Here is a 54794-nt window from a genome sequence, read left to right on the forward strand (position 1 = left end):
GCAGTGGCTCTCGCCCCCGCGCCGTCCAGCGCCCCGTCAGCGCCTCAGCGCCGCCGGTGAGGGGCTATTTACGGATAGACCGCAGGACCCGCAAGAGGGATCTTCAAAAAACTTTCGCACAACGGCGGATGACCCGGCGACAGCTGCGGCTGGCTTGTGCAGCGGATCGGCGGCAAGCCCAGCGATTCAAGGGAAATGCAGGGATAAGGGCCGACAGGCGCGAGAAAGGCGCCCGCCAATCTACCGCTGCGTCAACGGGTTGCGGGGAGAAGGCGGGCAACCGTCAGAAGGTCGGTGCGCCCCGGAAAGAAGCGGATTTTGCGGCGAGTCGGCTGGAATCGGGGCCGGAGACTCGGCCCCGATTGCCTCTCAGAGGTCTTCGTCGGACCAGAGCGCCATCTTGCGGTCGATGGTCTTGCGGGACACGCCGAGTCGACGTGCGGCCTCGGCCCGGTTGCCGCCGCTGAGATCGAGGATGTGCATCATGTGGCGCTGCATCACGAGGTCGAGGTTCTCGACCGCCTGCACACCGGTCACCTTGCCGGCGCCCGCGAATTCCTCGGGGAAGGCCCCGAGGATCACGGAGCGTTCGATCAGGTTGCGCAGCTCGCGCACGTTGCCTGGCCAGTCGTAGCGGCGCAGCTTCAGAAGCGTCTCGTCGTTCAGCTTGAGACCCCGCATCCCCAGCGAGGCCTGGAACTGCGACAGGAAGAGCGCGGCCAGCTCGACGATATCCTCGGAGCGGTCGCGCAGCGGGGGCATCTCGATCTGCATGACATTGATGCGGTGGTAGAGGTCGGCGCGGAACCGGCCCGCCGCGACCTCGGCCTTGAGATCCGCGTTGGTGGCGAAGAGGAATCGCAGGTCGAGGGGGATTTCCCGCGCGGCACCCTCGGGGCGCAAGCGCTGGTCTTCCAGCACGCGGAGCATGGCGGCCTGCAGCGGCTCGGGCATCTGGGCCACTTCATCAAGGAAGAGCGTGCCGCCGTCGGCCAGCAGCAGGAGCCCGGGCGTCAGCTTGTCGGGGCCATCCACGGTGCCGAACAGTTCCGGCACGATGCGGCCGGGCGCGATGGCGGCGCAGTTGACGGCGACGAAGGGTTTCTCGGCCCGGTCGGAGAGGCGGTGCAGCTGTCGCGCGGCCAGTTCCTTGCCGGTGCCGCTGGCCCCGGTGAAGAGGACGGGCGTCGGCAGGGGGGCCAGCTTCTCCAGCATGTCGCGCACCGCGACCATGGGTTCAGACTTGCCAAGCAGCTTGCCGGCGCCCGCCCCGCCCGCGTGCAGTTCGCGCCGCAGGAGCGTGTTGTCCCGCCGCAGCGAGCGGCGGTCGAGCGCGCGGGCCACGGCGCCGAGGATCTGGTTCGCGCGGAACGGCTTCAGAACGAAATCGCCCACGCCCACCCGCAGCGCGGCAATCGCGGTGTCGAGGTCGGCGTAGGCGGTGATCAGGATCGTCTCGGCGAAGAGCCCCTTGCGGCGCTGCTCGTCGAGCCAGTCGAGCCCGGTGCGCCCGGGCATGATGTTGTCGAGGATGACGAGGTCGTAATGCGTTTCGTCCAGACGGCGGGTGGCCTCGGCGGGCGAGGCCGCCTGTTCCACCAGCTTGACATGGGGGCCGAGGATCTTGGTCAGGAAGTTGCGCATCCCCGGCTCGTCATCGACCACGAGGATCGAGGCACCGCTGAGCCTGCCGCCGTATTCATCCCGTCCGTTCATTGCACCTCGTTCCCCGGGTCAGTTTACCCGGACGTTCGGGCTGGAGAACACATCCTGCGATGAGAAGTCGAGGGATTCGAGCACGTAATGCGCACCGAAGCCGATAATCACGATGGCCGCGAAGCCGCTGAGCATGGCTTTCATAGGGGACCCTCCTTGAGGGACAGATAGTGTGAGGGAGAGCGCGGCGGGAGTCCTCCCCCGCCGCCGGATCGTGTCAGCGCGTCATTCTGCCGGGGTCGCGCCGGACTTGGCCGCCTTCTGGGCCTCCTCCGCCTTGACCTTGTCGAGCCAGATCGAGTGGTGCTGATGCGCCCAGTTCTCGTCCACCTGGCCCGAGCCCATGGCGTCATAGGCCCCTTCCATGCCGAGCGTCCCGATATAGATGTGGGCGAGGATCACCACCATCATCGCGAAGGCGACGATCGCGTGCCAGAGCTGCGCGAACTGCATCTCCTCCTGCGGGGCCAGCGTGACGGGCAGCGGATCGAGGCCGAACCAGCCCGGAACACCCCAGCCGTTGAGGATCTCGAAGGTATGGGCAAAGAGCGGCAGGTCGAAGGGGAAGAGCAGCGACAGGCCCGAGACCGAGACCGAACCGCCCAGCAGGATGACCGACCAGAAGATGATCTTCTGCCCCGCGTTGAACTTCTTCGCGGGCGGGTGCTTGTTGCCGATGATGCCACCGGCCTGCGCGAACCAGGTGATGTCGGTACGGTCGGGAATATTGTGCCAGACCCACATGACGAAGACGAGGATCAGCGCCACCATGAAGGCCCAGCTGACGTTGTTGTGGATGTACTTGCCCACGGTCAGGATGGTCGAATTCGCCTCGTGCCCGATGATGTCGATCAGGTAGAGCCGCCCGAAGAGCGTGAAGAGCCCGGTGATCCCCAGCAGGATGAAAGAGCCCGCCAGCGTCCAGTGCGCCATGCGCTCGATGAACTTGAACCGTTCCACGGTGCGCCCGGCGAGGCCGCCATCGACGCGGACGCGGCCGCGCAGCAGGTAGAAGACGGCGAGCAGGGCAATGGTACCCAGCAGGGCAAGGCCGCCCCATTTGGCCAGCGTGGTCTTGCGGAAGGTCTCCCACCAGATGCCGCCGGTCTGGATCAGGTAATCGCCGTTCGGGTTCAGGGTGGAGTTCCGGATATCCCCGTCGGCAAAGCGGATCTGCCGCCAGATGTCGCTGTCCGAGAAGGAGCCGAGCGGGGCCATCCCCGGCACGTTCAGCGCATCACCGCCCAGTTCCTCGCTGCGGACCGGGTTGCGGGGTTCCTCGCCCCGTTGCCGGGCAAGGATGTCTTCGAGGGTCTGGCGACCGGTGCCCGTTGCGGGCGCATTGTCGACCGAGGTACCGGTGACCGGGTCGAGGGTCGCGCGGTCCTGCGCCCCCGCCGCCATCGGCAGGGAGAGCAGCGTGAGGGTCAGTAGGGCCATCAGGTGGCGCAGCATGGGTTTTCTCCCTGGCATGCTTCAAAGGCCGCGAAACCCGTGGGGAGCGGGATGTCTCGCGCCAATACGTACAGGCAGGGGGGTCCCCTGCCGCTGTCGGTGCAGTCGCCGGACGGGTTCGGGGCCCCCTCCGCCGGTCTTGGTCTTGAAATCAGTGGAAGCACCGGGCGGGGTCTGGCCCCGCCCGGTCCGCAAGATGTCTTACGGGTTCTTCTTCTCGTAGGCCGTACCCCAGCCCCAGGCGCCCGAGCCGAAGCCGCGGGCGACCACGCGCTCGCGGTAGATAGCCGACACCATGTCGCCATCGCCCGCCAGCAGGGCCTTGGTGGAGCACATCTCGGCGCAGATCGGCAGCTTGCCTTCCGCGATCCGGTTGCGACCGTACTTCTTGAACTCCGCCTCCGAGCCGTTCTCCTCGGGGCCGCCGTTGCAGAAGGTGCACTTGTCCATCTTGCCACGGGAGCCGAAGTTGCCGGCCTGCGGGTACTGCGGCGCGCCGAAGGGGCAGGCATAGAAGCAGTAACCACAGCCGATGCAGAGGTCCTTGGAGTGCAGGACGACGCCATCGTCGGTCTGGTAGAAGCAATCCACCGGGCAGACGGCCATGCAGGGCGCGTCCGAACAGTGCATGCAGGCGACCGAGATGGAGCGTTCGCCGGGCTTGCCGTCTTCGATCGTCACGACGCGACGACGGTTGATGCCCCACGGCACTTCGTGCTCGTTCTTGCAGGCGGTGACGCAGGCGTTGCACTCGATGCAGCGTTCGGCGTCACAGAGAAATTTTGCGCGTGCCATTCTCTATTATCTCCTTACGCAGGCATGATCTTGCAGAGAGTCGCTTTCGTCTCCTGCATCATGGTGACCGAGTCATAGCCATAGGTCTGGGCCGTGTTGGTGGATTCCCCCAGCACGATCGGATCGGCCCCATCGGGATAACGGGACCGCAGGTCCTCGCCCTCGAAGTAACCGCCGAAGTGGAAGGGCATGAAGGCCACGCCTTCACCCACCCGTTCGGTGACCATGGCCATCACGCGGATCTTCCCGCCTTCCGGACCTTCGACCCAGCACTGCGCCCCGTCACGCACACCGATGTTGTTGGCGTCGCGCGGGTTGATCTCGATGAACATGTTCTGCTGAAGCTCGGCCAGCCAGGGGTTGGACCGGGTTTCGTCGCCGCCACCCTCGTATTCGACCAGACGGCCGGAGGTGAGGATGATCGGGTAGTCCTTCGAGAAGTCGTTCTTCTGGATCGACGAATAGAGGGTCGGAACCCGCCAGAAGTCCATCTTGTCGTCGTAGGTCGGATAATCCGCCACGAGGTCGCGCCGGTTGGTGTAGAGCGGCTCGCGGTGCACAGGCACGGGATCCGGGAAGGTCCAGACCACGCAGCGCGCCTTGGCGTTGCCATAGGGGGCACAGCCGTGGGCGATGGCCACACGCTGGATGCCGCCCGACAGGTCGGTCTTCCAGTTCACGCCACCGATCTTGTCCGCCCAGTCGGAGGGATACGGCCCGGTCTGCGATTGCTCGCCCACCTCGGTATCGGTCTCCGGCCGCGCATCGATATAGCCTGCGACGTATTCGATCATCTTCCGCTCATAGGGCGTCAGATCGCTGTCCCAGCCCAGATCGACGAGCATCTGCATCGTGAATTCCGGGTATCCGTCCTGGATCTCCGAACCCACGGTGTAGGTGCCTTCCGCCAGCAGGTTCTGGCCGTCCCGCTCCACCCCGTAGCGCGCGCGGAACGGCAGGCCGCCGTCCTTCACCGCAAGAGAGGTGTCATAGAGGTTGGCAGAACCGGGGTGGTTCATCTCGGCGGTCCCCCAGCAGGGCCAGGGCATGCCGTAGAAGTCACCATCGGCCGGGCCACCCACCGCGCGCAGCGTCGTCTTGTCGAACGTGTGCTGGTTTTCCATGTGCATCTTGATCCGCTCCGGGCTCTGCCCGGTATAGCCGACCGTCCACATGCCGCGGTTGAACTCGCGGGTGATGCTTTCGATGTTGGGCTCTTCCTCGCCATCCATCTCGATGTTGCGCAGCATCCGGTCGGCAAAACCGAACTTCTTCGCGAACTTCGTCATGATGACGTGGTCGGGCAGGCTTTCGAACAGCGGTTCCACCACCTGCTCGCGCCACTGGAGCGAACGGTTGGAGGCGGTCACCGAGCCGCGGGTCTCGAACTGGCTCGAGGCCGGCAGCAGGTAGACGCCGTCGGTCCGCTCCTGCAGCACTGCCGAAACGGTCGGATAGGGATCGACCACCACCAGCAGGTCCAGCTTCTCCATCGCCGTCTTCATCTCTTTCAGACGGGTCTGGGAGTTGGGCGCGTGGCCCCAGAAGACCATGGCGCGGGTGTTGTCGGGCTGATCGAGGTTTTCCTTCGCCTCGAGCACACCGTCGATCCAGCGGCTGACGGTGATCCCCGAGAGGTTCATCATCGCCTTATCCTTGCCGTCCTTGCCCTTCATCGTGGCAAAGCGGCCTTTCAGCCAGTCGAGGTCTTCCTGCCAGACGCGGGCCCAGTGGGCCCAGGAGCCGGCGGTCAGGCCGTAGTAGCCCGGCAGCGTATCGGCCAGAACACCAAGGTCCGTCGCGCCCTGCACGTTGTCGTGGCCGCGGAAGATGTTGGTGCCGCCGCCCGCGGTGCCCATGTTGCCAAGGGCCAGCTGCAGGATGCAGTAGGCGCGGGTGTTGTTGTTGCCGTTGGTGTGCTGGGTGCCGCCCATGCACCAGATCAGGGTGCCGGGACGGTTGTTGGCCAGCGTCCGGGCCACGCGATGCACCTGGCTTTCCGGCACGCCGGTCACGCGCTCGACCTCTTCGGGGGTCCAGCGCTTCACCTCGTCACGGATCTGGTCCATCCCCCAGACACGGGTGCGGATGAACTCCTTGTCCTCCCAGCCGTTCTCGAAGATGTGGTAGAGGATACCCCAGACCAGCGCCACGTCCGAGCCGGGCCGGAAGCGCACGTATTCGTCCGCATGGGCCGCGGTCCGCGTGAAGCGCGGGTCGCAGACGATCAGCGGCGCGTTGTTCTGCTCCTTCGCCTTCAGCACGTGCTGAAGCGAGACAGGGTGCGCCTCGGCGGGGTTGCCACCGATGATGAAGATCGCCCGGCTGTTGTGGATGTCGTTGTAGCTGTTCGTCATGGCGCCGTAGCCCCATGTGTTCGCCACACCCGCAACGGTGGTCGAGTGACAGATCCGCGCCTGGTGATCCACGTTGTTCGTGCCCCAGTAGGCGGCGAACTTGCGGAACAGGTAGGCCTGTTCGTTCGAATGCTTGGCCGAGCCCAGCCAATAGACGCTGTCCGGGCCGCTTTCCTCGCGGATCGACAGCATCTGGTCGCCGATCTCGTTGATCGCCTGATCCCAGCTGATGCGCTGCCATTCGCCCCCGACCTTCTTCATCGGGTACTTGAGGCGGCGTTCGCCATGGGCGTGTTCGCGGACCGAGGCGCCCTTGGCGCAATGCGAGCCGAGGTTGAACGGGCTGTCCCAGCCGGGCTCCTGCCCGATCCAGACGCCGCCCTGCACTTCGGCGATCACGGTGCAGCCCACGGAACAGTGGGTGCAGACCGATTTCTTGGTCACGATGACGCCGGTGGCAACGGCCGAGGCCGCCTTCGCCTGCGTTACGGTGCCGCCTGTCGCGGCAATGGCGGCAAGGCCGCCGATGGCCAGCCCGGAGCCGCGCAGAAACGCACGGCGATCGACCGAGGCATGGGCCACGTCAGACAGGATACTTGTCCGCTGGGGGCGTCGCGCAACCCCGTTGGTCTTTTTCCTCAACATGGTTCTCACTCCCTGGGTGGCAGGAACTGAGCCCTGCACCTGGTGGCTATGAATGTGGCAAGGGCAGTCGGGCGTCTCGCAACCAGTCGTCTCTTGCCGGGTCGTCCGGTCCGGGGTTCCCGGGCCTGGCTATGTCATCGGCCTGCGCGGCGGCAGGCAGGGCCCGTCAGAAACGGGCGGCGGCGTAATAGGCGCGGGTGTGCGCCGTATCCTGCATCCCGTCCTTCGACAGGTCCGGGTCCATCGGGGCGGCATCCGCCTCGGTCCCGGTGGTGGCGACGGCAATCGCCGCCAGCGGCGCGGCGGTGCCGGCCAGTTTCAGGAAATCGCGCCGGCCCTTGTCGGCCCGTTCGGTCTTTCCGGTCATGAGAGTCCTCCCCTTGCTGGTTGCCCTCTGTGAAGGTACGCGACAACGCACCGGTCGCGGGCCCGTCGGCCCGCCAGATCGCGGGGGTCAGCCCGCGCTCATTCGAAATCCTTCGGCCTCGACCTGCATGAAGCAGCGCCCCACCGTGCCCACCGGCACGTAGAAGACCGAGTTCTTGGCCCCTTCGAGATCGGCAAAGAAATGCCCCGCCCAAGGCGCGATGTGCCGGTTGAAGAAGTCCCGCTGCTGGGTCAGCGTCGCCGGCGCGCCGAAACGGCCCACGATCATCGCGCCCATCATCTCCATCAGCGAACCGATGTTGTCTTCCGGCTCAAAGACGTTCTCGGCCCGGGCCAGCCCGCGGGCCTGCATGTCCTGCCGCAGCACCGCCAGCGGCTTCTCGTTCAGGAAGCCGGTGAGGTAGTAGCTGGCATAGGGCAGCAGCTCGCCCCGGCCAAGGCCGATGAAGAGCCGGTTGAACTCGCTCTGCACGGTCTTGGGCTTGCTCAACCGCGCCAGCTTGGCCAGCGTGGAGATGCCCTGCCCCAGCTCGCTCTGGTCGCCCTGAAGCCCGGCGGTCTGCTCCAGCAGCATCCCGTCCGGCGGGCCCGACAGCAGCACGCCAAGGAAATTGTAGAGGTCCGCGCGCAGGCGGTCCTCCTCCGCGATACGGCTCTGCGTGGCTTCGCGCGTCTGGCTCATGCCGTGGTCTCCTTCGCCGTCATATCCTGTGTCGGGGCCTCGAAGCGGAACTGCATCCGGCGGAACCGCGGCGGCAGGGGCTCTGCCTCGAGCTCCTCCGGCGCGTCCGCGAGGCCCATGGCCTCCGAATTGTGTCCGATGGGCGCCGCAGGCTCTGCCTCCGTCACCCGGACCGAGCTTGCCTCGGCCGCGATCTCCGCGATCTCATCCTCGGCCGCCTCGTCCTCGACCGCCTCGGCCACCTGTTCGATCTGCTGCGCGAAACCGCGCCCGACTTGGTAAAGCGTCTGCACCGCCCGCGGCGTGACGCCTACACCGGTGAAATCCTCGTCGTAGTCGTTCAGCCCGTCGAGGCAGGCCAGCACCGGGTTCGACCGCCACAGCGTGCGCAGCGCGCGCCGCTTCAGCCGCTGCGGCAGGTCCGCGGCCAGGAAGGCGCGCAGCTCTTCGCCGCCCGTCAGGGTTTCCGGCTCGGGCAGGCCAAGCTCGGCCAGCAGCTCCTCGTCGGTCTTTGCCTCCAGCTCGGCCTCGTGGGCCTGCGCCACGGCCTGCTGTTCGGCCTCCACCTCGCGGCGGGCTTCCGCGGCGACGGCCTGACGGCGACGGGTCCAGAAACTGCTCATTGCATCCGCCTCCGCTGCAGCGCGGGCGAGGCATAGACATCGCCCATGCCGCCGATGCGCGGATCGCCGATACCGTCCTCGACCTTGTCCATCCGCTCCTTGTGGCGGCGGCGCTTCACGAATTCCTCGTCCTCGTGGAACAGCTCCACGAATTCATGCACCCAGGCCAGCAGGCCCGGGGTCATGGCGACCTTCTCGACGACCTCTTCGCCGGTGTCGCAGTAATCTTGCGCCTCATAGGGCGAGGCCGTGATCAGAAGCACCTCGAAGGGATGCGCCGGGGTCTCCGGCTTCGGGCGCATGATCACGTAGACGCAGGGCACTTCGGCGCCGAGGCCGTGAACATACGCCTCCGTCTCGGCTCCGAAGAGTTCCAGCGTCACGGTGGCGGCGTGGAATTCCACGACCTCGCCCTCGCGGCGCAGCTCCCGCCAGTGGGCGTCAGCGGCCCCAGGCAGGATCGAGGTCGCCTTCCACGCATACTTTGCCCAACGCGTCACGCCCGGCTGTCGCTTGATGACGACGCCGACGGGCATGTTCCGGTAGGGTTTCAGATCTTGGGTCAATGCTCTTCCTCGCAGGGCCTCAAAATGAAGGGTTCGATGAAATGGCGAAAGGTGAAACCAGAAGGTGCCTACAAAATCGTCATGCTTCGGGACGTTCTGGCCGGGTCGGCGGAGTCCCGCGGGGACGAAGGGACATTCTGTCCATCTTGAGCATTTTACTCTGAATACGGAGGCATACCGAATCAGATCGGCCCTGCCGCGAATCACCCGTGCATCGCAGCCCCGATGCTGCATTTGCAGCATCGGGAATCCTGTTGAAGCCGGTCCGGAAAACTGGCTAGCCTGCCCACGCGACCGCGCCAGAGCAGGCCGAAACGGGGCCTGAGCCAGGGGATGAGAACATGGCCAAGACACTGATAACATGCGATTGTCTGGGGACTCAGACGATTGACGCCGCAGGCCTCGCCAAGGCCACCGGCTTGCAGGTCTCTGCCCCCTGTTCGGCGCTCTGCACCGCCCAGATCGACCGCGCGGTGACCGCGCTGACCGAGGGTGACGCAGGGGACACGATTTTTTGCTGCACGCAAGAAGCACGCACCTTCCAGGCCCTCGCGGAGGAGCTGGAGGTAGAGGCCCCTGCCCTGCTCGACCTGCGGGACCGGGCCGGATGGTCGGCAGATCCCGCCCCGAAACTGGCCAAAATGTCCGCCCTCGCCGCCGAGGCCCTGCTGCCCGCCGCGCCCGAGCGGATGCTGGATGTCACCTCTCACGGGTTGTGCCTGATCCTCGGCCCGGCGGAGGCGGCGCTGGAGGCCGCGGCGCAGCTCAAGGACCACCTCGGGGTGACCGTCCTGCTGGAGCGCGCGGAGGACATTCCCGACACCCGCGATTTCGACGTGATCGTCGGCCGGTTGCGGCAGGCGAAAGGCGCGCTCGGCCAGTTCGACATGACGATCGACGCGCTCCAGATGGTGGACCCCGGCGGGCGCGGCAGCTTCACCCTCAGCGCGCCGCGCGACGGCGGGCAGAGCCAATGCGACGTGATCCTCGACCTGCGCCGCGCGCCGCCGCTCTTCCCGGCGCATGAGAAACGCGAAGGCTACCTGCGTGCCGATCCGAACCACCCGCAGGCCGTCGCCGCCGCCGTGTTGGCCGCCTCGCATCTGACCGGCACCTTCGAAAAGCCGCTCTACATCCGGGTCGAGCCGCTGCTCTGCGCCCATTCCCGCGCCGGGCAGACCGGCTGCACCCGCTGCCTCGACCTCTGCCCCACCGGCGCGATCCTGCCCGACGGCGACCACGTGACCATCGACCCGATGATCTGCGCGGGCTGCGGCGCCTGCTCCTCGGCCTGCCCCTCGGGGGCGGTCAGCTACGACGCGCCGCCGGTGGACATGACGATGCGCCGGGTTCAGACGCTGGCCAAGGCCTACCTTGACGCGGGCGGCACCGCGCCGCGCCTGCTGGTCCACGATGCCCACGGGGCCGAGATGATCCGCCTCTCCGCCCGCCATGGCCGTGGCCTGCCCGCCGACGTGATCCCGCTGGAAATGTCCGCCATCGGCGCCTTCGGCCATGCCGAGGCGATGGCGGCGCTTGGCGCGGGCTTCGCCGCGCTGACCCTGCTGCCCGGCCCCGGGGCCGACCGTGACGCCATGACGGCGCAGGTCGCCCTTGCCTCGGCGCTCGCAGGCGGGGGCCGCGTGGCTGTCCTCGACACCTCCGATCCCGATGCGCTCTCCGACGCGCTCTTCGGGGTCGCGGTGCCTGCGCCCGTGACGACCCCGGTCCGCCCCATGGGCACCCGGCGCCAGATCACCCGTCAGGCCGCCCGCGCCCTGCACCCCGAAGGCGGCACCCTGCCCCTGCCCGAGGGCGCGCCCTATGGCGCGGTGCTGGTGAACACCGAGGCCTGCACGCTCTGCCTCTCCTGCGTGTCGCTCTGCCCCTCCGGTGCGCTTGGCGACAACCCGGACCTGCCGCAGCTGCGCTTCCAGGAGGACGCCTGCCTGCAATGCGGTCTCTGCGCCCATGTCTGCCCCGAGGATGCCATCGCCTACGAGCCGCGCCTGAACCTCGACGAAAGCGCGCTGTCGCAGGAGATCCTGAACGAGGAGGAGCCCTTCGCCTGCGTCGAATGCGGCACGCTCTTCGGGGTGAAATCCACCATCGACCGGATCACCGAAAAGCTGCAGTCTCACTCCATGTTCGCCGATGGCGAGCGGCTGCGAATGATCCAGATGTGCGATGACTGCCGGGTGAATGCGCAGTATCACGCCCAGAACAACCCGATGACCGGCGCCCCCCGCCCGCGGCCCCGGACCACCGACGATTACCTGTCCAAGCGGCGCGACCATTGAGCCCTTCGAAGGAGAGACCCATGAGCGACGATTTCAACATGTCGATGCGCAAGTTCCTGAAACAGGTCGGCGTGACCTCGCAGCAGGCGATCGAGGAGGCCATGCGCGGGGCCGAGACCAGCGGCAAGAGCTTCCCGGTCAAGGCCGTGATCACCATCCCCGAGCTTGGCCTGACCCATGAGGTCACCGGCGAGATCAAGGGGCAGGAATGACCTCTACGACCCTGACGCGAGACGCCGTGACCGCGGCTCTGAAAGGCATTGCAGACCCTGTTCAGGGCGGTGACATCATGGCCTCGGGCGTGGTGCGCGCGCTGAACGTCGGCGGCGACGGCACGATCCGTTTCGTCATGGAGATCGCCCCCCGCCACGCCGAGGCCTACACCCAGGTGAAGGCACAGGCCGAGGCCCTGCTGGGTGCGCTTCCGGGCGTGTCCAAGGTCTCCATCGTGCTGACCGGCCACAGCGAGAAGGCCCCGCCGCCGGACCTCAAGCCGCAGCGCCCGGCAGAGGCGAAGGGCCCGCAGAAGGTGCCCGGCATCGACCGGATCCTCGCCATTGCCAGCGGCAAGGGCGGCGTGGGCAAATCGACCGTCTCGGCCAACCTTGCCGTCGCGCTCGCCCAGCAGGGACGGCGCGTGGGCCTGCTCGACGCCGATGTCTATGGCCCCAGCCAGCCTAGGATGCTGGGTGTCTCGGGCAGGCCGGCCAGCCCCGATGGCAAGACCATCCTGCCGATGCGCAACCATGGCGTCACCATGATGTCCATCGGGCTGATGACCAACGAGGATCAGGCCGTCGTCTGGCGCGGGCCCATGCTGATGGGCGCGCTGCAGCAGATGATGAACCAGGTGCAATGGGGCGCCCTCGACGTGCTGATCGTCGACCTGCCGCCGGGCACCGGCGACGTGCAGATGACGCTGAGCCAGAAGTTCAAGGTCGACGGCGCGGTGATCGTCTCGACCCCGCAGGACGTGGCCCTGCTGGACGCCCGCAAGGGGATCGACATGTTCCAGCAATTGCACGTACCGATCGTCGGCATGGTCGAGAACATGAGCACGCACATCTGTTCCAACTGCGGCCACGAGGAGCATGTCTTCGGCCACGGCGGTGTCGCGGCAGAGGCGGCCAAGCTGAACGTGCCGCTGCTGGCGGAGGTGCCGCTCGACCTGCAGATCCGGCTGGCCGCGGATGGCGGTGCGCCGATTGCCGTCAGCCAGCCCGACAGCCCGCAGGCGCAGGCCTTCCACCAGATCGCCAGCGCCCTCGTCGCCAAGGGCGCCGCATGAGCACGGAGGCCCTCAGCTTCCCCCCGCTGATGTACGGCGAGGAGGTGCCCTCGGACGCGTTCAACCACGCCTGCATGAAGGCGATGATGGGCTGCGACGCGGGCCTCGTCGCCTATGCGGCAGAGCGGAACCGGGTCGAGGCGGCGCTCGTCTTCGCGCCCGAGGTGCCGCTGATGCGGGCCATGACCATGCTGCCGCTCTGCGGGGTCGGGTTCCAGAACGCGCTTGGCGCGCTCGCCCCGCCCGAGGTCGCTGTGCACCTTGGCTGGGACGGGACGATCTTCCTGAACGGCGCGCGCTGCGGCAGCTTCCGCTGCATGGCGTCCCGCACCGTGCCGCAGGCGGCCCCTGACTGGCTGGTGGTGGGCTTCTCCCTGCCGCTCTGGCCCGAGGATGACCGCCCGGCGGGCGAGCGCCCGGACCAGACGACGCTCTATGCCGAGGGCTGTTCGGAAGTGTATCCCCTGCCGCTTGTCGAGGCCTGGGCCCGGCACACGCTGCACCAGCTGAACCGCTGGGAGCAGGACGGCCCCCGCGCGCTTGCCGCCGAATGGCGCGGGCTGGCGCAGGACATGGGCGAGGATGTGACCCGAAACGGCGTCTCAGGGACGTTTCTGGGCGTGGACGAGGACTTTGGCATGCTGCTGCGCGACGCCGAGGGCACGACGCATCAGATCCCCCTGACGACCCTGCTGGAGAAAGCCCCATGAGCGCCCTGCAACTGGCCCGCGCGATCCATTTCGACGAAAGCGACATGCGCGTCTTCGCCAGCCCGGCCCGGACCGGCGAATGGTGCCTGTCAGGCGGGTTCGAGTTTTCGGACTGGACCGAGGGCGACCTGACCGGCAAGGCCCGGCAGGCGTTCTCGAACGGCTGGCTGGGGCTTGAGACCTTCGGGCGGGTGACTTTCGTCGCGGTGACGCAGATCGAACCGGGCGAGATGGAGCGGCTGACCGACATGCTGGCCGCGCATTTCGTGACCTACTACGGCGCACCCTCGGCCGAGGCCGCCCGCCCGGTCGCCGCCGAGGAACTGGCCCAGATGGCCGAGCTCTGCGCCGGGCATCCAGCGAACACGCTGCTGACCGTCGCGCGGGAGCTGACCGAGGCCGGTGTACGCGAGAGCTTCCGGGTGATCGAACCGCAGGAGGCGGAGCTGGACCTCTTCGCGGTACACGGCTCGCTGGATGATCCGCATGAGGGGCATGGGCACTGAGGGGCTGGAAGGGAAGCCTCCGCCGCAAGCCCTGAGCGAATGCGCGGCCGCCTCTAGGACAGCGGGGTTCGAGAGCGCTAAGCAGACATCAAATCTAGGGCGCGAGACCGTGGGTCAGCGCTTACTGCCTTGGCACCGCTCACGGCGATCCCCAGAGCAAACCCTCTCCAGAGAACGCCCGCCCGGCCTCGGGCCGGGCAGCGCCGTCCCGCCCCCATGGGGCGGTGCTTATGCGCCACCCCGCGGGACGTCGCTGCCCTTCGTGTTTCACTATGCCCGAGGCAGGCGACAAACAGGTGGGCGATTTATCACCGGAAGAGCAACTTCGAGAGCAATTGTGCAGCGGATGACCGAAAACAGCCTCTACACCGCCCCACAGACACGAAAACGGCCGCGCGATCTTTCGCGCGGCCGTCTCTTTTCATCCTGCCACGGCAGGCCGCCGGATCACTCGGCGTTCGCGTTGAAGACGAAGAGCGTCTCGCCGTTGATCGTGTAGCCGTTGATAAGCTCTTTCGCGCGGTCCGACACCAGCCACTTCTCCAGCTTGTCCACCAGCGCGGTCTGGACATGGGGGTGCAGCTCGGGGTTCACGGGCAGGTAGGCGTATTGGTTGAAGAGCACCGGATCGCCCGCATAGAGCAGCGCGAGGTCGGCCTTGTTGCCGAAGTTCAGCCAGCTGGCGCGGTCGGCGAGGATATAGGCGTTCATGCCCGCCGCGGTGTTGAGCGCGGCGCCCATGCCGGCACCGACGGCGCTGTACCATCTGCCGAAGCCCGCGACGTCGAGGTCGGCGGCCTTCCAGAGGCTCAGCTCCTTCTTGTGGGTGCCGCTGTCGTCGCCGCGGCTGACAAAGGCCGCCTCGGCGCCGGCGATGTCCTTCAGGGCCTCGACCGCGCTCGCGTCATCCTTGATGCCCGCGGGATCCTCCTTGGGGCCGATGAAGACGAAATCATTGTACATGATCTCGGTCCGGTGGGTGCCGAAGCCGCCCGCGAGGTACTTCTCCTCGGCGGGACGCGAGTGCACGAGGATCGCATCCACGTCGCCCTGTTCGCCCAGCTTGATCGCCTGACCGGTGCCCACGACCAGCAGTTGCACCTCGAGGTCGAGGTCCTTCTTGATCTCGGGCAGCAGAACGTCTGCCAGACCCGAGTTGTTGAACGACGTGGTGACGGCCATCTTCATCACGTCGGTGGCTTGCGCGGCGGTGGCCATGACGGCCAGGGCGGCGCCCAGCATCAGCTTTTTCATCATCATTCGACTATGTCTCCTCGTAAAAATGCGCGGGCCTGTGGGGTCGCAGGTCCGTCGAAAAAGGCCCCGGCAGGGCCGCTGTCATGGATGCGGCCCCGGAACAGGAACAGCACCTCATCGGCCAGGCGACGCGCCTGGCCCATATCATGTGTGGACATCACCAGCCGCGTACCGCGGTCGCGCGCGGCCAGCAGGATCTCCTCGATCTCGCGCATGGCGCGCCCGTCGAGAGAGGCGCAGGGTTCGTCCAGAAACAGCACATCAGGCTCGATGATCAGTGCGCGGATCAGCGCCAGCTTCTGCTGTTCACCACCCGAGAGCACGGTGGCAGGCCGGTCCAGCAGCGCCCCTAGCCCGACCTGATCGGCCCAGTCCGCGGCGCGCGCCCGGGCCTCGGCCCTTGCGACGCCCCGGATGCGCAGCGGATAGGCGGCGTTGTCGAGAACGCTCCGGCGCAGCATGACAGGGCGCTGGAAGACGAAGGCCTGCGCGTGGCGGGCCTCCTCGATCGGGCAGGCCCATTGGATCGTGCCGGAGGAGAGCCGCGCGATCCCGTGCAGCAGCGACAGGAAGCTGGTCTTGCCGGACCCGTTGGGGCCGATCACCACGGTGATCCCCTGCCCTTCAAGGCGGAGAGACACAGGGCCGACAAGGGTCTGACCGCGCTTGCGGCTGACGGCCTCGGTCACGGTGAGAGGCAGCAGTTTGCTCACCAGCGGCCCCCCCGTTCCGTGCGGCCCAGCCAGTGGATGCCGAGGTTCACCGCCACCGCGAGGCCGATCAGCACGAAGCCAAGCGCAAGCGCGAGGGCGAATTCGCCCTTGCCGGTCTCCAGCGCGATGGCCGTGGTCAGCACCCGGGTGGCGTGGTCGATGTTGCCACCGACGATCATGATCGCCCCCACCTCGCCGATGGCGCGGCCAAAGCCCGCGAGGGCGGCAGTCAGCAGGGCGCGGCGGCTGTCCCAGATCAACGTGTGGATCTTCTGCCGCTCGGTCACGTTCATCGAGATCAGCAGGTCATGATACTCAGCCCACAACTCCCGCAGCGACTGATGCGCGATGGAGGCGATGAGCGGCACGATGATGATCGTCTGGGCGATGATCATGGCCGTGGGGGTAAAAAGCAGCCCCAGCACGCCAAGCGGCCCGGAGCGCGACAGGAGAACATAGACGATCAGGCCCACGACCACCGGCGGCAGCCCCATCAACGCGTTCAGCAGGGCGATGATCGTCCGGCGCCAGCGGAAGCGACGCACCGCCAGCATGGCGGCCAGCGGGAAGGCGATGAGCGAGGCGACGACGAGCGCGGAAAGCGTGACGCGGAGGGAGCGCAGGGCGATTTCGACCAGCTCGGGGTCAAACGTCACCATCAGCCAGAAGGCCTGTGACAAACCGCTCCAGAGATCGACCATGGGCCGATGTTCCTCCCTCGTCCCGCCCGCTGGGGCGGGGTCATTTCCACGTCCGCGGACACTGTCAGGAAGCCCGTCATGCTGCCAGCCCCCGTGACGGGGAAAACGTCAAACGGGACAGTCTGACCAGATCTAACTGATGCGCCCCCCTGATGTAGTCAAAATGTCCACTTCACGCGCAACGGCCCGCCGCGCGGGGCGACGGGCCGTCTGTGTGTGAGTGGTGGGGGGGGGATCAGGCGGCCTTGGGCGCCTTGAACCGCAGGAAGTAGATGAAGAGCGCGGTCATGGCATAGAGGCCGAGGCTGATCGGGCTGGAGAAGAAGGTCATCACGTCGCCATTCGAGGTGATCAGCGCCCGGCGCATGTAGAGCTCCAAGTAGGGGCCGAGGATGATCCCCATCAGCATCGGCACCAGCGGGTAGGACATCAGCCTGAGCGACCACGCGAAGATCCCGATGGCAAGCGCCATCCACATCTGGAAGACCGAGTAGGTCGAGGCATAGGTGCCGACCATGGCGATCATCGCGATGAAGGCATAGAGCACGCCCCGGTTCATCCGCGCCAGCCAGATGTAGTAGGGGCCGAAGACGAGGACCGAGAGGAAGACGAAGACCGCCGCCACCATGAGCGCCGCGAACATCGGCGCGATCGTGGCCATCTCGTTGGTCAGCAGGCCCGGGCCGGGCACGAGGCCGTGGATCAGCAGCACGCCGAAGATGATCGCCGTCACGCTGTCGCCGGGGATGCCCAGCGTCAGCAGCGGCACCACGGCCCCGCCGCACATGGCGTTGTTGGCCGATTCCGCCGCCGCGAGCCCCTCGTGGGAGCCGTTGCCGTATTCCTCGGGCTTCTTGCTGACGCGCTTGGCCTCGGCATAGGCCACGAAGGAGGCCATGGAGGCACCGCCACCGGGCAGCATCCCGATCAGCACGCCGATGACCGAACTTTTGACATAGGTCCAGAAGCCGATCTCGCGCACTTCCTTCCAGTTCGGCCAGAAGTCCTTGTGACGCACCTTGAAGGCGGGCGTGTCCTCGACCGTGCGCGGCTTGGAGCCGCCCTGCAGCAGCAGCTCGCAGATCGCGAAGAGGCCGATCACCGCGGGCAGCAGCTGCACGCCCTCGATCAGGTTGTAGCTGCCGAAGTCGAAGCGCCCCTGCGCCACCATGTTGTCGAAGCCCACGGTGGAGATCATCAGCCCCAGCGAGACTGTGACGAGGCTTTTCCAGATCGAGCCCTTGGCCACGATGACCACCGTCACCACCGCCATGAAGACGAGGGCGAACTTGTCCGGGGTGCGGAACATCAGGGCGAATTCGCTCATCGGCACCGCCACGAACATCAGCACCGCGGCGCCAAGCACACCGCCGATGGAGGAGGCGAGCGCATCGAGGCTGAGCGCCTTGGCCCCGTGGCCGCGTTTCATCAGGGCATAGCCCTCCATCGTCGTGATCGCGCCGGAGGCCGCGCCGGGGATGTTCACCGTGATCCCGGTGACGGAGCCCGCGTAGATCCCCGACATGAAGATTGCCATCACCATGACGAGCGCGTTGGTCAGCTCCATCGCGAAGGTGAAGGGCAGCAGCAGCGCAATCGCCAGCGTGGCCGTCAGCCCGGGAATCGCCCCGAAGACGAGGCCCATCAGGAAGCCGCCGACGAGGTAGAGGAAGGTCTCGGGGTTGGCGAGGGCGGCAAAGCCCCCCATGAGTTCGGCGAACATCAGAATTGGCCCTCGGGCAGGAAGAGTTCGAAGAGGGTGACGAAGAAGAGCCAGCCCGCAGCCGCGATGCCGGCCGCGATCAGCGCCGAGGTCAGCAGCGCCTTCACCGGCCCCAGACGCTCCTGCTCGAAGAGCCAGGCCACGCCGAAGGCATAGAGCAGCGTCGCGATCCAGTATCCAAGCGGCTCGAAGGCCCAGACGAAGCCGCAGGTCAGCGCGATCAGCGCCACGGTGCGCAGCGAGAAGTTGGCGTCCTCGTCCTCTTCATGGTCAGCGGTGCCGCGCAATTCCTGCACCAGCACCCCAAGGGCCCCGACCCCCAGCGTCAGTACGAGGATCAGCGGCATCAGGGAGGGCCCCGGCTCGCCACTGGAGAAGGGCAGCGGCAGCAGCAGCGCCTGCTGGAGGTAGGCCGCGTCGAGGGCGAGGATCAGGAGCGCGAAGAGCGCCTGTCGTGTCATCGTCAAGGGAGGAGCCTTTCCCGGAAAGTGATCGGGCGGGAGGTCGCCGGTCAGCCTGCGCCATCGCGGCACGGCCCGGCGGGTGCGCGGCACCCGGTCCGCGGGCGACCCGGCCGCAGGGCACGGCCGGGTCGCGGGTCTTTGGGCAGCGTCAGGCGCGGATCACTCCAGCACGCCCGCCGCCTTCAGCTTGTCCAGCAGGGCAAGCGCGCGGGTCTGGGTGCGTTCGACGTAGGCCTCGGTCTCGGGGCCGTCCATCCAGTAGGCGTTCATGCCGGTGTCGGCGGCCTTCTGCTGGAACTCGGGATCGTCGAAGGCGGCCTTGAAGCCTTCGGTCAGCTTGACCTTGACCTCGTCCGGGGTGTCGGCGGGAACGGCCAGCACGCGCATACCGCCCCAGATCACGTCATAGCCCAGTTCCTTGAAAGTCGGCACGTCGGGCAGGCTGGGATCACGTTCCGAGCCCATGACCGCCAGCACCTTCACCTGACCGGCCTCGGCGGCGGAGGAGACGGTGGCGTAGCTCAGGCTCGCCGCGTCGTTCTCGCCCGAGATCAGCGCCTCGCGCTGTTCGGCAGAGCCGTTCGGGAAGGGCACGTGGTTCAGCTCGACCCCCAGTTGCTCGGCCATGTCGAGCGCGTGCAGGTGCCAGATGCCGCCGATGCCGGAATCCGACACGGTGACTTCGCCCGGCTCAGCCTTGGCGGCGGCGATGAAATCGTCCAGCGTTTCCCAGCCGGTGTCGGCGTTCACTGCCAGCACGGTGGGATAGAGCGTGACGTTGGCAAGGTAGCTCAGCGTCGAGGTGTCATAGCCCGGCACGAGGTTCTTGTAGGGCACGGTGATCATGCTGTCCCAGGTCAGCGAGCCGATGGTGTAGCCATCGGGACGCGACTTCATCAGGCGCATGGTGCCGACGCCCGATTGCGCGCCGGTGACGTTCTGGGTGCGGATACCCACGCCGAGCGGCTTCTCTGCATATTGCAGGAAGGTGCGCATCACGGTGTCGGTGCCGCCGCCCGCGCTCCAGGGCATGATGTGGGTGATATCCTTGGTGGGGAAATCCTGCGCGGCCGCGGTCAGGGTCGATGCGGCAAGCAGCGCTGCGCCGGTCAGGGTCGTGAAGAGACCTTTGGCGAAAGTCATGTGAGGGACCTCTCTGTTGTGGTTGCGCGGGCTCCGGTGTTTCGGATCCGCCGGTCGTGGCGCGCCTGCTTCAGCAGGTCGCTATTTGTATACAACACAATATACAGACAAGAGTGCATTGCAACGGTTTTTCCCACGGCGCATTGTGGCAGCCGCCAGAAAGTCAGGAGACGGCCCATGAAAACAGCCAATCTGCCCGCAGCCGGAGAGGTCTCGCTCGATCACTCGGGGCATTTCGTGGCCGATGCCGATGCTGCGCGGGCCGCGCTGGAGGGGCTGGGGTTCACGGTCACGCCGCTCTCGGCGCAGGTCCAGCCGGATCCGGAGACCGGCGAGGAGCGCCTGACCGGCACCGGCAATATCTGCGTCATGTTGCCCGAGGGCTATCTGGAGATTCTCGTGCACACCGCCGACACCGCCATCGGGCGCGAGTTCATGGCAGCGCTGGACCGGCGCGCAGGCCTGCACCTTGCCGCCTTCGGCGTGACAGATGCCGCCGCGCGTCATGCGGAGCTGGAAGCTGCGGGCCTCGACATGCGCCCCTTGGTGCATTTCTCGCGCGAGGTGGCGACCGAAACGGGGCAGGAAACCGCCGCTTTCACCGTCGCCCGCCTCGCTGCCGGGGTGATGCCCGAAGGCCGCATCCAGATCCTGACCCATCACAACGAGCCTGCCCTCTGGCAGCCCCGCTACACGACCCACGCCAACGGCGCGCAGGCGCTTGCGGCCATCGTCCTCTCCGCCCCCGATCCCGTGGAGACCGCGGCACGGTTCGCCCGCTTCCTCGACCGTCCCGCCCTGCCCCACGGCGCCGGGCTGTGCATCGCCCTCGACCGGGGCGCGCTGGAGATCCTGCCGGAGGCGGAGGCCACCGCCCTTGTCGGGGAAGCGGTCGAGCCCGGTCGCTCCTGCTTCGTCGGGCTGCGGGTCACGCTGGCCGATCCTGCCGTGCTTGCGGACAGGCCCCGGGCGCGGCAGGTGGGCAACAGCCTCGTGCTGCCGTTCGGTGCGGCCCTCGGCCCCGGTGTCTGGCTCTTCGATCGCGCCTGAGCCCTCAGCCGCCCGCAAAGCTGCGCGGGCGCAGACCGGCATGGAACCACGTGACCATGGAATAGATGTCGTAGACCGGCAGGCCGGTCGCGGCCCGCACCGCGGCGGAATAGGGCGACATGTTGGTGCATTCCAGCACGATGGCGCCCACGTCGGGGTTCCGGGCCACCAGCCGCTCCGCCGCCGCGACCACGTCGGCGCAGGCAAGCGCGAGGTCGAGGTCGTCCTTCTCGGCCTTGATGATGGTGCGGAAGAATTCCACCCCGCCCTCGGTCCCTGTGACGGGGGTATCGAGCGGCACGCCGATCCCTTCCAGATGCGCAGGCGTCAGACCGGCGGCGTTGATGGTGACGATCCCGGGCCGCTTGCCCGGCGGCAGGGTGGCCTGCACCCAGGGCACCTGCATCATCGAGGAGGTCGCCACCGGCACGCCCACCGCCGCCGCCAACTCCCGCTGGTAGATCGACAGGAAGCCGCAGTTGGTGGTGATCGCCTCAGCCCCAAGGTCCACGAGATCCCGCGCGGCACCGATGAAATCCTCGAGCAGGCCCCGCGCCCCGTCACAGACCACCCGGTCCGGGCTGGCGCCGCGCACGATCCGGTAGACCACCGGGAAGGGCCATGTACCGGCATGGCCCATCTCGCCGTAGACCCGGGCAAAGCGGGCCTCCAGCATCAGGATCCCGAGGGGGGCGCCGTAAAGCGCCTTGCCACCCTGCGCGACGGTTTCGCCGGGGGCGCCGTAGGGGCGGACAGGATCGCGCATCACGAGAACCGTGCGGCCGCGAATGGGGTGAGGTCAATCTCCGGCGTCTCGCCGGTGACGAGTTGCGCCGCCAGCCGCCCGCTGCGCGCGGAGGAGACGAGGCCCACGTGCCCGTGGCCGAAGCAATGCACCACGCCCTCCGCGCCGCTGGCCTTGGCGATGACCGGCTTGCCATCGGGGGTGCTGGGACGCAGGCCCAGCCAGACCTTGGCGTCGCTGGTGTCGAGCCCGGGGAAGACCGCACCGAGGTGGGTGCGCATGATCTCGGCCCGGCGCCAGTCGGGGCTGGCATCGGGGCTGGCGATCTCGACCTGACCGGCGCAGCGGATGCCGGTGGAAAGCCGCGTCACCACCACCTTGCGATCGCCCACCATGACGGAGGTCGTGGGCCCCGGCAGGTTCGCCCCGCCCTCAACGGTCACGTGATAGCCCCGCTCGCTCTCCAGCGGGACGCGGTCACCGGCCTTGGCCGCAAGGGTCGCAGACCGTGCGCCCATGGCGATCACGGCAGAGCCGCAGGAGATATCCCCCTGCGAGGTTTCGACCGCCACCAGCTTGCTACCCTCGACCCGCAGGCCCGTGGCGCGGGCGGCGATCTGGCGCGCACCCATGGTCCCGGCATAGGCCACCAGTGCCGCGCAATAGGCCCCGGGGTTCAGGCACTGCCCGGCCTCGGGCACGTTGACGGCAAAACCATACTCCTTCGCAAGGTCGGGCTGGCGCCGTGCCAGTTCCTCCGCCTCGATCTCCTCGCAGGTGATGCCCAGGTCGCGCCGGATACGCCAGCCCAGGCCATCGGCCTCGTAGCCCGCCCGGTCGCGATAGACATGCATCAGCCCGCTGGTCGCGTTGATCAGCTCCGGCACCCCCGCCCGCGCGGCCATCTCTGCATGCAGCTGCGGCGCGTCCTTCAGCAACGTGCGCAGCTCAACCGCGATCTGGCGCAGCTTGGCCTCCGACGATCCGGCGGCGAGGTAGCGCAGCAGCCACGGCAGCACCTTGGGCAGGTAGGCGGGCCGCAGGCTCAGCGGCCCCAGCGGATCGCGCAGCCATTTCGGCACCTGTTTCCAGACCCCCGGCGAGGCGGGCGGCGTCACCGAATGTGACGAGAGCCAGGCCGCGTTGCCATAGGTCGCCGCCTGTTCACCACCCGGCGGGCCCGGATCGACCAGCACGACCTTCAGCCCGCGCTCTGCCAGCTGCACCGCCGTCTGGGCGCCGATCACCCCGGCCCCGATCACCGTCACGTCTGCCTTCATCTGTCGTCTCCCGCCGGCACCACGCCGTGCCCTAGTTCTGGCCCCCGCGCGGGCGGCCGACAATCTCTCTCATCCCCGGGTGATGCGTCCCGTGGTGCCATCGACCTGCAACGCCTCTCCGCTGCGCAGCGCCTCCCAGAAGGCGGGCTCCGGCGCGACGAGCACCGGCACCTCCGCGAGGAAGGCGCCCTGCGTCACGGAGGGGTCCGGCATCTCGCGCAGGATCAGCGCCGCCGGATGGGTGCCGTGGACCTTCAGCTGGTAGAGGAACCGCCACGCCCCGGCAGAGCCCCGGCTCGCGGGCAGCACCAGCACCCTTCCCGCCACGCTTTCGCCCAGCAGGTCGCTGGAACGGCCCACCACCCGGCCCGAGCGGATGTCGAGATCACCGAGGAAGGAGAGCGCCGTCTGCGAGACGAGCGCCGCGCCCGCGGCCTGCCCTTTCACCACGCCGCGCGCCTGCCAGCTGGCCTCACCCATTGCGCCGCCTCCGGGGCAGGAACCGCCCCGTCACGGCGGACTCCACCGCCAGCTCGCTGGTGGTGAAGAGCGTCGGGCACTGGATCATGTCGCGCACGTAGTGGGCCTGTTTCGCACTGTCGACGAGGATCGTCCGCAGCTTGGGCGGCGTCACCTTCAGCGCCGGATCGGGCGAACAGGTGCAGGCGAAATGGCACGAAATCGGGCAGGTGTCCGTCACCACCCGCGCCCCCGCCGCCAGCATCGGCGCCAGCAGCCCCGCGTCCCGCGCCATCTGGCGCACCGCGCGGCTGGTGGTGACCCAGAGCTCGACACCCTCCGCCACCCGCTTGCCGGTGAGCAGGGCCGCGTAATGCTTCATCTCCTCGAAGGAGGCATGGGGACAGCCGAGGTGCACGAGGTCAAAGCCCGCCTCTGCCCCGGTGCAGAACCCGTCGAAGACCTGCGCGATATCGGCCTCGCGGATCTCGACCTCGGGCAGTCCGAGGGCATCGGCCTCCGCGCCAAAGGGCGGCGTCACGCCGGGGACAATGAACATCGCCACCCCGCCGGAGGTCGCCATACCCACCCCCATCGCGTCGAGGTCATCCAGCGTGGGCCGCGGGACAAGGCCCCGGATCAGCGGCACGCCGCTGCCCACCGCTGCCCCGATGGCATAGCCAAGCGCGGTGAACTCCGCCGTGCCCTGCGGGCAAGCGGTGACCGTCACCCGGTGGGTGGGCTGGCGGTTGCGATCCAGATGCAGGCCGAAGCGCGGGTAGCGCCCGGTCATCCCGGCATAGACGGCAAAGAAGCCGTCGCGGTTCGACCGCGCGCCGAGGACGGAATTCGCAAAGACCGTCACGCCGCTTTCGATCGAGGCGATATGCATGTTCCACGTCGGCCAGTGTCCGGCCCAATAGGGCGTGCAGGTGAAGGAGGTGGCGCTGCCCATGGCACGATGCGCGGCCTCGGCCCGTTTCTGCAGCAGGCCGAGCGCCTCGGGCGCGCCGGTGCCCTGCCAGTCGCCCATGTCGGCATTGGCGATATTGGTGGAGACGGGCACGACCATCTTCGCGCCCTGCGCCGCCGTCGCCTCGATCAGCTCGACGTCGCCCTTGTAGAGTGCCATGCCCGCGTGGACATGGGCATAGCCGATCTCGACCATGTCGGGGGCGTCATAGGCCTCACCCAGCTGGACCAGCGCCTCCATCGCCTGCCGCGCGGCATCGCCTTCGGCACCGTCGAGCAGGGCAAGATCGCGGTCCGACAGCTCCATGGTTCAGCTGCCGATCCTGAGCGTCGCATTTTGCCGGCGCAGCGCGGCAAGGATGCTGAGGGCCACCACCATGCTGGTGCGGTTGTTCTGCGGCGAGGGGTAGTTCTGCGAGGTCATTTCGAGCGAGACGGAACTGGCCTCGACGCTCAGCGTGTGGCGCGCGCCGGGCAGGGTGCCGTCGGCGCGGATGCGCACCTGTGTCCGGTCCAGCCCGATGCCAACGAGGCCCAGCGTCACCGCCACGTTGAAGTGGCGCGGAAAGTGACCCGCCGCCTCGCGGGCGCTGCCCTCGAAGACAGGCACCGGCCCGGTTTCGGCGGCGGCAAGGTCGATGCCGTTCTCGTGGATGAAGGGCTCATGGGCGAAGGAGGCGGGCGCGATATGCGAGGTCAGCGTGACGGAGGTGATCTCGTCCTCCGAAGCAGCGCGGATGATGTCGAGCCCCGGCAGCGTGCCGCCCGCGATCTGAAGCGTCGCGCCCGCGGCCTCGGCGATGTCGATGAGGTCGAGGTTCACGGCAAGGGCGCCCACGCTCACCGCCACCACGTGGCCGCCCGCGCGCAAGGCCGGCTCCACCACGTCGCGGAAGCCATCATAGGTGGCGCATTCCACGAGGATCGCGTCGTAGCTTGGCGCCTCCGAGGCCGAGATGACGGGCACATCCAGCCCGAACTCTGCCGCCTTGGCCCGTGCCTTGGCATGATCCCGCGCAGCGATGGCCACGATCCGGATCGCCCCTGTCGGGTCCGCGGCCAGCTTGGCAGCGATCTGCTGCCCCACGTTGCCGAAGCCCCCCAAAACGATCCGCGTCTCGCCCGCCATATGCCTGCCTGCTCCATCAAAGTCTTGACTGATTTCTGTACTCTGTCATGTATACAAATAAATATGCAAGTTTAAATCCTCCCGTTTTCTCCCGAAGGACCCGCCATGAGCGACCGCGCCCCCCTCACCCGTACCCTTGCCGCCTATATCGCGGGCTTCACCCCCGACGCCCTGCCCGCCGAGGTGATGGACTACACCCGCGTGCTGGCGAAGGACGGGATCGGCGTGCTCTATGCCGCGACCCATGAAAGCGTGACCGCCGCGCAGGGCATCTGCGATTTCGTCGAGGAGATCGCGGGCCCCGGGGCCTGCACGCTGATCGGGCGTAACCGCAAGGTAGACCCGGTGAGCGCGGCGCTGGCCAACGGGACGCTGGGCTATGCCGCCGATTTCGAACCGCACCACCCCGAGGCGATCCTGCACCCGATCGCGGTGATGATCCCCACCGCCCTCGCCCTGTCGGAGGCCGAGGGCCGCACCGGGGCCGAGGCGCTGGCCGCCGTGGCGCTTGGCTGCGAGATGACCTACCGCGCTTCCATGGCGATGAACCCGCGCGAGCTTTACGACCGCGGCTTCCACCCCTCCGCCATCGCGGGCAGCTTCGGCGCGGCCGCCGCCGCTGCCTTCCTGCTGGGGCTCTCCGAGGAGCAAACCGTGCGGGCGCTTGGCCTTGCCGGGCTTCAGACCTCGGGCCTGCTGGCCTGGCAGGATGACCCACGCGAGGATGCCCGCCCGTTCCAGATGGGCCTTGCCGCGCGCAACGGCGTCATGTCCGCGATGCTGGCGAAACGCGGCTTCGGCGCGCCGGACCGGATCTTCGACGGCGGCCACGTGGTGCTGGAGGCCTACAGCGACGTGGCCGTGGCCTCGAAGCTGACCGAGGGCCTCGGCACCGTCTGGGACGGGGTGATGGAACTGGCGATCAAGCCCTATTCCTCGGTCTCCTTCCTGCATCCCGCGCTCGACGCCCTCGTCGGCCTGCTCGACGACAACGCGCTGACCTCGCAGCAGATCGAGAAGATCACCCTGCGCTTTGCCGAGGCCGGGGCCCATTGCGTCGATGACAACCCGCTCAAGGGCCACTCGGCCCAGTATATCCTGCCGGTGCGTGCGGCGATGGGGCGGCTGTCCTTCCTCGACCTCTTCATCGACCGGCGCGAGAGCGACCCGGAGGTTGCCCGCCTTGCCGCCAGTGCCGAGGTGATCCGCGACACCGGCGCCTTCAACGACGCCTTCCCCGATTTCTACATGGGCGAGATCCTCCTGACGCTGACCGACGGGCGCGTCCTCTCGGCCACCTCCAAAGTCGCGCGCGGCTATCCCGAACAGCCGCTTGCGCAGGCGGAGCTGGACCGCAAGTTCGAGGAGGTCACCGCCACCGTCTGTTCCCCCGCGCGCGCCAAGGCACTGGCGGAGGCTGCCGAAACGCTCTACAGCGCCGCGGATGTAAGCACGCTGACCGCCCTTCTGGCACAGGCGCCCGATGCCTGAGACCCGCGGCCGGTTGACGCCCAAGCGCGACAGTGCATACAAATTGGAATACATAAAAAGATCCGAGGATGCGGACGATGGCCAAAGAGACGAAACCCGCAAAGGCAGGCACCCCGATGTCCTCGTCTCACCGGGCGCACGCGCAACTGCGCGAACAGCTTCTCAGGTCGAAGTTCCTGCCGGGTCAGAAGATCAACGAGGTGGAGATCGCCACTTCGCTCGAGATCAGCCGCACCCCGCTGCGCGAGGCGCTCAACCGGCTGGTGGCCGAGGGGCTGCTGGTCGATCGCGGGCGCGGCTTCTCGGTGCCGGGGCTGGAGCCGGAGATGGTCTTCGACCTCTTCGAGGCAAGGGTCGAGATCGAATGCGCCACGGTGCGCCTTGCCTGCGAGCGGGCCGAGGAGGCCGAGCTGGAGGCGCTGTCGGATTTCCTGAAGGAGAGCATGGCCGAAAGCCCCGATGCCTCCGTCGACCGGCTGATCGAGCTGGACATCCGCTTCCACGACACGATCGCGGAACTGGCCCGCAACAAGGTGCTGCGGCAGACGCTCTCCAATCTCAACGACCGGATTCACCTGATCCGCTGGATCGCCATGGAAGGCCGGCGCGAACGCACCCAGAGCCAGCACCGCGAGATCCTCGACCATATCCGCGCCCGCGACACCGCGGGTGCCATCGCCGCCATGCGGGAGCATATCCTGCATCGCAACGAAGACATCCTCGAGGCGATCAAGGCCGCCTACGGGCATGTCTACACCCGCTCCTCCGCCTGAGCCCTGACGGGCTTGGGGCGGCCACTCTCAAAGAGGACGTGACCCCATGACCCGATACATCGTCATCGGCGCAGGCTCCGGCATCGGTGCCGCGCTTGCCCGCCAGCTTGCCGCGCCCGAGGTGGAGCTGCTGCTCCACACCGGCTCCAACGGCGACCGCCTCGCCCGCGTCGCCGCGGATTGCGAGAAGGCCGGCGCCAAGGTCTTTACCTGCCTCGGCCTGACCGAGGATCCGGCGCTGGTCGAGGGGATCGCCGGCTGGCTGGCAACGGTGCCCGAGGGCGGCCTCAGCGGCTTTGCCTTTGCCGCCGGCTACGCCAAGCTCGGCACGGTCGAGACGACGGACCCCGAGGCGCTGCGCACCGCGCTCGACGCGATGCCCATGGCGTTCCAGCGGCTCTGCACCCTCGTTGCGCCGAAACTGGCCGAGGGCCGGGGCCGCATCCTCTGCGTCAGCGCCTTCGGCGCCCATCGCGCCAAGACCCACAGCTATGCCCCCACCGCCCCGGCCAAGGCGGCGCTGGAGGCGCAGGTGCGCGTCTTCGCTGCCAACCTCGCCCCGCGCGGGATCACGGTAAACGCGGTCGTGCCGGGCTTCATCTCCAAGGAGGCGGGCACGCCCTCCTCCCTCACGCCCGAGCAATGGGCCGAGGTCACCGCGACCATCCCCATGGCGCGGTTGGGGCAGGCGGCGGAAGTCGCGGCGACGGCGGCCTTCCTGCTCTCGGAACCGGCGGGCTATGTCACCGGACAGTGCCTGCATGTGAACGGCGGCCTGACGCTCTGACGCCGCCGTCGGGCACCCAAGACTTTTCTAAAAGTCCTGGGAAAAGTCTTCGAAGACTTTTCCGCGCCGGTTGAAAGGGAGGCCCTCAAGTGCCTCCTGCCCCACCCCTCGCGGAAAAGCCGATCTGCCCCATTGCGCGCTGTCGACGTTTCTGTATACAAATAGATATACACGAACAGGTCCCCCGGTGCCCTGCCCCCGCAGACACCGGCGGGCCCGGACAGGCCGAAAGAATGGGCCGACAAGGAGAGACAGACTTGGAAAACACGCTCAACGGCGCCGAAGCCATGGTGCGGATGCTGGAGGCCCAGGGTGTGGATCACATCTTTGGCCTCTGCGGCGACACCACCCTGCCCTTCTATGACGCGATGCACCTGCTTGATCACAAGATCAACCATGTGCTAACCCGCGACGAACGCAGCGCGGGCTACATGGCCGACGGCTATTCCCGCGTCACCGGCAAGCCGGGCGTCTGCGAGGGGCCGTCGGGCGGCGGTGCCACCTACATCCTGCCTGGGCTGATCGAATCCTCCGAAAGCTCCTATGCCACGCTGGCGATCACCACCGACATCTCGGTCTCGACCTATGGCAAGTATCCCCTGACCGAGGTCGATCAGGAGGCGCTGATGCGCCCGCTGACCAAGTGGAACACGGTAATCAAGCAATCCGCCCATATTCCCCGCATGGTCCGCGCCGCCTTCCGCGCCATGACGACCGGGCGGCCCGGCTCGGCCCACCTCGGCCTGCCCTATGACATCCAGTACGACAGCGTGGACCCCTCCGACATCTGGGCCGATCCCCGCACCGCGACCTATCCCGCCTATACCACCGGGCCCGATACCGGCTCGATCGAGGCAGCGGTGGACGCGATCCTGTCCGCCAAGAAACCCCTGATCGTCTGCGGCGGCGGTGTCGTCGTGGCCGGTGCCATGGATGAGCTGGACCGCATCGCCACCCGTCTGGACATCGCGGTTGCCACCTCGATCTCGGGCCAGGGCTCGCTGGCCGATACGCACCCGAATGCGCTTGGCGTCGTGGGCTCCAACGGCGGCACCGACCAGACCTGGGAAATGATGCAGGCCGCTGACCTGATCGTCTTCATGGGCTGCCGCGCCGGCTCCACCACCACCGCCCGCTGGGAGGCCCCCAGCGTTGGCACCCGGATCGTGCATTTCGACGTCGATCCCATGGTCATCGGGGCCAACCTGCCGACCGAAGTCGGCGTCGTCGGTGACCTGCGCATGTCGCTCGCCATGGTCAACGCCGAGCTCGACCGCCGCGCCCAGGGCACCTCGACCTTCGGGGGCGCCGCCGCCGTGGCCGACATCAAGCGCCGCAAGTTCGAGATCTTCGACCGCATCGCGGCCGAGGACAACCGCCCGATCCGGCCCGAGCGCGTGATCTCGGACCTGATGAAGGTGCTGCCGCCGGATGCCACCGTCGTCTCCGATCCCGGCACCTCCTGCCCCTATTACTCGGCCTACTACCAGCAGCAGCTGGCGGGGCGCTACTTCATCACCAACCGCGCCCACGGCGCGCTCGGCTATTCCATGGCGGCCTCGCTGGGGGCATGGCATGGCCGTCCCGGCAGCAAGACCGTGGCGCTGATGGGTGATGGCTCCTTCGGCTTCACCGTGGGCGAGCTGGAAACCGTCTGCCGCGCGCGGGCGCCGATCACCTTCGTGGTCTTCTCGAACTCCAACTTCGGCTGGATCAAGGCCAGCCAGATGGCCGACAAGGGCTCGCGCTACTACAACGTGGATTTCGGCCGCGTGGATCAGGCCGCCGTGGCCGCGGCCTATGGCGTGAAATCCTGGCGCGTCGAGGACCCGGCCGATCTGGAGCGGGTGCTGCGCGAAGCGGTGAACCACGACGGGCCGACGCTGGTGGACGTGATCACCCAGCCGCTGGAAGAAGCCAACGCGCCGGTGCGCCGCTGGATGGGCTGAGCCCCGGCCCTGCGCTGAAAACGAAAAGCCCCCCGGCGGAAACGCCGGGGGGCTTTTCTGTCAGCCTGTCCTGCCGGGTCAGAGCGGCAGGCGCTGCCGCACCAGCGTGGTCCAGTAGGAACAGCCCCAGGCGATCACGTCATCGTTGAAGTCATAGAGCGGGTGATGCAGGTCCGCCGAAGGGCCGTTGCCGATCTTGATCATCGCGCCCGGCACCTCGTTCAGCATGAAGGAGAAATCCTCGCCCCCCAGCGTCGGCACCATGTCCGTGGATACGGCAGCTTCGCCCGCCACTTCGCGGGCAGCGGCGGCGGCCAGCTCGGTCTCCAGCTCGTGGTTCACGGTCACCGGGTAGTGGCGCAGGTATTCGATCGTGCCCTTGCCGCCGAAGGCCGCGGCGACATGTTCCACCATCGTGGTCAGCCGCTCTTCGACCAGATCGCGCACCTCTTCGCGCAGGGTGCGCACGGTGCCCGTCATCTCCACCGCCTGCGGGATCACGTTGAAGGCATTGCCCGCATGGATCGTGCACAGCGACACGACGGCACTGTCCATCGGGTCCATGTTGCGCGAGGTGATCGTCTGCGCGCCCTGCAGCAGCGCGGCCGCAACCGGCATCGGGTCGATGGCGAGGTTGGGCATGGCGGCGTGACCACCCTTGCCGGTGATCGTGATCTTCACCTCGTCGACCGAGCCCATGATCGGCCCCGGCGCCAGCGTAAACTGGCCCACCGGCAGGTTGGGCTTGTTGTGCATCCCGTAGACCTCGTTGCAGGGCCAGCGGGTGAAGAGGCCGTCATCGATCATCGCCTTGGCCCCGGCGCCGCCCTCTTCAGCGGGCTGGAAGATCACGATGACCGTCCCGTCAAAGGCGCGGCTTTCGGCCAGATGCTTGGCGGCCCCCAGCAGCATGGTGGTGTGCCCGTCATGGCCGCAGGCGTGCATCTTGCCCTCGACCAGCGAGGCGTGGGGCACGCCGGTCTCTTCCTTGATCGGCAGGGCGTCCATATCGGCGCGCAGGCCGATCATCCGGCCAGAGGCATTGCTCTGCCCCTTGATCACACCCACGACGCCGGTGCGCCCGATGCCCTCGTGCACTTCGTCCACACCGAAGGCGCGCAGCTGCTCGGCCACGTTCGATGCCGTACGGTGCACCTCGTAGAGCAGCTCAGGGTTCTGGTGCAGGTCGCGGCGGAATTCGGTGAGGGCGGCGATCTCCTTCGCCACCCAGTTCTCGACGGCCATGTCAGGCCTCCTTCTTCATGCGGTAACGGAAGTCGCAGTGGCTGGCGCCCTTCATGATCGTCTGGGTCCGGGTCATCTCGATCTCCGGGTTATAGCCGATGCAGAAGTCGCCATCGCGGTTGCACGAGAGCAGGTGGCCGATGTCGCCCAGACCCATCTCCTTGTACATCTCCGCATAGCGGCACTTCACGACGTTGAAATCCATCTTCTCCTCGGACATCTCCAGCGTCTCGATGCGCAGGGCGTCCTCGCGGGTCCAGTTCGGCTGGATCGCGGCGAAATCGGTCAGGTCGGGCGCGTGGCCCAGTTCCTCGGCCAGCATCTGGCCCTGTTCGATCGCGGACTTGGAGCAGGCCGCGCCGATCACGGCCTCGGCCTCCTCGCGGCCCGTGCGCTCGGTGATCACGTCGAGAACGTGCTTCAGCATCATCGCCTCGATCCGGCGGCGCAGCAGGATGGGAATGTCGTTGAGGGTCATACCCTCGGTGGGGGTCTCGGGGCTTGCCATGGGGGTTGGCTCCGTCAGAGTTTGAGTTCCTGGTGATCCTTGCGCTTGAGCCAGGCAAGGTAAGAGGGCGCGACCCGGCGGACGATGGCGTGGGCCGGGAAGGGTTTCGGCTCGGTCACCGGCAGGGCCAGTTCCTCCACCGCCTGCCCCGTGGCCGCACGGGCCAACTCGCGCCCCAGCGATGTGCCAAGCGCGACGCCGCGCCCGTTGCAGCCGATCCAGGCCCAGCCGTCCTGGCCCAGGCTGTGGATGCGCGGGAAGCGGTCCCAGTTCATGCCGATGTAGCCGGACCAGACATGGGTCATCTCGGGCAGGCCCATCTCGGGGAAGGAGTCGGCCAGGCTGGCGGCGGCCTTCTTGCGCACGCGGTTGGCCACGTCCCAGCTGCCCATGACGGCGCCGCCGGTGATCAGCCGGTTGCGCGCGTCATAGCGGAAGAAGCGCAGGTCGCCCCGCGTGTCCGACACCGCCTGCCGGCCCGGCAGGATCGTCTTGCGCAGGTTGTCCCCCAGCGGCTCGGTCGACATCTGCCAGCTGAGCACGGGCACCACCGAATGCGCGATCCGTGGCGCCAGCCCGGGGGACAGCTCGCCGGTATAGGCGTTGGAGGCCATGATCAGCGCGCGCGCCTTCAGCGTGCCCTGCGCGGTCTTCAGCACCCATTGCGCGCCCTCGCGGGCGAAGGAGATCACCGGGCTTTCCTCGTGGATCACCGCGCCGGTGGCTTCCGCCGCGCGGGCCAGTTCACGGGCAAAGGCCAGCGGATTGATATGCCCGCCGGTGGGATTGTACATGCCGCCGTACCAGGCGGAAGAGCCGAGCAGCGCCTCGGTCTCCTCGCGGCCCTTCAGCTCGGCCGGGAAGCCGTATTTTGTCCACGCCTCGACACGCTTCTGCGAAAGCTTCACCCGGCCCGGGCTGTGCGCAGGCTGGAACCAGCCGGCCTGCTCGGCCTCGGCCTTCATGTCGAATTCCCGCGTCAGGTCAAAGAGCACGTCGGCGGAATTGCCGATCAGGTTCACCATCCGCCGCCCGGCATCGCCATAGCGGCTGACCCAGACGTCCGGCTCTGCCGAGGTGAGGATCGGGATCACCTGCCCGTTGTTGCGCCCCGAGGCGCCCCAGCCCACGGCCTTGCCCTCCAGCACGGTCACCGCATGGCCGCGGCGCGCGGCCTCCAGCGCGGCGGAGAGGCCGGTGAAACCGCCGCCGATCACCGCCACATCGGTCTCGGCCGTGCCGGTCAGCGCCGGGGCGGGGGTCCGTTCGGGCGCGGTCGCGGCCCAGAGGGAGGGGGGGAACTCTACGGCCATCTCGGTGGCTCCTTGGTCAATCGGAAGCGGCGCGCCCATGCGGCGCGCCGGGAACGGGCGGCAGGCGGGCTCAGGCCGCGTCGGTGCGGATCACCGGCGGCGTCCAGTCGCGCCCCGGGATGGAGGACAGCAGCTTCTGCGTATAGGCATGCTGCGGGTTGGCAAAGACCTCAGCCGTGGGGCCGCTTTCGACGATCTCGCCCTTCTGCATGACGATGATCCGGTCGCAGAGTTGCGCCGCGACCCGCAGGTCGTGGGTCACGAAAAGCAAAGACAGGTTCAGCCGGTCGCGCAGGTCCGCCAGCAGCTTGAGCACCTGCGCCTGCACCGAGACATCCAGCGCCGAGACGGGTTCATCCGCCACGATCACCTTCGGCTCCAACGCGAGCGCCCTTGCAATCCCGATCCGCTGCCGCTGCCCGCCGGAGAATTCATGCGGGAAGCGGCTGGCCGAGGCGGGCGACAGCTCCACCAGTTCCAGCAGGCGGCGCGCATCGGCGCGGGCCTTGGCCGGATCGGCGCCATGGACAATCGGCCCCTGCGCGATCAGGTCCACCACCCGCTTGCGCGGGTTAAGCGAGGCCATGGGATCCTGAAACACCATCTGGATATGCTTGCGCATCTCGCGCATCTCGCGCGGGGAGAGCGCCAGCAGGTCCTTGCCGTCCATCTCCACCTTGCCCGCGTCGCATTCCAGCAGGCGGGTCACGATGCGCGACACGGTCGTCTTGCCCGAGCCGCTTTCGCCCACGACGCCCAGCGTCTCGCCCTGCCGCAACTCGAAGGTCAGGTCCTTGACCGCCGTCACCGCCTTGCGCTTGCCCGACAGCATCCCGCCGCGCGCGGCAAAAGTCTTCTTCAGCCCCGTGCCCTTCAGCACCACCGGCGCGGTGGAGGGCACCTTGAGCGGTGGCGGCGTCAGCGCGGGCACTGCGCCGATCAGGGCACGGGTGTATGCGTGCTGCGGGTTGTTCAGCACCTCGCTCGCCGGTCCCTGCTCGACAAGGATGCCCTTGCGCAGCACGGCGACCTTGTCGGCGATCTCGGCCACGACGCCGAAGTCATGGGTGATGAACAGAACGCCCGCGCCTTCCTGCTCCTGCAACTCGCGGATCAGCTTGAGGATCTGCAATTGCGTCGTCACATCGAGCGCGGTGGTCGGCTCGTCCGCGATGATCAGCTTGGGCGAGAGAGAGAGCGCCATGGCGATCATCACACGTTGCCGCTGCCCGCCCGAGATCTGGTGCGGATAGGCGTTGTAGGCCGAGGGCGGATCGGGCAGGTGCACCCGCTCCAGCATCTCGATGGCGCGGGCACGGCGCTCCTTGCGCGACATCTTGGTGTGCAGGCGCAGCACCTCGTCCAGCTGCCAGCCCACGGTCTTCTGCGGGTTCAGCGCCGTCATCGGCTCCTGAAAGATCATCGCGATGTCGCGGCCCCGGATCTGGCGCATCTCGGTCTCGGACTTCGCGACGATCTCCTCGCCGCGGAACTTGATCGAGCCTTCGGCGACATGGACATGCGGTTCGGGCAGCAGGCGCATGATCGCGCCCGCGCTCAGCGACTTGCCCGATCCGCTCTCACCCACGAGGCAGACGATCTCTCCGGGGTTGATCTCGAGGTCGAGCCCTTCGAGCGCATAGGGCCGGTCGGACCCTTTCGGCAGGGCGATCTTCAGCCCGCTGATCTGGAGGACAGGGGTCGTCTCGGTCATTTCTTCTGCCTCGGATTGAGCGCGTCGTTCAGCCCCTCGCCCACGAGCGAGAAGGACAGCACGGTGAGGACGATGGCGATGCCGGGGAAGACGGCGCAATAGGCCGCGGTGCGCAGCACCGACCGCCCCTGCCCGATCATGTTGCCCCAGCTGGCATAGTTCGGATCGCCGAGCCCGAGGAAGGCGAGCGCGCTTTCCAGCAGGATCGACAGCGCCATGAGGACCGAGGCATAGACCACGATCGGCGGCAGGGCGTTGGGCAGGATCTCGCGGAAGATGATCGAGGCGTTCGACACCCCGAGGTTGCGCGCCGCATCGACGAATTCCCGGCCGCGCAGCGACATGAACTCGGCCCGGACCATACGGGCCGGTGCGGTCCACGACACGATCCCGATGGCCAGCGTGATCCATTCGATCTTGGAGCCCATGATCGCCACCAGCGTCAGCAGCAGCACGAAGTTGGGGATCGTCTGGAAGGCCTCGGTCACGCGCATCAGCACGTCATCGACCCAGCCGCCGAAGTAGCCCGCAAGCGCGCCGATCAGCACACCGATGCCGATGGCGACCAGCGTCGCCACCACGCCGATCATCAGCGAGATCCGCGCGCCGTAGAAGATGCCCGAGAAGATGTCGCGGCCCAGCTGGTCGGTCCCCAGCGGCGTGGCCCAGTCGGTCAGCGGCGGGGTCAGCGGCGCGCCCGCGCGGCGCAGCGGATCGCCCGGATCGACGATGCCGGCGGTCAGCGCCATCAGCAGCACGATCACGAAGAGCGCCAGCCCCAGCAGGGCGGCCCGGTTTCGCTTGTAGCGGCGCCAGAAGACGATCAGGCGCGGCGGCTCGGCGGGGGCGAGATCGGTGTCGAGAGTGGTCATGCGAGTTCGATCCGGCTGTCGAGACGGGCATAGAGCACGTCGGTGAGGAAGTTCACGACCACGACGATGATGGAGCACAGGAAGATGATCCCCATCAGCGTGTTCATGTCGCGCTGCACGACGGACTGCGAGGCCAGCTGCCCCAGCCCCGGCAGGGTGAAGATCGTCTCCACCACGACGGAACCGCCGAGCACTGTGGAGAATTGCAGGCCCAGCAGGGTGATCACCGGCAGCAGTGCGTTGCGCATGATGTGGTGGATCATCAGGCGGAACTCGCCCGCGCCCTTGGCCCGCGCGGTGCGCACGAAGTCGAGGTCCGCGACCTCCAGCACCGTGGCGCGCATCAGCCGCATGTAGAAGGAGAGATAGATCAGCGACAGCGCCGCCGTCGGCATGATCAGGTGCAGCGCCACGTCCACCACGTGATCCCAGCCGGTGTAGAAGCCGGCGATGGTCTTGATCCCGCCCACCGGCAGCCAGCCCAGCTTGACCGAGAAGAGGTAGATGAAGAGCAGCGACAGGAAGAAGCTGGGCGTCGCATAGAACACCAGCCCCAGCGTCGAAATCAGGTTGTCAGTCAGCGAATAGGCCTTGCGCGCGGCAATGGCGCCAAGGGCGATCCCGAGGGTGAAGGCGAGGCTCAGCGAGGCGGCCATCAGCATCAACGTGGTGCCCAGCCGGTCCATCAGCACGACCGAGACGGGCTGTTCATAGACGAAGGACCAGCCTAGGTCGAAGGTCGCCAGCTTGGCCATGTAGCGCCACAGCTGCACCCAGACCGGCTGATCGAGGCCGTATTCGGCCCGCATCCGGGCGATATAGGCCGCATCGGCCCCGCCCATGTCGCCGACGAGCGCATCGACCGTGTCACCAGGTGCCAGCTTCAGCAGCAGGAAGGTGGCGACCATGATCAGGATGATCACCGGCACCGCCTGCAACAGCCTGCGCAGCGCATAGGCAAAGACGGGAGGGAGGCCAAAACTCATGTATTCTCATCCGTGCAGAAGACGTTGGGCGCAGGGGAGGCGCGCCCCGGAAAGGCGCGGGCGTGATCCGCCCGCGCCGCTGTCAAGGACCGTCGATTACTGGTCGATCCAGAGGTCGTACCAGCTGGAGGAGTTCCAGCGCGGTGTATTGTGGTGGTTCTTCAGCTTCTTCGAAGTGACCGAGATGAAGGGGTGCTCGATCGCGAAGATCACCGGCAGCTTGTCCATCGATTGCTTCTGCAGCTCGTGGTACATCTCGGCCCGCTTGGCGGGGTCGAGTTCCGAGGCCGCGTCGTCGATCAGCTGATCGACTTCATCGTCCTGCCAGCCGAACTGGTTCGTCCAGGGCGAACCCGCCGGCTGACCGGAGCGCAGCCAGACGGTGGTCGACACCGCAGGGTCCGAGCGGAACTGGTGCCAGCCGTTCGCCGTGTCGAAATCGTGGTCGCGATAGACGCCGGTCAGGAAGCCGGGCGCATCGTTCTGCAGCAGCTCCACGTCGATGCCGATCTCGGCCATGGCCTGCTTGTAGTACTCCGACCACAGCTGCGTGTATTCACCCCAGGGCGCCGGACGGTGCCGCAGCTTGAAGCGGAAGCCATCGTCCTTCACCGGATAGCCCGCCTCGTCCAGCATCTTCTTGGCCAGCTCGGGATCGTAGTCGTAGGTGGTGACGTCGTCGGTGTAGTTCACCCCGCCCGCGGAGGGGATCAGACCCCGGCCCGGCTTGGCGAAGCCGCGCATGATGGTCTCGATCGCATAGTCGATGTCGAGGCCATGATACATCGCCTGCCGCACCTTCAGGTCGGCAAGGATCGGGTTGCGGTGGTTGAACTCGATGGTCGAGTGGGCGACGTTGTTCTCGTAGCCCTTGGTGCCCACGTCGAACCGGTCATCCTCGGACAGGCGCGAAATGTCGGCCAGCGAGATGCCGATGAAACCGGACTCCATGGTTTCGCCCGCCTCGATGGCGGCCGCCGCGGCGGAGGGGTCTTCGATGAACCGCCAGACGATCCGGTCGAGGTAGGGATATTCCTCCCCGCGCCAGTAGTCGTCGTTGCGCTCGGCGATCACGTATTGGCCGCGCTCATATTCCACGAACTTGAAGGGGCCGGTGCCCACAGGCGCGGTGTTGTGCGGGTTCTGCATGATGTCCGTGCCCTCGTAGAGGTGCTTGGGCACGGGGTGACCGAGGTCGGGCATGGCCGCCACGAAGAGCTGCAGCGGCATCGGCTTGGAATAGTTGAAGACGGCGGTATGGGGATCGGGGCAATCCACCGATTCCAGCGCGGCCTGCAGCGAGGAGGAGTAGTTCAGCAACTCCTTCCACATGTTCATCGCGGTGAAGGAGACGTCGTCGCAGGTGAAGGGCTCGCCATCGTGCCAGTTCACGCCTTCACGCAGCTTCAGCGTGATGTGCAGACCGTCCTCGGAGGAGGACCATTCCGTCGCCAGCACCGGCACGTAGCCGTCGTAGGACAGGTCGATCAGCGGCTCGATGATCTTGCCGGTGATGTAATAGACGCCGGTCGAGGCGCGCAGCGCGGGGTTCAGGATACGCTGTTCCCCCTTCATCTGGATGATCGCCGTGCCGCCCTTCTTGACCTCTTCGGTCTGCGCCTTGACCGCCGGGGCGGCCAGCGCCCCCGCGGCAGCCAGCGCCAGGCCCAGGGGCCTCAGATGTCGTTTCATGATGCGTTACTCCCAGTCGGATCGGGCCCTGAGGGCCACTTTCATCTTTTCGTGAGGGTAAACTGATCTCCCCCTGCGATCCAAGTCAACAGCAATCCCACGATTCACCCCAAACAGGTCAGTTTTGACTATGAACGTCACATTCCGTGGTATAGCGTGACGCAAATTGGAAGATTGGCAGGGGGATTATTCTGATGCGTGAATGTGTCTGGATCACCGGTGCGGGCTCTGGCATCGGGGCCGCCATGGCGCAGGCCTTTGCCGCCGCGGGCTATGCCGTGGCCCTCACAGCGCGGCGTCCCGAAACCCTTGAAGAGGTCGCCGCCACCCTGCCCGAAGGGGCCGCGCTGATCGTCCCCGGCGATGTCACCGACCGCCCCGGCATGCAGGCCGCCGCCGAGGAGATTGCCGCCTGGGCCGGTGGCATCCACGTCCTGTGCAACAACGCCGGGCTGAACATCCCCAAGCGCACCTGGGCCGATCTCGACTGGGAAAGCTGGGACCGCGTCATCGACGTGAACATCACCGGCGCGCTCAACGTGATCGCCGCCTGCCTGCCGATCATGCGGGCGCAGCAGGACGGGGTGATGATCCACACCTCCAGCTGGGCCGGGCGGTTCCACTCCCCCGGCGGCGTGGTCTACGGCGCCTCGAAACATGCGCTCTCCGACATTTCGGCCAGCCTGAACGATCAGGAGGGCCGCAACGGCATCCGCTCCACCGCGCTCTGCCCCGCCGAGGTCGCGACGCCGCTGCTGCTGAAACGCCCCGGCTTCGACGCCTCCACCATGGCGCAGATGATCCAGCCCGAGGACATGGCCAAGACCGCCCTCTTCGTGGCCCAGATGAACCCCGGCATCTCGATGCCCGAAATCACGCTGGCGCCCCTGCGCCGCTGACCAACCAGAAAGAGACCCCTCGCATGACCCACCCCGTCAAAGGCATCGACCATTGCTTCGCCCTCGTGAACGACCTCGACAAGGCGGCCAAGCAATACGAGGCCCTCGGCTTCACGCTCTCCCCGCGCGGTGAACATTCCGCCGCCAAGGGCACCGCGAATTACACCATCATGTTCCCCGAGGATTACTTCGAACTCCTCGGCATCCTGCAGCCGACCGAGTTGAACGCCTCGCGCCGCGAGATCCTCGAGACACAGGGCGAAGGCCTGCATGCCATCGCCTGCCGGATCGGCGATGCCGCAGAGGCCGCCAAGGAGCTGGAGGCTCTCGGCCTCGCCACCATGGGCCTCGGCAGCTTCTCGCGCCCGGTGCCCCTGCCCGATGGCTCCGAAGGCATCGCCGCCTTCTCCACCGTCTCCTTCACCCCCGCCGACACGCCCCTCGGCGTGGTCTTCATGTGCCAGCACAAGACCCGCGAAACCGTCTGGCTACCGGAACTGCTGGAGCACGCCAACACCGCCTGCGGCCTCGGCGCGATCCTCGCCCTCTCCGACACGCCCCCCGAGACCGGCGCCGAGTTCGCCAAGCTCTGGGCCGCCGGGACCGTGACGCCCATCGAGGGCGGCTGTGAAGTCACCACCGGGCCCGACTCGGCGCCGCTGATCCTGCTCACGTCCGAGGCGATGGCCGCCGCCTATCCGGGTGCCGATCTCTCCGCCACGGCGCAGGGCGCCTTCACCGTGCTGCGGGTCAAGGTCTCGGACATGGATGCGGCCGCGCTCTGCCTCTCCAAGGCCGGAATCACCCCGCTGCAAACCGCCGCCGGCCTCGCCGCCGCCCCGGAATACGCCTCTGGCGTGATCGTGGAGTTCGTACCCGCATGACGACACCGAAGCGCCGCAAGACAGGGACCAAACCCGTCGAAAGCATCACCTTCGACGAAACGGACCAGCGTATCCTCGCCATCCTGCAACAGGACAGCGACACGCCGGTTCAGGCGATTTCCGAGGCCGTCGGCCTCTCTGCCAATCCCTGCTGGCGGCGCATAAAGCGGATGGAGGAGGCCGGCGTGATCAAGCGTCGGGTGGCGCTGGTCGACCAGACCCGCGCCAACGTCCCCCTCACCGTCTTCATCGGGGTCAGCACCCCCCGGCACGAAATCGACTGGCTGCGCCGCTTCCGCGAACTCATCGACGAGATCGACGAGATCGTGGAAGCCTACCGGCTGACCGGGACGGTGGACTACATCCTCAAGGTCGTGGCGCCCGACATGGAAAGCTATGACGCCGTCTACAAGCGGATGATCGAGCGGCTGGACTTCAGTCAGGTGAATTCGATGATTTCGATGGAAGAGCTGAAGTTCACCACCGCCGTGCCGACCCAGTACCTCTGAGCCCGCCCCCAGTGGTAGGCCCACGGATCGTTCCCACGGATCGTTCCCTGTGCGATCCCGCCGCGCGCCCGCACGAAATGCCTGCCATCAGCACGCTTTCTGCGCCCGCCCCCTTGTCCCTGCCCGCGATCCCCCCTTCAGTGGCGCCGGATGCAGGACAGGAGACGGCAATGACCGCGCAGCCCGGACAATACCCCGAGATCGAGCCCTACCAGACCCACCGGATCGCGGTCGACGCGCCCCATGAACTCTATGTCGAGGAAAGCGGCAACCCGGACGGCATTCCCGCGCTCTTCCTGCACGGCGGCCCCGGCAGCAGCGCCAAGCCCGGCGCCCGCCGCGCCTTCGATCCCGAACGCTTCCGTATTGTCCTCTTCGACCAGCGGGGCTGCGGCAAGTCCACGCCCTCCGCCGATCTGACCGACAACAACACCGATGCCCTGATCCGCGACATCGAGACGATCCGCGAAACACTCGGCATCGACAAATGGCTGGTCACCGGCGGCAGCTGGGGCAGCTTCCTGTCGCTGGCCTATGCCATCGCCCACCCCGACCGCTGCCTCGGCCTGCGGCTCTCGGGTGTCTTCACCGGCACGAAGGCCGAAAGCCGGCACTGGTTCCACGGCATCGGCGATCTCTTCCCCGAGGCCTTCGACGACTTCGAAGGCTTCATCCCCGAGGACGAGCGTGACGACCTGCAGCGCGCCTATTACACCCGCCTCGTGGACCCGGACCCGGCGGTGCACCTGCCCGCCGCCGATCACCTGCGCGGCTTCTCGGCCCGGACCCAGACGCTGGTGCCGAACCCTGCGCATATCGCCACGCTGACGCAGCCCAAGGCGGCGCTGGAGGTCTCGCGGCTCTTCACCCACTACGGGGTGAACGGTTTCTTCCGGCCCGAGGGCTACCTGCTGGCAAACGTGGACAAGATCCGGCACCTGCCCTGCGAGATCGTGCAGGGCCGCTACGACGTGGTCTGCCTGCCCAAGGTGGCCTGGGCGCTTGCCAAGGCCTGGCCCGAGGCGACCTTCACCATGGTGGACCTCGCCAATCACGTCGCTTCCCCTGCTGCGCCGGATCTCGACCACGCCATGCGCGCCGCGACGGACCGGCTGGCGGACAGGCTCGCCCCGGTCGCGGGCTAGGCGGGCGACCCGGGGGCGACCGGAAGCGGGTGGTCCCCGTCTCTTTGCAACCGGGCCCCTACTCCCGCCGGTAGCGCTCCAACACGCGGTCCGCCTGCGCAAGCGCCGCATCCAGCTCTGCCATCGCCTCGGAGACCGGCGCACCGGGGGCCAGATCCGCCAGCGATGTGGCGCCCACCTCCGGCGGCGCCTCGGCCGTGCGGGGCGCGCCGATCCCGCCCGCCCGCTGCCGCAACCGCTCTGCCAGCGTCGGCACCGCCCAGACACGGTAGGTCCGGCGCGGGGTGATCAGCGCCAGCAGCCCGATCTCCTCCGCCTCCTGCATCAGGTAAAGCGCGGCGCGGGGGCTGACGCCAAGCCTGTCGCGCACATGGCCGCTGGTCAGGATCGGTTCCGACAGCGCCAGTTCCACCAGATCGCGCAGCCGCGACTTGCCATGCCGCGCCCCGGCCGCCGCGCGCATCCCGTCCCGCCAGCGGCGCAGCACCGGCAGCATCCCGACCGAGCGATCCAGTTCCGCCAGCAGCCCCTCGGCCAGATCCTGCATCCCCGCCGCGCTCACCGGCGACCACGGCCGGAACCGTCCCTGCGTCAGCGCCAGCGAGGGCGTCAGGATCCACGTCGCCTCGATCCGCCGCAGCATCCCGTCTAGCCCGGCATCGTAGCGCGCCCGCCCCTCGCCCGCGCCGCGCAGGGCGTGATCCGCCGCAAGAAACACCAGCCGCTCCGCCGAAGGCGCGCGCCCCATCGTCCCCAGCCGGAACAGGCAGGCCGCCCGCAATGCACCCAGAAACGGCGTCACCGCGGCACCTCCCCCACCGATCGCGGCAGCGATCCCGGCAAGGTCCGGGCTGTCGTCGATGTCGCTTTCCCGCTGGATGGTCACCGCCGCGCGCCAGCAGCGGCCCAGCACCGCTTCCGGATCGGCGTAGAGGTCCCCCGGTGCGCTCACCACCCGCAGCAGGTCGGACGCGGCCTGCGTGCCCCGCGCCACCTCCGCCGTCGTTGCCCGGTTTTCGGTATGGTGGCGGACCACGTCGCCCTCGAAGACATGGATGTCCTCCAGGGTGACCGAGCGCGTGACCTCGGCCAAGGCGGTCTGCGCGCGCCAGGCATGGCCCAGCTCCGGATCGGCGGCAAAGGCGCCCTGAAGCCGGGCCGCCCGGGTCTCCAGCGCCAGCAACAGCAGAACCAGCGCCTCCCCGCGTCCTTCGCCCGCTCTCATGGCTCCCGCAGCCCCTTTCCGAAAAGATCCGTACAGCCACAGCCTAACAGATTTGAGCGCAAATATATCGGGTGTATTTGCGGCTGCCTCAGGACCCGGCCAGCAACCGCAGCAGGATACGCGCGTCGTGGTCCTGACCGCCAAAGAAGACCGCCAGCACATCCAGCCGTTCCGCCTCCTCGTCGAGGGCGAAATAGAAGATCGCGCGGTCCTTGGTCACGTGGCGGATGTTGGGCCCCAGGTCCGGCCGCCGGGTGCCCTGATAGGGCGCCTGCCCCAGCCGCTCCATCGCGTCCAGTATCGCCCCGATCCGCCGCGCGGCAATGGTAAAGGCCTCCTCGGGCGGTTCGCCGAGCGCCTCGGCGCTCTGCGCGATGAAGTCGAAGATCAGCTCCAGATCCCGCGCGACCCCCGCCGCGCGGCGGACATCAAAGACCACGGGCGGCGCGCTTGCGGGCGATCATCTCCTCGGCCTCGCGCCGTCCCTGCGCAAGGCTCACGCCCGGCTCGCCCCGGCGTTGCTCCAGCAGGGCGCGCAAAGCCTCGGTCGTGGTGCTCTCCTGCCGCATCAGTTCCAGCCCGTGCTGGACCACGGCGCTCACGCTCGGGAATCGCCCCTCCAGCACCAGTTGGCGGGCATAGGCGTCCTGTGCGTCGGTCAGGGAAACGGAGGATTTCACACTCATGACAGCTCCAGATATGCTACTCAGTAGTATATGCGGCCCGTGGCCGCGGGGTCAACCGGCGCGGCACGCCCGTGGAAACCACCCATTTCCCGTGATTTAGTCAAAAAACCTTGCAAGATCACGTATCGATCGGCAATAGTCACGAAAAAGCGGCGGAACACGCCATATTCCGTGAACACGACACGGTAACCGAGCAGCATACGAGGCGTCTGGCACATGCAGGATAGCATCGACCACGAAGACCTGAATACCGTCATTCGGCAACATTCCGAATGGCTCACCGCGCAGCTCCATGCGCAGGCCGAGAGCCTCTTTCCGCCCGATGCGTCGAAAGAGATGCGCAAGTTCACCTCGGGCGAGGCCGCGGCCCTGCTGGGCGTGGACGACAGCTACTTGCGCAAGCTCCACCTTGACGGCAAGGGCCCCTCGCCCGAACTGACCCCGGGCAACCGGCGGCTCTATTCCGTCTATGATCTGCACGAGTTGCGGATCCTGCTGGAAAAGACCGCCCGCAAACCCGGTGACTACCTGCCCGGGCGCCGCGACGGCGATCACATGCAGATCATCGGCGTGATGAACTTCAAGGGCGGCTCCGGCAAGACGACGAGCGCCGCGCATCTCGCGCAGCGCCTTGCCCTGCTGGGCTATCGTGTCCTTGCCATCGACCTCGACCCGCAGGCCTCGCTCACCGCGCTGCATGGCGTGCAGCCGGAATTCGACCTGCCCGATGGCGGCACGCTCTATGACGCGATCCGCTATGACGACCCGGTGCCGATCGCGGACGTGATCCGCCCCACCTATATTCCCGGTCTCGACCTGATCCCCGGCAACCTCGAACTCATGGAGTTCGAGCATGAGACCCCCCGCGCCCTCGCGCAGGGCAATGCCGGGCTGTTCTTCTTCCGGGTGAAGGAGGCGCTCGCGCAGGTGGATGACCGTTACGACGTCGTCGTCATCGACTGTCCGCCGCAACTGGGCTTCCTCACCATGTCGGCGCTCTCTGCCGCGACCGGCGTGCTGGTGACGATCCACCCCGAAATGCTCGACGTGATGTCCATGTCGCAGTTCCTGCGCATGACCGCGGACCTGATGGACGTGATCGCCGAATCGGGCGCCGACATGAAGCACGACTGGATGCGCTACCTGCTCACCCGGTACGAGCCGACCGATGCGCCGCAGAACCGTATCCTCGCCTTCCTGCGCACCATGTTCGGGGACAAGGTCCTCAACGCACCGATGCTGAAATCCACCGCCATCTCCGATGCCGGCCTCACCAAGCAGACCCTCTACGAGGTCGAGCGCAGCGCCTTCACCCGCGCCACCTACGACCGCGCGCTGGAAAGCCTGAACGCCGTGAACGACGAGATCGCGGAACTGATCCAGCAGACCTGGGGGCGGAAATGAGCGAGAACCGCAAGAAACGCATGTCGATGCTCGACAGCCTCGCCTCGGCGGGGGCGCAGTCGGGTGCACCGATGATGGCCACCAACCGCGCGCTGCGCTCGGCCCGCGATGCCGTGGACAGTCACCGTGTCTGGGAACTCGACCCCGACGTGGTGGACGATGTCCGCACCCGTGACCGGCTCAACCCGGCCGATGTGGCTGACCTGCGCGCCTCGATCGAGGTGAACGGTCAGTCCGTGCCGATTCTGGTCCGGCGCCATCCTGAGTTCGATGGCCGTTACCTGCTGGTCTATGGCCGCCGCCGGCTCGAAGCGGTGCGCACCTCCGACAAGGTCGAGAAGGTCCGCGCCCTCGTGGCCAACCTCGATGACCGGGCCGCCGTCACGGCGCAGATCTCCGAGAACATGGCCCGGCGGGATCTCTCCTTCATCGAGAAGGCGCTTTTCGCCAAGGAACTCATCGCGCAGGGCTTCGGCAACCAGAGCCAGGTGGCCGAGATCCTCACCGTGACCAAATCCTCTATCTCCATGGCGCTCTCGGTCGCCGATGTGATCGGCAAGGATCTGGCAGAGGCGATCGGCCCCGCCCATGGCATCGGCCGTCCCCGCTGGGAGGCCCTCGTTCGCCGGATCGAGGAGCTTGACGCCGATCCCGCCGACCTCGTGCATATCGCGAACGCGGTGCACGACGCCGCCGAACTGGCCCTGGTGAAGGGTGAGGCAGTGCCCGAAGACGTCTCCGTCGCCGCCTTCGAGGCGGTGGTGAAACGGCTCGGCACCGCGCCCAAGCCGGTCAGTACCCCGAAACCCCCTGCGGCCAAGCGCCGGACCCTCACGGTGGACGGCCGCAAGGCCGGATCGCTGAAGCGGACCGCCAAGGGCCTCGCCCTGGACCTCGAAGAGCCCGGCTTTGCCGACTGGATCGAGCGTCAGGCGCAGGACGTCATTGAAGAGCTTCACGCCCGCTGGAAACGCGGCGCGGAAGACTGAGCAGCAACGAAAACAAATCAGGAGGCACGAGCCGGACAAAAAGAAAGGCCCCGCAAAGACAACGCTCCACGAGACCTCACTTGTTTCTAGCACCTTCAAGGTAGTGGTCGGAGCCAGCAACCGCAAGTCCAAAGTGATTCGCGGCGCGGGTAATTTTTGTCTTCGTGAATGAAAAATGGGTTATCACCCCGTCACGCCCTTTGGGCGGCCGGTGGAGTCTGTCCGGGAGGTTCTCTCCGCCCGGCAGTCCGCCAAGGAAACCGCTTACCCGTCTCACAAGCAGGCCCCCTGCCCGCTCGACAAGTGGCAGATCCTCCGGGACCTGACCACTGCGCGCGCGGCCTACGGTCTCAGCGACCGGGACCTGACCGTGCTTCAGGCGCTGATCAGCTTCCATCCCGCGACGCAGCTGGAGCCTTCGGCCAGCCTCGTCGTGCACCCCAGCAACGACTCGATCTGCGAACGGGCCCATGGGATGGCGAATTCCACGATGCGCCGGCACCTCGCCCGGCTGATCGACAACGGCCTCCTGATCCGCCGCGACAGCCCGAACGGCAAACGCTACGCGCGCCGCATGGCCGGTCAGAAGATCGCCTTCGGCTTCGACCTCCGCCCCCTCCTCCTCCGCGCCGCCGAATTTGCCGAGCGCGCCGAAGAGACCCGCCGCACCGAGGACCGCCTCCGCACCCTGCGCGAGAGCGTCAGCCTGCTGCGCCGCGACCTCGCCGCCCTCGCAGCCCTTGGCCAGTCCGAACAGCCCGACGTCGGCCACTGGGATGCTCTCTCGGACCTCGCCCACCTCAGCGCCCGGCAGATGCGCCGGAAGCTCGACCAGGACAGCCTGACCCTTCTGCACGACCAACTCCGCCTCGCCGTGGAGGAAGCCGTCCGCCGTCTCGACCGCCAAGCAGACGAACTGAGCACCATCCCCGCCCAAAATGAGCAGCACCAACAGAGTTCAGATAAAGATCTCTCTGACTCTGAATCCGTGGCCGAGATCGTCGAGATGGACTCCCGGCCCATTGCGCCTGCCAAGCCCGCGCCGAATGCTGAGAAGAAGCCCGCCGTCGTGCCACCGCTCCGGCTGGTACTGGACGCCTGCACAGAGCTGGCGAATTTCACGCCCGACGACATCAGGAACTGGCCCGATCTCATCATGGCGGCTGAGCGGATACGGCCCATGACCGGTATTTCCGAGTCCGCCTGGGGCGAGGCGAAACATGTGATGGGGCCGGTTCAGGCCGCCGTGGCGCTTGCCGCGATGCTGGAACGGTTCGGCGCGATCCGCAACCCCGGGGGCTATCTGCGCCACCTGACGCGACAGGCCGAGGCTGGGACGTTCTCCACCACGCGGATGGTCTTGGCCCTGAAGCCGGCGGCGGCGTGAGCGTTTCACAGCTGTGAACTTTTTCGCCCCGGCCGCCGGAGGGTTCACAGCTGTGAACTTCGCCGATGGCTGATCTGAATCCCTCCGACTTCGTTAAGCAAGCGATCCAACGACGTCCCCATCGGATCGAGGCCTCGCATTCCACCGCGCTGCGTCACGCGCATGGCGGGCATTCCGAAGAGGGGCTCCTTTTTTCTGCACCTGCAGCATAGGTAGGCCGCAACAGAAAATCGACCGACCCGAGGTATTCATCATGGCCATCGCAGCCAACACCACCCGTTTCCAATCCGACCGCGCCCCCGGCGTGATCACCCGCTTCTTCGAGGCCTTCGGCAGCGCCCTGCGCGCCCACCGTCTGTGCCACGAACTCTCCTCGCTGACCGACGCCCAACTGGCAGGCATGGGCCTCAAGCGCGAAGAGATCCCGGCCTACGTCTTCCGGGCGCTCTGAGACCGCGTCACCCGGAGGGGCTGCTGGAGGTTGGCCGTCGGGCCGATCTCGCGTCCGATCCTCCGGGCCCCTGACGATCCTGCCGTGAAGGCATAGAAGGCCGCGCACCGTCGCGGCCTTTTTCTTTGTCTGCTGACAAGGGGACGGGCGTGCCGCGGTTGCGCTGCGCCATCCCGATGAACGGTCGCCAAGCCCGACGGCTTGGTTGTTCGCTGGCTGGTGAGATCGGGATGGGAGGACAGTTCTTCGCGTCGAGACGATGAGGCCGTTCGGACAAGATGGTGCCCGCCGGGGGAGGTGTTGCGGCGACCGGGTCAGCTGAAGGGGAGACGCCTGTGAGGTGGGGTGTTGCGTGAGTGGTGACCTTGGCAAACCTCACAGCGGGATGAGGACCGGGCCGTCGGAGCAGAGAGGCAGGAGCGAAGCTGGGCCGAAGCCGGCCCCGGGGAGGCGCGGCCTTGGGCTCCGTCTGGCAGCTCGAACAGGATCGGGGAGGCGCTCAGGTTCGCTCTCTGGGGCGGGGCGTGAGGCTCTGAGGGGCTCTTGGAACGCGCTGAGAGGCTGTGGCGAATTTGATTGATCAGGGCATTAATCAAAGTGATTATGCCGCAATGCGCATTGGTTTCGACTTCGCTGATCTGGAGGCCTTTCTCGTGCTCTACGAGACGGGGTCCTTCGTTGCGGCTGCGCGGCACCTTGGACAATCGCAATCCTCGATCACCCGGCGGGTCCGCAAGCTGGAGGAGGAACTGGGCACGCGGCTCTTCGAGCGGACGACGCGCTCTGTCCGGCCGACGCAGGCGGCGCGGCAGTTGCGGGGCAGGGCGCAGGCGATGATGGACGAGGCGCGCGGCACGCTGCGCGCGCTCCGGGACGTGGGGCCGGGGACGGGCGCCCGCGCGATGGTGACCTTGGCGCATCTGCCCGGAACGGGGCCCGGCGTGGTGGACCCGGTGCTTGGCCTCTACGGCGCTGCGCAGGACGCGGCGCGGGTGCGGCTGCTGGAGCTGCCCGCGGAGGCCGTGGCAGAGGCGGTGCGGGAAGGCACGGCGGAGATTGGGATCACCGGGATGGGGGCCGATCTGTCGGGGCTGACGGGTGAGACGCTGGGTGAGGACCGGATCGGTCTGGTGATGCTGGCGGATCATCCCATGGCGGGGGAGGGGCCCCTGAGCTGGGAGGCGCTGGAGGGGCAGCGCCTGATCCTGACCGCGCCGGGCGGGGCCGATGGGACCGGGACCGGCCGCGAGGGGACTGGTTCGACTGGCATCGACAGGCCGGGTACCGACAGCTCTGGCATCGACAGGGCCGGGATCGACGCGGTGGTTGCGGAGCGGGTGCCGGGGCTCCTCTGGCGCCATGAGGTGCCGGGCGCGTCCCGCGCCCTGGAGCTGGTTCGGGCGGGGCTGGGGGTGGCGCTGCTGCCCCGGGCCGCCGTGCCCCTGCGCGATGGTAGCGGGCTGGCGTGGCGGGCGCTGGAGGCGCCGGTGGTTGCGCGGAGGCTGGCGCTTGTGACGCGGCCGGGGGGGGCACTGTCGGAGGCCGCGCAGGCGCTCTGCGCGATGATCCGGGAGGGGGCCACGGGGCGCGGCGGCCTCTGACCGGGGATGAGGGGCTGCGAAAGAGCGTTTCAGGCTCTGTTGCGCCTCTCAGAGACGAAACTGCCCCGCACGAGGGCGGGGCAGGTGGCGTTCAAAGGGTGGCCTCTCTCAGCGCACGGCGGCGTAATAGGCGACCTTGCGTTCGAGGTAGGCCAGAAACTCCGAAATGCTGAAGGCGAGCGCGAAGAGCACCAGCAGCACGGCCCAGAAATGCGCCATCATGAAGTTCGTCGAATAGAGCTCGAAGAGCGCGCCGAAACCGGCGATGGAAATCAGCAGTTGGCCGATGATCACGCCCTTCACGGCGCGGATGATGCCGATGCGGATGCCGCCGAGGATCTCGGGCAGGGCGGCCCAGAGGTAGACCTTGAAGAAGGCCTCCAGCGGCGAGGCGCCGAAGGAGCGGGCCATTTCCACCAGCGAGCGGTTGATCTGGCGCACCCCGGTGCGCGCGTTCAGGATGATGATCCAGATCGCGAAGAGCGCGGTGGTGATGATGATCGACTTCATCCCGAAGCCGAAGAGCACCATGAGCACCGGCACGAGGGCCGTCAGCGGCGCGCTGAGGAAGACGTTGACCCAGGGCAGTAGCAGCTCATCCAAGAGACGCGAGCGGCCCATGAGGATGCCCGTGGGCACGCCGATGAGGATGGAGAAGAAGACCCCCATCCCGAAGGCATAGGCCGTCTCTCCGAGGGCGGAGAGGAAGCTGGGCGTGCCGATGATCGTGACGAGGGTGCGGACGACCTCGCTCAGCGGGGGCACGAAGAAGGTGAGCTCTGCCTGTCCCACGACCTCCCAGAGCAGGCCCCAGAGGATGAGCGAGGACATGGCGGGCAAGTTGATGCCGAAGAGTTTCATGGCTCACTCCACGTAGCTGCGCAGCGAGGCCCAGATGTCATCGACGATGTCGAGATATTCGGGATCGCGGCGGATGCTGTCGGCGGATTTCTGGCGGAAGCCGGTGGGGCGGATGATCTCGGACACCCGCGAGGGGCGGGGCAGGAGGATCGCGATCTGGTCCGAGACATAGACCGCTTCCTCGATGGAGTGGGTGACGAAGATGAAGGTCTTGTTCTCGTTCTGCACCAGCGACAGGAGGTCTTCCTGGAACTTGCGGCGGGTCTGTTCGTCCACGGCCGAGAAGGGCTCGTCCATCAAGAGCACCTGCGCATCGACCGAGAGGGCGCGCGCAAGGCCGACCCGCTGGCGCATCCCGCCCGAGAGTTCGTGCGGATAGGCCTGTTCGAAGCCCCCAAGCCCGACCTCGCGGATGTAGCGCGCGGCAATATCCTCACGCTCGGAGCGTGCGACGCCGCGCAGTTCCAGCCCGAAGGCCACGTTGCGCAGCACGGAGGCCCAGGGCAGCAGCGCGAAGTCCTGGAACACGAAGGCGCGGTCGGGCCCGGGGCCGGTGACGGGCTTGCCGTTCACCGTGACCTCACCCGAGGTGGGCGGCAAAAGGCCCGCGATGATCTTGAGCAGGGTCGTCTTGCCACAGCCGGAGGGGCCGAGCAGCGAGGTCAGCTGCCCGCGCGGGAACTCCAGCGTCATGTCCTTCAGCGCCTCGACGGAGCCGTAGGTCTTGCAGATGTTGCGCGTGGAGACGGCGATATCGTCCGGCACCGGCTGCGCATGCTTGAAGGCTTCAATCTGAGACATAGCCACGGTCATTCCCCTTGAAGAGATGTTTTTCGGTGCGCTCCAGCAGGTTCAGGAAGAGAACCGCCAGAACGATGATCGAGAAGATCGCCGCGTACATGCTGGGGTAGTCGGCGATCGACCGGCTGAAGGTGATGATGTCGCCCACGCCGGTGGGGGTGATCTTGAGCTCGGACAGGATCGCCCCGATGAAACCGGCCGAGATCCCCAGCCGCAGGCCAGAGAAGATCAGCGGCGAGGCGGCGGGGATGATGATCTTGAAGAGCATGTCGATGCGCGTGCCCATGAAGGAGCGGCACATGGCCTTGATGTTCTCGGGCGTGTGGCGCACGGCGCCTGCCGTGTTCAGCACGATGACGGGCATCGCCATGATGCAGACCACGAAGACCTTGGAGGTCAGCCCGATGCCGTAGGCCATGACGAGAAGCGGGATCAGAGCCGCAAGCGGGGCCGATTGCATGACCACGAAGATCGGCGAGAAGAGCCAGTCGAAGACCCGGCTGAGGCCGATCCAGATGCCAAGCGCGATGCCGAGCACGGTGGAGATGGCGACGCCGGTGACCAGCGGTTTCAGGGTCTCGGCATAGGCCACGAAGAGCGAGCCGTCGATGATCATGCGCCAGAGCGCCGCCACCGAGTCGAGGAAGGTGGGAAAGGCATAGCTGACAGGGATCCTGCCGGCGATTTCCCAGGCCCCGAAGAGGATCAGGGCGGAAAGCAGTTTGAGAAACAGCGGACGATAGACCATCGCGCCCTCCCTTCATCTGTCCAGTGATGGGGTCGGGGGCCGGAGGTGGGATCCGGCCTCCAAGGGTAACGGGCGGGGGGCTGCCCCGCGGCAGGGGAGGGGGCCGGTGTGCGGCCCCGCCCTGTCACTCGGTCGCCGCGTCGAGCGGGGCGAAGTACCAGAAGTCGTTGATGTCGAGGCTGGCGGGATCGCCGTCGAGCTGACCCGCGGCGCTGTACCATTCGATATCGGCCTTGGCCGCGCGGCGCCCGCCGCCATCCATGCTGTAGAGCCCGCCCTTCACCGCGTCGGCGTAGTAGCCGTCGAGGTTGCCGAGCAGTTCCGGCGGCAGCCGCCCGATGGGCCCGTCGGGATCGGTCTCGCGCCGGATCACGGTGGGGTCCTCGGCCATGTCGCGGTAGACGCTGACGAGGGCATCGACGAAGGTCTGCACGTCCTCGGCATGGTTCTGGATCCAGTCGAGGTTGGCAAAGAGCGCCTCGTCGCTGGCGTCCACGTCGAAGAGGTCGAGGACGTTGAACCGATCCGCCGCCGGGCCGCGCATCAGCTTGTTGGTGTTCGACAGGTCGATGATCGTGGCATCGGCCTGACCGCCCAGCAGGGCCGCAACCCGGTTCGAGGAGCCGGGCACGTAGGAACGCTTGCCGAACTTGATGCCGAGGCGCTCCTCGATCACGTTGGCGATGGCATCGGTGCCACCGCCGCGCGAATGCAGCAGGATCGGTTCCCCGTCGAGGTCCTCGAGCTTGTCATAGGTCTTGGTGGTGACCGGGAAGAACTTCAGCTTGGAGAGCTGGAAGATGATCCGGATCGGCGCCCGCGAGCGCTGCATGGCCGAGTAGGGGGTGCCGAAGCCGATATCCATCTGGCCGCTGAGCACTGCCTGAATGGCCAGTTCCTCGTCCGAGAAGGCCGTCCACTCGTAGTCGAGCCCGTTGGCCTTGGCCCGGTCGAGCGCCACGAAGAAGGCGGCCATCTCGTCCGAGGGGGTTTCGGCGAGGGCGATCTTGATCGTCTCCGCCTGCGCCGTGGTAGGCGTAATACCCGCCCCGGCGATGAAGCTGGCAGCCGCGAGGGCCGCCACCGATTTCAGTAGCGTTTTCATGTTTTTCTCCTCCCATTGTCACGGCGTCCCTCTCCTCCCAAAGCGGAGCGCCGATCTGTTGCGGCGGGGTCTCCCGTCCCCTTGGCCGCGTCATCCCGTCTCTGTCAGAGTGTCGGTCAGATCTCCCCGAAAAGGCGCCCCGAGACCGAGCCGATATGCCGCCGCATGGCGTCATGGGCCCCGTTCGGGTCGCGGTTGCGGATCGCGTCGGCAATCGCGCGGTGTTCTGCGAAACTGGTGTGGCTGCGCGGCGGCCTTTCGGTGGTGCGGACCACCGAATTCCACGCCACGGCGCGCTGCACCCCGTTGAGCTGCCGGAAGAGCGCGACCAGCAGCGGGTTGTCCGTCGCCTCGGCGATGGCGTGGTGCAACTGGTCGTCGAACTCCTCGTAGGTCTCCCAGTCGGGCGCTTCCTCGGCGCCGAGGATGGCCGCGTCGATCCGGGCGAGCGCCTCCTTGGAGGCATTCACCGCCGCCTCGCGGGCGATGGCGGGTTCGATGCTCATCCGGGCGCGCATCATCTTGACCGGGGTCAGCTGGCGGCTGACCTCGTCGAACCACGGCATCGGCGCATCGGCGGGCCGCTCCTCGGCAAGGAAGGTGCCCTTGCCGACGTGGCGCCAGATCACGCCCTCCTGCTCCAGCGTGTCGAGGGCCCGGCGCAGCGTCGCGCGCTTCAGCCCGAGCGCCTCTGTCAGCACCCGTTCGGGCGGCAGCCGGTCGCCGGGGGCGAAGTTTCCGTCCGCGATATAGGCCTTGAGGCTGGAAAGGGGCGTGGTCTGGTTCATGGTCCGTCGCTGCTGGCGTCAAAGGGCGCGAATTGGTCGATCAATTCCGGCGATATGCCCCGAGTATTGCCCGGATTCGCCAAATATCAACCAATAAATTCGCTTTGGTCGGGATTGATTGCAATTGATCGTGGATTGGTCGCGATTTATGAATGGTACAACGAATCGCAGACAGGAGAGCGGCATGACTGACTATGTTATTGATAAGGTAGAGGTTCCGACGATCCCCGTGGCGGGAAGCGACGCGGTGTTCCCGGTGCGCCGGGTCTATTGCATTGGTCGGAATTATGCCGCCCACGCCATCGAGATGGGCCA

At 67.3% G+C, this 54794-nt stretch carries 56 protein-coding genes (1 of these 56 running past the window's edge); 20 read left to right on the forward strand and 36 right to left on the reverse strand.

Going from position 1 to position 54794, the window contains the following annotated elements:
* Positions 1 to 369 precede the first annotated feature (369 nt).
* The 9 genes from LCM32_RS19020 to LCM32_RS19055 all read right to left on the reverse strand — a co-directional run bounded on the left by LCM32_RS19020 (position 370) and on the right by LCM32_RS19055 (position 9196).
* Positions 370 to 1716 (reverse strand): sigma-54-dependent transcriptional regulator, encoded by a 1347-nt coding sequence (locus LCM32_RS19020; protein ID WP_224822671.1) that lies wholly within the window; start codon positions 1714 to 1716, stop codon positions 370 to 372.
* An 18-nt stretch (positions 1717 to 1734) separates the two neighbouring features.
* Positions 1735 to 1860, reverse strand: a complete 126-nt coding sequence (locus LCM32_RS22025) for a hypothetical protein (protein ID WP_263618246.1) — start codon at positions 1858 to 1860, stop codon at positions 1735 to 1737.
* 81 nt (positions 1861 to 1941) lie between these two features.
* Positions 1942 to 3171 (reverse strand): formate dehydrogenase subunit gamma, encoded by a 1230-nt coding sequence (locus LCM32_RS19025; RefSeq protein WP_224822672.1) that lies wholly within the window; start codon positions 3169 to 3171, stop codon positions 1942 to 1944.
* A gap of 201 nt (positions 3172 to 3372) precedes the next feature.
* On the reverse strand, positions 3373 to 3966 hold the full coding sequence (gene fdh3B / locus LCM32_RS19030) for a formate dehydrogenase FDH3 subunit beta (protein ID WP_224822673.1): 594 nt from the start codon (positions 3964 to 3966) through the stop codon (positions 3373 to 3375).
* Between the two features lie 14 nt (positions 3967 to 3980).
* Positions 3981 to 6968 carry a formate dehydrogenase subunit alpha gene (locus LCM32_RS19035; RefSeq protein WP_224822674.1) on the reverse strand — a complete coding sequence of 996 codons (2988 nt, stop codon included), beginning with the start codon at positions 6966 to 6968 and terminating at the stop codon, positions 3981 to 3983.
* A 166-nt stretch (positions 6969 to 7134) separates the two neighbouring features.
* The gene (locus tag LCM32_RS19040; RefSeq protein ID WP_224822675.1) at positions 7135 to 7335 is read right to left on the reverse strand and encodes a twin-arginine translocation pathway signal protein; all 201 of its coding nucleotides are present in this window, start codon (positions 7333 to 7335) and stop codon (positions 7135 to 7137) included.
* A gap of 87 nt (positions 7336 to 7422) precedes the next feature.
* Positions 7423 to 8037: a molecular chaperone gene (locus LCM32_RS19045; protein ID WP_224822676.1), complete on the reverse strand. Its 615-nt coding sequence runs from the start codon at positions 8035 to 8037 to the stop codon at positions 7423 to 7425.
* Positions 8034 to 8660, reverse strand: a complete 627-nt coding sequence (locus LCM32_RS19050) for a DUF3306 domain-containing protein (protein WP_224822677.1) — start codon at positions 8658 to 8660, stop codon at positions 8034 to 8036. The genes LCM32_RS19045 and LCM32_RS19050 overlap by 4 nt, the downstream gene beginning before the upstream one ends.
* Positions 8657 to 9196 carry a DUF3305 domain-containing protein gene (locus LCM32_RS19055; RefSeq protein WP_224822796.1) on the reverse strand — a complete coding sequence of 180 codons (540 nt, stop codon included), beginning with the start codon at positions 9194 to 9196 and terminating at the stop codon, positions 8657 to 8659. Before LCM32_RS19055 ends, LCM32_RS19050 begins: the two co-directional genes overlap by 4 nt.
* A 371-nt stretch (positions 9197 to 9567) precedes the next feature.
* Here LCM32_RS19055 and LCM32_RS19060 point away from each other — a divergent pair, with 371 nt between their 5' ends.
* Genes LCM32_RS19060 through LCM32_RS19080 form a run of 5 tightly spaced genes read left to right on the forward strand, consistent with a single transcriptional unit; the run spans position 9568 to position 14030 of the window.
* On the forward strand, positions 9568 to 11526 hold the full coding sequence (locus LCM32_RS19060; RefSeq protein WP_224822678.1) for a 4Fe-4S binding protein: 1959 nt from the start codon (positions 9568 to 9570) through the stop codon (positions 11524 to 11526).
* A gap of 20 nt (positions 11527 to 11546) precedes the next feature.
* Positions 11547 to 11738, forward strand: a complete 192-nt coding sequence (locus LCM32_RS19065) for a DUF6494 family protein (RefSeq protein WP_224822679.1) — start codon at positions 11547 to 11549, stop codon at positions 11736 to 11738.
* Positions 11735 to 12814 carry an Mrp/NBP35 family ATP-binding protein gene (locus LCM32_RS19070; protein ID WP_224822680.1) on the forward strand — a complete coding sequence of 360 codons (1080 nt, stop codon included), beginning with the start codon at positions 11735 to 11737 and terminating at the stop codon, positions 12812 to 12814. Before LCM32_RS19065 ends, LCM32_RS19070 begins: the two co-directional genes overlap by 4 nt.
* Positions 12811 to 13524 (forward strand): biotin/lipoate--protein ligase family protein, encoded by a 714-nt coding sequence (locus LCM32_RS19075; RefSeq protein ID WP_224822681.1) that lies wholly within the window; start codon positions 12811 to 12813, stop codon positions 13522 to 13524. Before LCM32_RS19070 ends, LCM32_RS19075 begins: the two co-directional genes overlap by 4 nt.
* Positions 13521 to 14030 (forward strand): DUF6505 family protein, encoded by a 510-nt coding sequence (locus LCM32_RS19080; RefSeq protein ID WP_224822682.1) that lies wholly within the window; start codon positions 13521 to 13523, stop codon positions 14028 to 14030. Before LCM32_RS19075 ends, LCM32_RS19080 begins: the two co-directional genes overlap by 4 nt.
* 447 nt (positions 14031 to 14477) lie before the next feature.
* Here LCM32_RS19080 and LCM32_RS19085 read toward each other — a convergent pair whose 3' ends face one another.
* The 6 genes from LCM32_RS19085 to LCM32_RS19110 all read right to left on the reverse strand — a co-directional run bounded on the left by LCM32_RS19085 (position 14478) and on the right by LCM32_RS19110 (position 20031).
* A complete protein-coding gene (locus LCM32_RS19085) occupies positions 14478 to 15284 on the reverse strand; it encodes a substrate-binding domain-containing protein (RefSeq protein WP_224822797.1) in 807 nt (268 codons plus the stop codon).
* 2 nt (positions 15285 to 15286) lie between these two features.
* Positions 15287 to 16000, reverse strand: a complete 714-nt coding sequence (locus LCM32_RS19090) for an ATP-binding cassette domain-containing protein (protein WP_224822683.1) — start codon at positions 15998 to 16000, stop codon at positions 15287 to 15289.
* On the reverse strand, positions 15997 to 16701 hold the full coding sequence (locus LCM32_RS19095; protein WP_224822684.1) for an ABC transporter permease: 705 nt from the start codon (positions 16699 to 16701) through the stop codon (positions 15997 to 15999). Before LCM32_RS19095 ends, LCM32_RS19090 begins: the two co-directional genes overlap by 4 nt.
* A 235-nt stretch (positions 16702 to 16936) precedes the next feature.
* The gene (locus LCM32_RS19100) at positions 16937 to 18424 is read right to left on the reverse strand and encodes a tripartite tricarboxylate transporter permease (protein WP_224822685.1); all 1488 of its coding nucleotides are present in this window, start codon (positions 18422 to 18424) and stop codon (positions 16937 to 16939) included.
* On the reverse strand, positions 18424 to 18885 hold the full coding sequence (locus LCM32_RS19105; RefSeq protein ID WP_224822798.1) for a tripartite tricarboxylate transporter TctB family protein: 462 nt from the start codon (positions 18883 to 18885) through the stop codon (positions 18424 to 18426). Before LCM32_RS19105 ends, LCM32_RS19100 begins: the two co-directional genes overlap by 1 nt.
* Before the next feature lie 162 nt (positions 18886 to 19047).
* The gene (locus tag LCM32_RS19110) at positions 19048 to 20031 is read right to left on the reverse strand and encodes a tripartite tricarboxylate transporter substrate binding protein (RefSeq protein WP_224822686.1); all 984 of its coding nucleotides are present in this window, start codon (positions 20029 to 20031) and stop codon (positions 19048 to 19050) included.
* 177 nt (positions 20032 to 20208) lie between these two features.
* Here LCM32_RS19110 and LCM32_RS19115 point away from each other — a divergent pair, with 177 nt between their 5' ends.
* Positions 20209 to 21081, forward strand: coding sequence for a VOC family protein (locus LCM32_RS19115; RefSeq protein ID WP_224822687.1), 873 nt, complete (start codon positions 20209 to 20211; stop codon positions 21079 to 21081).
* Positions 21082 to 21085: 4 nt separating this feature from the next.
* Here LCM32_RS19115 and LCM32_RS19120 read toward each other — a convergent pair whose 3' ends face one another.
* The 5 genes from LCM32_RS19120 to LCM32_RS19140 all read right to left on the reverse strand — a co-directional run bounded on the left by LCM32_RS19120 (position 21086) and on the right by LCM32_RS19140 (position 25666).
* Complete coding sequence (locus LCM32_RS19120; protein WP_224822799.1) at positions 21086 to 21847, reverse strand: aspartate/glutamate racemase family protein; 762 nt, start codon at positions 21845 to 21847, stop codon at positions 21086 to 21088.
* Positions 21847 to 23106: an NAD(P)/FAD-dependent oxidoreductase gene (locus LCM32_RS19125; protein WP_224822688.1), complete on the reverse strand. Its 1260-nt coding sequence runs from the start codon at positions 23104 to 23106 to the stop codon at positions 21847 to 21849. The genes LCM32_RS19120 and LCM32_RS19125 overlap by 1 nt, the downstream gene beginning before the upstream one ends.
* Before the next feature lie 69 nt (positions 23107 to 23175).
* A complete protein-coding gene (locus LCM32_RS19130) occupies positions 23176 to 23586 on the reverse strand; it encodes an aconitase X swivel domain-containing protein (protein WP_224822689.1) in 411 nt (136 codons plus the stop codon).
* Entirely contained in the window at positions 23579 to 24844 is a 1266-nt protein-coding gene (locus tag LCM32_RS19135) for an aconitase X catalytic domain-containing protein (RefSeq protein ID WP_224822690.1), read from the reverse strand. Before LCM32_RS19135 ends, LCM32_RS19130 begins: the two co-directional genes overlap by 8 nt.
* 3 nt (positions 24845 to 24847) lie before the next feature.
* Positions 24848 to 25666: an aspartate dehydrogenase domain-containing protein gene (locus LCM32_RS19140; RefSeq protein ID WP_224822691.1), complete on the reverse strand. Its 819-nt coding sequence runs from the start codon at positions 25664 to 25666 to the stop codon at positions 24848 to 24850.
* 105 nt (positions 25667 to 25771) lie between these two features.
* Between LCM32_RS19140 and LCM32_RS19145 the strand changes: the two genes are divergently transcribed.
* From LCM32_RS19145 to LCM32_RS19160, 4 genes are all read left to right on the forward strand, one after another.
* Positions 25772 to 27157, forward strand: coding sequence for an MmgE/PrpD family protein (locus LCM32_RS19145; RefSeq protein WP_224822692.1), 1386 nt, complete (start codon positions 25772 to 25774; stop codon positions 27155 to 27157).
* A gap of 77 nt (positions 27158 to 27234) precedes the next feature.
* On the forward strand, positions 27235 to 27930 hold the full coding sequence (locus tag LCM32_RS19150; protein ID WP_224822693.1) for a GntR family transcriptional regulator: 696 nt from the start codon (positions 27235 to 27237) through the stop codon (positions 27928 to 27930).
* Between the two features lie 46 nt (positions 27931 to 27976).
* Complete coding sequence (locus LCM32_RS19155; protein ID WP_224822694.1) at positions 27977 to 28717, forward strand: SDR family NAD(P)-dependent oxidoreductase; 741 nt, start codon at positions 27977 to 27979, stop codon at positions 28715 to 28717.
* A gap of 257 nt (positions 28718 to 28974) precedes the next feature.
* A complete protein-coding gene (locus LCM32_RS19160; RefSeq protein WP_224822695.1) occupies positions 28975 to 30666 on the forward strand; it encodes a thiamine pyrophosphate-binding protein in 1692 nt (563 codons plus the stop codon).
* A 78-nt stretch (positions 30667 to 30744) separates the two neighbouring features.
* Here the strand turns inward: LCM32_RS19160 and LCM32_RS19165 are convergent, their stop codons facing one another.
* The 7 genes from LCM32_RS19165 to LCM32_RS19195 form a co-directional block, all read right to left on the reverse strand.
* The gene (locus LCM32_RS19165) at positions 30745 to 31911 is read right to left on the reverse strand and encodes a M20 aminoacylase family protein (RefSeq protein WP_224822696.1); all 1167 of its coding nucleotides are present in this window, start codon (positions 31909 to 31911) and stop codon (positions 30745 to 30747) included.
* A gap of 1 nt (position 31912) precedes the next feature.
* Entirely contained in the window at positions 31913 to 32419 is a 507-nt protein-coding gene (locus LCM32_RS19170; protein WP_224822697.1) for an L-2-amino-thiazoline-4-carboxylic acid hydrolase, read from the reverse strand.
* 14 nt (positions 32420 to 32433) lie between these two features.
* On the reverse strand, positions 32434 to 33732 hold the full coding sequence (locus tag LCM32_RS19175; RefSeq protein WP_224822698.1) for an NAD(P)/FAD-dependent oxidoreductase: 1299 nt from the start codon (positions 33730 to 33732) through the stop codon (positions 32434 to 32436).
* A gap of 70 nt (positions 33733 to 33802) precedes the next feature.
* On the reverse strand, positions 33803 to 35446 hold the full coding sequence (locus LCM32_RS19180) for an ABC transporter ATP-binding protein (protein ID WP_224822699.1): 1644 nt from the start codon (positions 35444 to 35446) through the stop codon (positions 33803 to 33805).
* On the reverse strand, positions 35443 to 36318 hold the full coding sequence (locus LCM32_RS19185) for an ABC transporter permease (RefSeq protein ID WP_224822700.1): 876 nt from the start codon (positions 36316 to 36318) through the stop codon (positions 35443 to 35445). Before LCM32_RS19185 ends, LCM32_RS19180 begins: the two co-directional genes overlap by 4 nt.
* Positions 36315 to 37304 (reverse strand): ABC transporter permease, encoded by a 990-nt coding sequence (locus LCM32_RS19190; protein ID WP_224822701.1) that lies wholly within the window; start codon positions 37302 to 37304, stop codon positions 36315 to 36317. The genes LCM32_RS19185 and LCM32_RS19190 overlap by 4 nt, the downstream gene beginning before the upstream one ends.
* Positions 37305 to 37400: 96 nt before the next feature.
* Positions 37401 to 38996, reverse strand: a complete 1596-nt coding sequence (locus LCM32_RS19195; protein WP_224822702.1) for an ABC transporter substrate-binding protein — start codon at positions 38994 to 38996, stop codon at positions 37401 to 37403.
* 194 nt (positions 38997 to 39190) lie between these two features.
* On the opposite strand from LCM32_RS19195, the gene LCM32_RS19200 reads away from it, so the two are divergent.
* From LCM32_RS19200 to pip, 4 genes are all read left to right on the forward strand, one after another.
* A complete protein-coding gene (locus LCM32_RS19200) occupies positions 39191 to 39895 on the forward strand; it encodes an SDR family oxidoreductase (protein WP_224822703.1) in 705 nt (234 codons plus the stop codon).
* 23 nt (positions 39896 to 39918) lie between these two features.
* Entirely contained in the window at positions 39919 to 40779 is an 861-nt protein-coding gene (locus tag LCM32_RS19205) for a VOC family protein (RefSeq protein WP_224822704.1), read from the forward strand.
* A complete protein-coding gene (locus tag LCM32_RS19210) occupies positions 40776 to 41288 on the forward strand; it encodes an Lrp/AsnC family transcriptional regulator (protein WP_222493935.1) in 513 nt (170 codons plus the stop codon). Before LCM32_RS19205 ends, LCM32_RS19210 begins: the two co-directional genes overlap by 4 nt.
* Before the next feature lie 170 nt (positions 41289 to 41458).
* A complete protein-coding gene (gene pip / locus LCM32_RS19215) occupies positions 41459 to 42433 on the forward strand; it encodes a prolyl aminopeptidase (RefSeq protein WP_224822705.1) in 975 nt (324 codons plus the stop codon).
* A gap of 58 nt (positions 42434 to 42491) precedes the next feature.
* Here pip and LCM32_RS19220 read toward each other — a convergent pair whose 3' ends face one another.
* The 4 genes from LCM32_RS19220 to LCM32_RS19235 form a co-directional block, all read right to left on the reverse strand.
* The gene (locus LCM32_RS19220) at positions 42492 to 43658 is read right to left on the reverse strand and encodes a helix-turn-helix domain-containing protein (protein ID WP_224822706.1); all 1167 of its coding nucleotides are present in this window, start codon (positions 43656 to 43658) and stop codon (positions 42492 to 42494) included.
* Between the two features lie 88 nt (positions 43659 to 43746).
* On the reverse strand, positions 43747 to 44097 hold the full coding sequence (locus tag LCM32_RS19225) for a type II toxin-antitoxin system RelE/ParE family toxin (protein ID WP_224822707.1): 351 nt from the start codon (positions 44095 to 44097) through the stop codon (positions 43747 to 43749).
* Entirely contained in the window at positions 44087 to 44344 is a 258-nt protein-coding gene (locus LCM32_RS19230; RefSeq protein ID WP_224822708.1) for a type II toxin-antitoxin system ParD family antitoxin, read from the reverse strand. Before LCM32_RS19230 ends, LCM32_RS19225 begins: the two co-directional genes overlap by 11 nt.
* Before the next feature lie 20 nt (positions 44345 to 44364).
* A complete protein-coding gene (locus LCM32_RS19235; protein ID WP_224822709.1) occupies positions 44365 to 44544 on the reverse strand; it encodes a hypothetical protein in 180 nt (59 codons plus the stop codon).
* 16 nt (positions 44545 to 44560) lie between these two features.
* Here LCM32_RS19235 and repA point away from each other — a divergent pair, with 16 nt between their 5' ends.
* From repA to LCM32_RS19260, 5 genes are all read left to right on the forward strand, one after another.
* Positions 44561 to 45748, forward strand: coding sequence for a plasmid partitioning protein RepA (repA, locus tag LCM32_RS19240; protein WP_224822710.1), 1188 nt, complete (start codon positions 44561 to 44563; stop codon positions 45746 to 45748).
* Complete coding sequence (gene repB, locus LCM32_RS19245; RefSeq protein ID WP_224822711.1) at positions 45745 to 46737, forward strand: plasmid partitioning protein RepB; 993 nt, start codon at positions 45745 to 45747, stop codon at positions 46735 to 46737. The genes repA and repB overlap by 4 nt, the downstream gene beginning before the upstream one ends.
* A gap of 175 nt (positions 46738 to 46912) precedes the next feature.
* Positions 46913 to 48124, forward strand: coding sequence for a plasmid replication protein RepC (gene repC, locus LCM32_RS19250; RefSeq protein ID WP_224822712.1), 1212 nt, complete (start codon positions 46913 to 46915; stop codon positions 48122 to 48124).
* A gap of 253 nt (positions 48125 to 48377) precedes the next feature.
* On the forward strand, positions 48378 to 48575 hold the full coding sequence (locus tag LCM32_RS19255; protein WP_224822713.1) for a DUF1127 domain-containing protein: 198 nt from the start codon (positions 48378 to 48380) through the stop codon (positions 48573 to 48575).
* 611 nt (positions 48576 to 49186) lie between these two features.
* The gene (locus LCM32_RS19260) at positions 49187 to 50176 is read left to right on the forward strand and encodes a LysR family transcriptional regulator (RefSeq protein ID WP_224822714.1); all 990 of its coding nucleotides are present in this window, start codon (positions 49187 to 49189) and stop codon (positions 50174 to 50176) included.
* 108 nt (positions 50177 to 50284) lie between these two features.
* Here LCM32_RS19260 and LCM32_RS19265 read toward each other — a convergent pair whose 3' ends face one another.
* The 5 genes from LCM32_RS19265 to LCM32_RS19285 form a co-directional block, all read right to left on the reverse strand.
* Positions 50285 to 51037: an ABC transporter permease gene (locus LCM32_RS19265; RefSeq protein ID WP_224822715.1), complete on the reverse strand. Its 753-nt coding sequence runs from the start codon at positions 51035 to 51037 to the stop codon at positions 50285 to 50287.
* A gap of 3 nt (positions 51038 to 51040) precedes the next feature.
* Positions 51041 to 51838 (reverse strand): ABC transporter ATP-binding protein, encoded by a 798-nt coding sequence (locus tag LCM32_RS19270; RefSeq protein WP_224822716.1) that lies wholly within the window; start codon positions 51836 to 51838, stop codon positions 51041 to 51043.
* Positions 51825 to 52586, reverse strand: coding sequence for an ABC transporter permease (locus LCM32_RS19275; RefSeq protein ID WP_224822717.1), 762 nt, complete (start codon positions 52584 to 52586; stop codon positions 51825 to 51827). The genes LCM32_RS19270 and LCM32_RS19275 overlap by 14 nt, the downstream gene beginning before the upstream one ends.
* Positions 52587 to 52710: 124 nt before the next feature.
* Positions 52711 to 53691, reverse strand: coding sequence for an ABC transporter substrate-binding protein (locus LCM32_RS19280; RefSeq protein ID WP_224822718.1), 981 nt, complete (start codon positions 53689 to 53691; stop codon positions 52711 to 52713).
* Between the two features lie 116 nt (positions 53692 to 53807).
* Complete coding sequence (locus LCM32_RS19285) at positions 53808 to 54479, reverse strand: FadR/GntR family transcriptional regulator (RefSeq protein WP_224822719.1); 672 nt, start codon at positions 54477 to 54479, stop codon at positions 53808 to 53810.
* Between the two features lie 184 nt (positions 54480 to 54663).
* Here LCM32_RS19285 and LCM32_RS19290 point away from each other — a divergent pair, with 184 nt between their 5' ends.
* On the forward strand, positions 54664 to 54794 hold the 5' end (the start) of the coding sequence (locus LCM32_RS19290; RefSeq protein WP_224822720.1) for a fumarylacetoacetate hydrolase family protein. 556 nt of this gene lie beyond the right edge of the window; only the first 131 of its 687 coding nucleotides appear in the window; its start codon is at positions 54664 to 54666; the stop codon falls past the right edge of the window.

This window comes from Pseudooceanicola nanhaiensis (assembly GCF_020171315.1).
Lineage (GTDB): Bacteria > Pseudomonadota > Alphaproteobacteria > Rhodobacterales > Rhodobacteraceae > Pseudooceanicola > Pseudooceanicola nanhaiensis_A.

Bases quoted from the DNA above. Each gene is read 5' to 3' on its own strand.
- LCM32_RS19105 (WP_224822798.1), bottom strand. From the start codon at position 18,885: ATGACACGACAGGCGCTCTTCGCGCTCCTGATCCTCGCCCTCGACGCG.
- LCM32_RS19145 (WP_224822692.1), top strand. From the start codon at position 25,772: ATGAGCGACCGCGCCCCCCTCACCCGTACCCTTGCCGCCTATATCGCG.
- LCM32_RS19200 (WP_224822703.1), top strand. From the start codon at position 39,191: ATGCGTGAATGTGTCTGGATCACCGGTGCGGGCTCTGGCATCGGGGCC.
- LCM32_RS19150 (WP_224822693.1), top strand. From the start codon at position 27,235: ATGGCCAAAGAGACGAAACCCGCAAAGGCAGGCACCCCGATGTCCTCG.
- LCM32_RS19220 (WP_224822706.1), bottom strand. From the start codon at position 43,658: ATGAGAGCGGGCGAAGGACGCGGGGAGGCGCTGGTTCTGCTGTTGCTG.
- LCM32_RS19270 (WP_224822716.1), bottom strand. From the start codon at position 51,838: ATGTCTCAGATTGAAGCCTTCAAGCATGCGCAGCCGGTGCCGGACGAT.
- repC (WP_224822712.1), top strand. From the start codon at position 46,913: ATGGGTTATCACCCCGTCACGCCCTTTGGGCGGCCGGTGGAGTCTGTC.
- LCM32_RS19110 (WP_224822686.1), bottom strand. From the start codon at position 20,031: ATGACTTTCGCCAAAGGTCTCTTCACGACCCTGACCGGCGCAGCGCTG.
- fdh3B (WP_224822673.1), bottom strand. From the start codon at position 3,966: ATGGCACGCGCAAAATTTCTCTGTGACGCCGAACGCTGCATCGAGTGC.
- LCM32_RS19175 (WP_224822698.1), bottom strand. From the start codon at position 33,732: ATGGCCGTAGAGTTCCCCCCCTCCCTCTGGGCCGCGACCGCGCCCGAA.
- LCM32_RS19265 (WP_224822715.1), bottom strand. From the start codon at position 51,037: ATGAAACTCTTCGGCATCAACTTGCCCGCCATGTCCTCGCTCATCCTC.
- LCM32_RS19095 (WP_224822684.1), bottom strand. From the start codon at position 16,701: ATGGTCGATCTCTGGAGCGGTTTGTCACAGGCCTTCTGGCTGATGGTG.
- LCM32_RS19170 (WP_224822697.1), bottom strand. From the start codon at position 32,419: ATGGCAAGCCCCGAGACCCCCACCGAGGGTATGACCCTCAACGACATT.
- LCM32_RS19155 (WP_224822694.1), top strand. From the start codon at position 27,977: ATGACCCGATACATCGTCATCGGCGCAGGCTCCGGCATCGGTGCCGCG.
- LCM32_RS19165 (WP_224822696.1), bottom strand. From the start codon at position 31,911: ATGGCCGTCGAGAACTGGGTGGCGAAGGAGATCGCCGCCCTCACCGAA.
- LCM32_RS19180 (WP_224822699.1), bottom strand. From the start codon at position 35,446: ATGACCGAGACGACCCCTGTCCTCCAGATCAGCGGGCTGAAGATCGCC.
- LCM32_RS19050 (WP_224822677.1), bottom strand. From the start codon at position 8,660: ATGAGCAGTTTCTGGACCCGTCGCCGTCAGGCCGTCGCCGCGGAAGCC.
- LCM32_RS19260 (WP_224822714.1), top strand. From the start codon at position 49,187: ATGCGCATTGGTTTCGACTTCGCTGATCTGGAGGCCTTTCTCGTGCTC.
- LCM32_RS19070 (WP_224822680.1), top strand. From the start codon at position 11,735: ATGACCTCTACGACCCTGACGCGAGACGCCGTGACCGCGGCTCTGAAA.
- LCM32_RS19285 (WP_224822719.1), bottom strand. From the start codon at position 54,479: ATGAACCAGACCACGCCCCTTTCCAGCCTCAAGGCCTATATCGCGGAC.
- LCM32_RS19045 (WP_224822676.1), bottom strand. From the start codon at position 8,037: ATGAGCCAGACGCGCGAAGCCACGCAGAGCCGTATCGCGGAGGAGGAC.
- LCM32_RS19185 (WP_224822700.1), bottom strand. From the start codon at position 36,318: ATGACCACTCTCGACACCGATCTCGCCCCCGCCGAGCCGCCGCGCCTG.
- LCM32_RS19085 (WP_224822797.1), bottom strand. From the start codon at position 15,284: ATGAAAAAGCTGATGCTGGGCGCCGCCCTGGCCGTCATGGCCACCGCC.
- LCM32_RS19230 (WP_224822708.1), bottom strand. From the start codon at position 44,344: ATGAGTGTGAAATCCTCCGTTTCCCTGACCGACGCACAGGACGCCTAT.
- repB (WP_224822711.1), top strand. From the start codon at position 45,745: ATGAGCGAGAACCGCAAGAAACGCATGTCGATGCTCGACAGCCTCGCC.
- LCM32_RS19065 (WP_224822679.1), top strand. From the start codon at position 11,547: ATGAGCGACGATTTCAACATGTCGATGCGCAAGTTCCTGAAACAGGTC.
- LCM32_RS22025 (WP_263618246.1), bottom strand. From the start codon at position 1,860: ATGAAAGCCATGCTCAGCGGCTTCGCGGCCATCGTGATTATCGGCTTC.
- pip (WP_224822705.1), top strand. From the start codon at position 41,459: ATGACCGCGCAGCCCGGACAATACCCCGAGATCGAGCCCTACCAGACC.
- LCM32_RS19020 (WP_224822671.1), bottom strand. From the start codon at position 1,716: ATGAACGGACGGGATGAATACGGCGGCAGGCTCAGCGGTGCCTCGATC.
- LCM32_RS19125 (WP_224822688.1), bottom strand. From the start codon at position 23,106: ATGAAGGCAGACGTGACGGTGATCGGGGCCGGGGTGATCGGCGCCCAG.
- LCM32_RS19205 (WP_224822704.1), top strand. From the start codon at position 39,919: ATGACCCACCCCGTCAAAGGCATCGACCATTGCTTCGCCCTCGTGAAC.
- LCM32_RS19040 (WP_224822675.1), bottom strand. From the start codon at position 7,335: ATGACCGGAAAGACCGAACGGGCCGACAAGGGCCGGCGCGATTTCCTG.
- LCM32_RS19025 (WP_224822672.1), bottom strand. From the start codon at position 3,171: ATGCTGCGCCACCTGATGGCCCTACTGACCCTCACGCTGCTCTCCCTG.
- LCM32_RS19080 (WP_224822682.1), top strand. From the start codon at position 13,521: ATGAGCGCCCTGCAACTGGCCCGCGCGATCCATTTCGACGAAAGCGAC.
- LCM32_RS19140 (WP_224822691.1), bottom strand. From the start codon at position 25,666: ATGGCGGGCGAGACGCGGATCGTTTTGGGGGGCTTCGGCAACGTGGGG.
- LCM32_RS19195 (WP_224822702.1), bottom strand. From the start codon at position 38,996: ATGAAACGACATCTGAGGCCCCTGGGCCTGGCGCTGGCTGCCGCGGGG.
- LCM32_RS19100 (WP_224822685.1), bottom strand. From the start codon at position 18,424: ATGTTCGCCGAACTCATGGGGGGCTTTGCCGCCCTCGCCAACCCCGAG.
- LCM32_RS19120 (WP_224822799.1), bottom strand. From the start codon at position 21,847: ATGCGCGATCCTGTCCGCCCCTACGGCGCCCCCGGCGAAACCGTCGCG.
- LCM32_RS19280 (WP_224822718.1), bottom strand. From the start codon at position 53,691: ATGAAAACGCTACTGAAATCGGTGGCGGCCCTCGCGGCTGCCAGCTTC.
- LCM32_RS19035 (WP_224822674.1), bottom strand. From the start codon at position 6,968: ATGTTGAGGAAAAAGACCAACGGGGTTGCGCGACGCCCCCAGCGGACA.
- LCM32_RS19255 (WP_224822713.1), top strand. From the start codon at position 48,378: ATGGCCATCGCAGCCAACACCACCCGTTTCCAATCCGACCGCGCCCCC.
- repA (WP_224822710.1), top strand. From the start codon at position 44,561: ATGCAGGATAGCATCGACCACGAAGACCTGAATACCGTCATTCGGCAA.
- LCM32_RS19115 (WP_224822687.1), top strand. From the start codon at position 20,209: ATGAAAACAGCCAATCTGCCCGCAGCCGGAGAGGTCTCGCTCGATCAC.
- LCM32_RS19135 (WP_224822690.1), bottom strand. From the start codon at position 24,844: ATGGAGCTGTCGGACCGCGATCTTGCCCTGCTCGACGGTGCCGAAGGC.
- LCM32_RS19075 (WP_224822681.1), top strand. From the start codon at position 12,811: ATGAGCACGGAGGCCCTCAGCTTCCCCCCGCTGATGTACGGCGAGGAG.
- LCM32_RS19235 (WP_224822709.1), bottom strand. From the start codon at position 44,544: ATGCTGCTCGGTTACCGTGTCGTGTTCACGGAATATGGCGTGTTCCGC.
- LCM32_RS19210 (WP_222493935.1), top strand. From the start codon at position 40,776: ATGACGACACCGAAGCGCCGCAAGACAGGGACCAAACCCGTCGAAAGC.
- LCM32_RS19130 (WP_224822689.1), bottom strand. From the start codon at position 23,586: ATGGGTGAGGCCAGCTGGCAGGCGCGCGGCGTGGTGAAAGGGCAGGCC.
- LCM32_RS19190 (WP_224822701.1), bottom strand. From the start codon at position 37,304: ATGAGTTTTGGCCTCCCTCCCGTCTTTGCCTATGCGCTGCGCAGGCTG.
- LCM32_RS19275 (WP_224822717.1), bottom strand. From the start codon at position 52,586: ATGGTCTATCGTCCGCTGTTTCTCAAACTGCTTTCCGCCCTGATCCTC.
- LCM32_RS19060 (WP_224822678.1), top strand. From the start codon at position 9,568: ATGGCCAAGACACTGATAACATGCGATTGTCTGGGGACTCAGACGATT.
- LCM32_RS19055 (WP_224822796.1), bottom strand. From the start codon at position 9,196: ATGCCCGTCGGCGTCGTCATCAAGCGACAGCCGGGCGTGACGCGTTGG.